This is a genomic window from Nocardioides taihuensis, from assembly GCF_042657275.1.
Lineage (GTDB): Bacteria > Actinomycetota > Actinomycetes > Propionibacteriales > Nocardioidaceae > Nocardioides > Nocardioides taihuensis.
Window position 1 is genome coordinate 1 of sequence record NZ_JBHSKD010000024.1, and the last position, 55,310, is coordinate 55,310.

Sequence of the window (55,310 nt, forward strand, 5' to 3'; positions counted from 1 at the left end):
GCGCACTCGGAGGCAAGCCACCAATCAGTCGACTGCAACCAACCTGACGGCCGGGTACAGCTAGTGCTGCTCCTCCAGCGAGCTGCGCAGCTGCTCGAGCGTGCGCGTCAGCAGCCGTGAGACGTGCATCTGCGAGACGCCGATCTCCTCGGCGATCTGGCTCTGGGTCATGTTCTTGAAGAAGCGCAGCAGCAGGATCTTCTTCTCCCGCGGCTCGAGCCGGTCGAGCAGCGGCTTGATCGACTCGCGGATCTCGACGTGCTCGAGGTTCACGTCGTCCACGCCAAGTGCGTCGAGGATGCTGGCCCCGGGCTCGTCGCCGCTGTTGTCGCCGGCGTCGAGCGACAGCGTCGCGTAGGCGTTGCTGGACTCGATGCCCTCGACGATCTCCTCGACCGTGCACCCGATCGACTCGGCGAGCTCGCGCGGCGTGGGGGAGCGGCCGAGGGTCTGGGTCAGCTCCGCGCTGGTCGCGCTGATCTGCATCCGCAGCTCCTGGAGGCGGCGCGGCACCCGGATCGCCCAGCCCTTGTCGCGGAAGTAGCGCTTGATCTCGCCGATGATCGTCGGCGTCGCGTAGGTCGAGAACTCCACGCCGCGGGAGGGCTCGAACCGGTCGACGGCCTTGATCAGCCCGATCGTGCCGACCTGCACGAGGTCCTCGTAGGGCTCGCCGCGGTTGCGGAAGCGCCGCGCGCAGTGCTCGACGAGGGGGAGGTGCAGGTGCACCAGCGCCTCGCGCAGGTCGCTGCGCTCGCGCTCGTCGGCCGGGTCGGCCAGCCGGCCGAAGAGCTCGGCACTGCGACGCCGGGTCTCGTCGGGCCCGGACAGCACGACGTCGGGCGGGCCCGCGTCCAGCGGGTCGGCCGGGGCGCTGGAGGACGCCACTACAGACCGGCCCCGACGTCCTCGGGCTGCATCGTGATCGTGACCGAGAACCGTCCCTCGTGCGAGGAGACGTCGGCGGCGGTGGCGAGCGTGCTCAGCACCTGCCAGGCGAAGCTGTCGAGGTCGGGGGCGACGTCACCCGCGCTCACCACCGTCACCCGGACGGTGAGCTGGGAGGAACCGAGGAAGAACGCGCACGTCAGGTCCGAGCCGGGCTGCGCCTCGGGCAGCACCAGGGCGCAGGCCTCCCCGACGGCGATGCGGAGGTCCTCGATGTCGTCGATGGGGAAGTCGAGGCGGGCGGCGAGCCCGGCGGTCGTGGTGCGCAGCACCGAGACGTAGGCGCTGTCGGCGGGGAGCCGGAGCTCCACGTCCGCCCGGTCGACCTGCGGCATCGCGTCCATGTCCGTCCTTCGGTGGAGGGTGTCCTGCGAACGATAGTCGGGGCCGCCCCCGGGCGCGCTGCAACCCGGCCGACGGCCCCGACGGTGGCGCGGCGTACGGGCGCCGCGCCCGGGCTCAGGCCTTCTTGGTCTCCCAGAAGATCTCCGCGATCTCGTCGATCTTGGCGAGCAGCTCGTCGGCCTTGGCGGCATCCATCTCGCCCTTGGTGCCCGTGGCGCCGGCCAGCTTGGTGGCCTCGTTGAACAGCGTGTGCAGCTGCGGGTACTTCTCGAAGTGCGGGGGCTTGAAGTAGTCGGTCCACAGCACCCAGAGGTGGTGCTTGACCAGCTCCGAGCGCTGCTCCTTGATGAGCACCGCACGCGTGCGGAAGTCGGGGTCGTCGTTGTCGGCCACCTTGGCGATGATCGCCTTGACGGACTCGGCCTCGATGCGCGCCTGGGCGGGGTCGTAGACACCGCAGGGCAGGTCGCAGTGGGCCGAGACCTCGATGGTGGGAGCGAACAGCCTCGTGGTCATCCGTGGGGTCCTCTCGTCCGGGGTGGTGGGAAGGGCACTGCGACACTACTCGTCGTGTCCCACCCCACCGTGCCGGGCTCGTCGTACCCGTCCTCCCGGCTGCCAATCGGGTGGGCCCGCGTGCGCGGCGACTCCATGCGTCCCCTGCTCGCGCCCGGTGACCGCCTGCTGGTCCGGTACGGCGCGCGGGTGCGCGCCGGCGACGTGGTGGTGGCCCGGTTCGCCGACGGGACGGTCGCGGTCAAGCGTGCGACCGAGCGGCGCACGACGCGTGACGGGCGCCCGGCCTGGTGGCTGCTCAGCGACGACCCGGAGGTGGGCGTCGACTCCCGCCACCGGGGCCCGGTGGCCGACGCGGACGTGCTCGCCGTCGTCCTGGCCCGGGTCTGGCCCCGGCCGACCCGGCTGCGGCGCGGGGCGGCCCCGCAGCCCTGAGACGCGGCGCGGACCGATCCGGTCGCTGTGACACGATCAGCCCCATGGTCACTGCTCCGCAGGGTGACGCGTCAGCGCGCCCGCACGTCGGCGACCCGGTCTTCGACCTCCACGTCGGCGGCAAGCTCCAGACCGTCTCCACGGTGGCCCTCACCGGTCCCGAGGAGCTCTCGCTCGCCTACACGCCGGGGGTGGCCCGGGTCTGCGAGGCGATCGCCGCGGACCCCTCGCTCACCCAGCACTTCACGTGGGTGCCGAACACGGTCGCGGTGGTCACCGACGGGACCGCCGTCCTCGGGCTCGGTGACATCGGGCCGGCGGCCGCGATGCCCGTGATGGAGGGCAAGGCGGTGCTGTTCAAGCAGTTCGGCGGGGTCGACGCCGTGCCGATCTGCCTCGACACCACCGACACCGAGGAGATCATCGAGACCGTCGCCCGGCTGGCGCCGAGCTTCGGCGGGATCAACCTCGAGGACATCTCCGCCCCCCGCTGCTTCGAGATCGAGGCCCGGCTCAAGGAGCGGCTGTCGATCCCGGTCTTCCACGACGACCAGCACGGCACGGCGGTCGTCGCGCTGGCCGCGCTCACCAACGCCCTGCGGCTCACGGGCCGCGACCCCGCCACCACGCGGGTCGTCGTCCAGGGTGCGGGTGCCGCGGGCGTCGCGGTGGCGCGGATCCTGCTCGAGGCCGGCATCCGCGACCTCGCCGTCCTCGACCGCAAGGGCGTGCTCAACACCGAGCGCTCCGACCTGACCGCGGTCAAGGAGGCGCTCGCGCGCGACACGGCGGACCACTTCGGCCGCCGCGGCTCGCTCGCCGACGTGATGGACGGCGCCGACGTCTACATCGGCGTCTCCGGCGGCACCGTGCCCGAGGAGGTCGTGGCGTCGATGGCCGACGACGCGATCATCTTCGGCCTCGCGAACCCCACCCCCGAGGTGCACCCCGACGTCGCCCACCGCCACGCCCGCGTGGTGGCGACCGGTCGCTCCGACTTCCCCAACCAGATCAACAACGTGCTGGCCTTCCCGGGCATCTTCCGCGGCGCGTTCGACGTGCACGCGACGGCGATCACCGAGGGCATGAAGCTCGCCGCCGCGGCGGCGCTGGCCGAGCTGGTGGGGGACCGGCTCTCCGAGGAGTACGTCGTCCCGTCGCCGTTCGACCCCCGCGTCGGGCCGGCGGTGTCGGCGGCGGTGGCCGAGGCCGCCCGGCGGGACGGCGTCGCCCGGCGCTGAGGGCCTCAGTAGGGTCGAGCAATGCGCGCCGTCTACGCCCAGTCCTTCTCCCCCGACGACCCGCTCTCCGGCCTGGTGGTCGGTGAGCGCCCCGATCCCGAGGTGCCCGACGGGTGGACGACCGTCACCGTCCGGGCCGCGTCGCTCAACCACCACGACCTCTGGTCGCTGCGCGGCGTCGGGCTGCGCGAGGAGCAGCTGCCGATGATCCTCGGCTGCGACGCCGCCGGCACCGACGAGGACGGCAACGAGGTCGTGGTGCACGCCGTGATCAGCGACCCCGCGTGGTCGGGCGACGAGACCCTCGACCCGCGGCGCTCGCTGCTCTCGGAGCGGCACCCGGGCACCTTCGCCGAGCGGGTCGCCGTACCCCGCGCGAACGTGCTGCCCAAGCCCGCCTCGCTGTCGTTCGAGGAGGCCGCGTGCCTGCCGACGGCCTGGCTCACGGCGTACCGGATGCTCTTCAACCGCGGCGGCCTGAAGGCCGGCGACACGGTGCTGGTGCAGGGCGCCGGCGGCGGTGTGGCGACGGCGCTGATCGTGCTGGCCCGGGCCGGGGGCCTGAAGGTGCTGGCCACCTCGCGCGACGAGGCCAAGCGGGCCAAGGCCCTCGAGCTCGGCGCGCACGAGGTGTACGAGTCCGGCGCGCGGCTCCCGGTCAAGGTGGATGCCGTCATGGAGACCGTCGGGCGCGCCACCTGGTCGCACTCCATCCGCGCGCTGCGCCCCGGCGGCACCATCGTGACCAGCGGTGCCACGTCGGGCCCGAAGCTCGACGACGCCGAGCTCACCCGGATCTTCTTCCTCCAGCTGAGCGTGGTCGGCTCGACGATGGGCACCCGCGCCGACCTCGCCTCGCTCGTCACGATGCTCGACGCCACCGGCACCCGCCCGCTCGTCGACCGCGTGCTGCCGATCGAGCAGGCGCGCGACGGCTTCGCGGCGATGGCCGAGGGTGACGTCTTCGGCAAGATCGTCTTCACGCAGTGACGGCCCGCACCCACCTGCTGACCGGTGCCGGGTCCGGCATCGGCGCCGAGCTCGCCGCCCGCCTGCTCGCGCGCGGTGACCGGCTGCTGCTCGTGGCGCGCAGCGAGGAGCGCGCGGCCGAGCTGGCGCGTGACCTGCCCGGGGCCGACACCCTCGTCGCCGACCTCGCCGACCCGCCCGCCCTCGAGCGCACGCTCGCCGGGGCCGACCTTCCGGCGCGTCTCGACTCCTTGGTGCACGCGGCCGGCGTGGTCGAGCTCGCGCCCGTGGCCGAGACCGACCTCGCGCACTGGCAGCAGCAGCTGGACGTCAACCTGACCGCTGCGATGCTGCTGGTCCACGCCGCGCTCCCTGCCCTGCGCGCCGCGCGCGGCACGGTCGTCCTGGTCAACTCGGGCGCCGGGCTGTTCGCCCACCCGACCTGGGCGGGCTACGCCGCCTCGAAGTTCGGGGTGCGCGCCCTCGCCGACGCCCTCCGGGCCGAGGAGCACGAGCACGGCGTCCGCGTGACCACGGTCTACCCCGGCCGGGTCGCCACCCCGATGCAGGAGAAGGTGCACGCCCAGGAGGGCAGGGAGTACGACGCGGGCGACTGGATCCGGCCGGGGACGGTGGCCGACGCGGTGCTCCACGCGCTCGACCTCCCGGCCGACGCCACGGTGCCCGACGTGACGCTGCGCCCGGGACCCTGACCGGCTAGCTCCCTGCCTCCTCCAGCACGAAGACCCGCACCCGGCGGCGGTCTCCGATGCGCTGCTGGTACTTCAGGTAGCCGCCGTAGAAGCGCCCCGCCTCGGCGACGATGCGAGGCGCCTCGTCCTCGGTGGCGGGCCGGGCGACGACGGGGACGGTCATGCCGCGGTAGGTGACCGTCGCCCGGGGGTCGGCCTCGAGGTTGAGTGCCCAGGCGGGCGTGCCGGGCTGCCCGAAGTTGGTGCCGAGCAGGCCGAGCGTGCCCTCGAACGGGGTCGCGATGAGGTGGCTGGTGCGCTGCTGGCCCGACTTGCGGCCGGTGGTCGTGAGGTCGAGGACCGCCAGGCCGGAGAGCAGTCCCGGTGCGCTGTGGCGACCCTTGGTCAGCCGCCCGACGAGGTCGTCGAGGTGGCGCAGGGTCCGCGAGAAGATCCAGGCACCCACCCTCGTGCCGCCGAGCCACCGCGTCGCGCGGTGCAGCGGGTTGGCGGTGGCGTGGCTGTACCCGAGGTCGCTCGCAAGTCCCATGCGCGCACGCTATCCCCGCGAGCGCCAGTGCAGGGCGCCGATCAGGACCATCCGCAGCTGGGTGCGGGCGGTGGCGACGACGTGGGCCTCGTCCCCGGGGCTCTGCCCGGCCTCCAGGACCGACTCCGCGGTGGCCACCATCGCGCTCACGATCAGGTTCGAGAGCACGCGGAGGTCGTCGGCCGACCACGGCCCGGTGCCCGGCAACCGGGCCAGGTCGAGGGCCAGCTCGCGCTCGCACAGCTCGATCTCGTGCCGGATCGCCTCGCGCACCGCGGGCGGCCCGGCCGCCCGCTCGCGGGCGATGAACCGGAAGTGCGCCCGCTGCCGGTGCACGTGGTCGACGAGCACGGTGATCGAGCGGTCGACGATGTCGCCGAACGCGAGGTCCTCCGGGTCGCCCCGTCGTACGTCGCGCAGCATCGCGCGCAGCGACTCGAACGACTCGTCGACGAGCGCCAGACCGAGCGCCTCGATCGAGTCGAAGTGGCGGTAGAACGCGGTCGGCACGATGCCGACCTCCTTGGCCACCTGGCGCAGCGAGAGCGCGACCAGGCTGCTGTCGTCGCAGAGGTCGAGCGCTGCGTCGAGGATGGCGCGCCGGGTGCGCTCCTTGCGCTCGACCCGCGTCACCGGCCGGTCGGGCCCCGTCGTGGTCACCCCGCGATCGTAGGCGGCGGCGTCGTGGCCGAGACGCGGTTGGCGGTCCCGCGGCGGGCCGGGGAGACTGGTGGCGTGAAGGACCACCTGAGCCGCGCCGAGATCCGCAAGGACGTCGTGCAGGGGACCGTCGAGGCCGCCGCCGGCACCATCGGGCAGGTCGCCACGATCCTCACCGGGGCCGTCAAGGACGTCGCCGGCGCCCTGGGGGGACTGGCCACCGAGCTGTTCGAGATCCGCGACGCCGCCCGCCGGGCGGCCGCCGAGCACGACCCCGACCCGGGGGTGTGATCCCGACCCCGCCGAGTGGTCCAGACCAGTGGTTCGGGTCATCCCGGGTCGGGTAGACAGTCGCCCGCGGGGGTCTCATCGAGACCACACGGGACGAGGCGGACATGACGCAGCAGCACGACGAGGGCGCTGTCGACTGGACGGTGCACTACGACGCGACGACAAGCACCCTGGAGCTCAGCGGCTCCTTCGACCACGGGGCGCTGGCCGCGATCGGGGAGAAGATCGACCGGGCCCACCGCCGTACGGCGTGCCTGCTGACGATCGACCTGACCCGCACGGCCGCGATCACCCCGCACACGCTCGGGCGGCTCGTGCACCTGTGCCACTCCTACCCGGGCACGTTCGTGCGGCTCCCCGTGGCGTCGGAGTCGGTGCTGGCCTGAGCGGACCGGTCAGCCGAACGACATCCTGAACCCCGCCATCCGGAACGACGCCCAGGGCCGGTGACCGACCAGGAAGCCCAGCGGGCCGTCGGCGGCGAACTCCCAGCGGCCCCGGCAGGGCAGGGTGCGGGCCGAGCCCTGCAGGGTGGCGGCCTTCGGCTGGCCGCCCGGCTCGAGCGGTGGCTGCCAGGTCGCCCCGCGGAAGGGGAGACGGAGGGCGGCGCGCGAGACGTCGTGGAAGGTGGCCCGGGCGATCGGCCGGCGCCCGGTGCTCGCGCTCCACTCCGTGGTGGAGAAGGGCCCGCGGTGCGCGGACTCGAGCTCGAAGTCGCACAGCCCCTTGGGGATCGCCCACAGCTCGCGGCCGCCGAGCATCGAGGCGGCCGAGTCCACCCAGATGTCGACGATCGACACCCGCCGCCCGCGCCCGCCCCCGGGGTCGGGCACCGGCCGGGCGACGAGGAGCTCGGAGTAGGTGAGCACGCTGCCGGGCTCGTAGGAGACGAAGGCGGCGCCGTACACGCCGGCCGGCCGCAGGTCGTCGACGTCCTCGCGGACGCGGAAGAGCGACAACCAGAGCGACCCGGTCATCGCCCAGGGCGCCGCCGGGTAGGTGGTCGCGTCGGGGTCGGGGGAGAGCACGGCCCGAATCTAGCGAGGTCGACCGTCAGTCGTCGGGGTCGTCCAGGCGCGCGAGCCAGGTGGCGAACCGCTCCACCGCCGTCTCGTGCTCGGGGTGCGTGTCGGTGAACTCCTGGAGGCGCTCGGCCAGCCACGCGAGGGTGACCTCCTCGTCACCCCGGCGCTTCTCCAGCTCCTCGATGCCCCGGTCGGTGAAGTACACGGTGACCCCGGCTCAGTAGTCCTCGAGGCCGCTCTCGAGCGGCGCGAACGCCCGGTCGACCAGGGCCTTCTGCTCCTCGGTGTGCCGCTTGACCGTGCCGACCGACGGCGACGAGGACGCCGGGCGGGTCACCGGCTCGACGTGGCGGTCGAGCGCCGGCCACACGTTGAGCGCGTAGTGCGGCCACGGGCCCATGTTGCGCGGCTCGTCCTGCACCCAGCGCACCGACTGCAGGTTCGGGAAGCGGTCGAGGTACTCGTGGATCTCCTCGGTCGGGCGCGGGTAGAGCCGCTCGATGCGGGCGATCGCGAACCGCGACGCGTCCTCGCGCCGGGCCCGGGCGACCATGAGGTCCCAGGTGATCCGCCCCGAGCACAGCAGCAGGGTATCGACCTTCTCGGCGTCGGCCTGCGCGTCCACGATCAGCGGTCGGAAGTCACCGGACGTGAAGTCCTCCGGACGCGACGCGGCCTCCTTGCGCTTCAGCATCGACTTCGGGGTGAAGACGACCAGCGGGCGGTGGTCCTCGCCGAGGGAGTGCTGCCGCAGCAGGTGGAAGTACGACGCGGGGGTCGAGGGCTGCGCGACCACGAAGGCGTCCTCGGCCGCCATGCTGAGGAAACGCTCGATGCGGGCCGAGGAGTGGTCGGGGCCCTGGCCCTCGTAGCCGTGGGGGAGCAGCATGACCACGCCGGACTGCTGGCGCCACTTGGTCTCGCCGGAGGTGATGAACTCGTCGATCACCGTCTGTGCGCCGTTGACGAAGTCGCCGAACTGCGCCTCCCACAGGACCAGCGCGTCGGGCCTCGCCACGGAGTAGCCGTACTCGAAGCCGAGCGCGGCGTACTCGGAGAGCAGCGAGTCGTAGACGTAGAACTTGGCCTGGTCCTCGGTGAGCGACGACAGCGGCGTCCACTCGTCGGCGTTGGTGCGGTCGATGATCGTCGCGAACCGCGAGACGAACGTGCCGCGGCGCGAGTCCTGGCCGGCCAGGCGCACCGGGCGGCCGTCCATCAGCAGCGAGCCGAACGCCAGGATCTCGGCGGTGCCCCAGTCGATCGGGCCGTCGGTGATCGCGGCGGCCCGGCGCTGCAGCTGCGGCATCACCTTGGGGTGCACGGTGAAGCCCTCGGGCGGGGTGACGTAGGCGTCGGAGATCCGCTTGAGCACGTCCACGGAGACCGCGGTGCGGGCCTCGCCGGCCGACTTCTCGGGGTAGTCGGGGACGGTCGTCCAGTCCGACGGGGTCTCGTCGGTGCTGGCCTCGCGGACCTCGGTGAACACCCGCTCGAGCTGCTGCTGGTAGTCGCGCAGCACCTGCTCGGCCTCCTCGATCGTGATGTCGCCACGACCGATGAGGGACTCGGTGTACAGCTTGCGGACCGAGCGCTTCTGCTCGATGAGGTCGTACATCAGCGGCTGGGTGTACGACGGGTCGTCGCCCTCGTTGTGCCCGCGCCGGCGGTAGCAGACCAGGTCGATCACCACGTCCTTGTTGAACGCCTGGCGGTACTCGAACGCGAGCCGCGCGACCCGGATGCAGGCCTCGGGGTCGTCGCCGTTCACGTGGAAGATCGGCGCCTGCACCATCCGGGCGACGTCGGTGCAGTAGAGCGAGGAGCGCGACGAGCCGGGGGAGGTGGTGAAGCCGACCTGGTTGTTGACGACCACGTGGATGGTGCCGCCGGTGCGGTAGCCGCGCAGCTGGCTGAGGTTCAGCGTCTCGGCGACGACGCCCTGGCCCGCGAAGGCCGCGTCGCCGTGCACCAGCAGCGGGAGCACGGGGTAGGCGGCGCCGCGGTTGAGCATGTCCTGCTTGGCCCGGGCGATGCCCTCGAGCACCGGGTCGACCGCCTCGAGGTGCGAGGGGTTCGCGGCGACGGAGACCTTGATCCGGGCGCCCGAGCCGGCGACGAACTCGCCCTCGGCGCCGAGGTGGTACTTCACGTCGCCGGAGCCCTGGACCGTGCGCGGGTCGATGTTGCCCTCGAACTCGCGGAAGATCTGGGAGTACTTCTTGCCGACGATGTTGGCCAGCACGTTGAGGCGCCCGCGGTGGGCCATGCCCATGGTGACCTCGTCGAGCTCGGCCTCGGCGGCGGCCTCGCAGATCTCGTCGATCAGCGGGATCGTGGTCTCGCCGCCCTCGAGGCTGAACCGCTTCTGGCCGACGAACTTGGTCTGCAGGAAGGTCTCGAACGCCTCGGCCTGGTTGAGCTTGAGCAGGATCCGCAGCTGCTCCTCGCGGGGCGGCTTGGTGTGCGGCTGCTCGACGCGCTGCTGGATCCACCGCCGCTGCTCGGGGTCCATGATGTGCATGTACTCGATGCCGGTGGTGCGGCAGTAGGAGTCGCGCAGGATCCCGAGGATCGTGCGCAGCTTCATGAAGCGCCGGCCCTCGCCGCCGAACGAGCCGGTGGCGAACTCGCGGTCGAGGTCCCACAGCGTGAGGCCGTGCGACTCCACCTCGAGGTCGGGGTGGCTGCGCTGGCGGTACTCCAGCGGGTCGGTGTCGGCCATCATGTGGCCGCGCACGCGGTAGGCGTGGATCAGCTCGAGGATCCGCGCCTGCTTGCTGATCTCGTCGTCGTGCGAGGTCGCGATGTCCTGCGCCCAGCGGATCGGCTCGTAGGGGATGCGCAGCGAGCGGAAGATCTCGTCGTAGAAGTCCTGCTCGCCGAGCAGCAGCGCGTGGACCCGCTTGAGGAACTCACCCGACTGCGCGCCCTGGATCACGCGGTGGTCGTAGGTGGAGGTGAGGGTCATGATCTTGCCGATCGCGTTGCGCGCGATCGCCTCCTCCGAGGCGCCCTGCCAGCCCGGGGGGTACTCCATGGCGCCGACGCCGATGATCGCGCCCTGGCCCTTCATCAGGCGCGGCACCGAGTGGTTGGTGCCGATCGTGCCGGGGTTGGTCAGCGAGATCGTGGTGCCCTGGAAGTCCTCGACGGTGAGCTTGCCGTCGCGCGCCTTGCGTACGACGTCCTCGTACGCCGTCCAGAACGCCGCGAAGTCCATCGTCTCGGCGGCCTTGATCGACGGGACCAGCAGCTGACGGGTGCCGTCCTTCTTGGCGACGTCGATGGCCAGCCCGAGGTTGATGTGGGCGGGCTGGATCAGGGTGGGCTTGCCGTCGATGGCGTCGAAGCCGACGTTCATCTCGGGCATCTCGCGCAGCGCCTTGACCAGCGCGTAGCCGATGAGGTGGGTGAAGGACACCTTGCCGCCGCGGGCGCGGGCGAGGTGGTTGTTGATCACCGTGCGGTTGTCCCAGAGCAGCTTGACGGGGACCGTGCGCACCGAGGTCGCGGTCGGGACGGTGAGCGACACGTCCATGTTCTGCACGGTCCGGGCGGGCGCCCCGCGCAGCACGGTGTAGGTCGGCTCGTCGCTCGCCGCCGCCTTCGCGGCCGGGCGCGGGTCCTTGGCGACGGGGGTGCTGGTGCCGGTCGCGGGCTCCGCGGCGGCGGAGGCCGGGCGCGGCCTGGCGACGGGGATCGGGCCGGTGGTGGTCGGGGTGGGGTCGGCCTGCGGGGCCGTGCGCGCCGCGGCGGTCCGCGAGGCCGGAGGCTCGGACTGCGGCGACGGCGCCGGGGCGGCCTTCTGCTGCGGGGCGGCCTCCTGGGTCTGCGTGCTCTGCCGGGCCTGCGGGGGGGCCGCCTGCTGGGCCTGCTGCTGGGCCTGCTGCTGGGCGGGGGCCTGCGCGGCCGCGGGGGAGGACGCCGTACCGTTGCTGCCACCCGCTCCGTTGGCCTGGCCGTTGGCCTGGAAGTACCTGATCCACTCCGGCGACACGCTCTGGGGATCGCGCTGGTACTGCTCGTACATCTCGTCGACGAGCCACTCGTTGGCTCCGAAGTCGGTGGTGGACGGTGCAGGCTCCGAGCTGGAGTGGCCTGAGGACTGCGGCACGGTGGGGTTCGCCTCTTCCGGGGTTCGTGCGCGGTTTGGAATCAGTGGTCAAGGCTAGTCGCACACGCCAGCAAATGCGCAGCGGAGGGTCGACTTTGAGGCACGCTGGAGGACGGCCATCCGGACGAGGAGATCGCACCGCATGAGGAGACGCCCGACCACCCCCGCACGCCGCGTCGTGGCGGGTTCCGCGACCGCGCTCTCCCTCGCGCTGCTGGCGATCCCGCTCGCCGGCTGCACCGGCGACGACGACGGTCCCGACGACGCCACGACCTCGCCCACGCAGGCGATGCCCTCCGACGAAGGCGCGGTCTTCGAGGTCGCGACGGTCACGCGTGTGGGCAAGGTCACCGGGAGGCTGACGCGTGAGGCCCGGGCCGCGGTCGTCGACAGCGTCACCCCGGTCGTCGAGCGCTACGTCGCGGCGGCGTACGGCGGCAGCTACCCACGGTCGTCGTTCGGCGACGCCCTCGACGACTTCACGCCGTTCGCCCAGCAGCAGGCCCAGCGCGACATCGGCCTGCTGACCAACCGCCCGCTCGGCAGCGAGGTGGACGACGTCGTCCCGCTGAAGAGCCGGGTCGACCTCGACGTCCTGGGCGTGAAGGGCCACGCGGCCGGCGTGACCGCGCGCTACACACTGCGCTTCCGCACCGAGGGCGACGTGAGCCGCCGGGTCCGCGTCGACGGCCGCCTGCTCCTGACCCACGGCGACTCCGGCTGGAAGGTCTTCGCCTACCACGTCTCGAAGGGGGTCAGCTGATGACGCGCACCCGCGCCCGCGCGCTGCTCCGCATCTCGACCCTGGCCGCGGTGCTGGCCGTCGTCGGCCTCGTCGTCCCCGACTCGGCGGTGCGACCCGCCGACATGGCGCTGGTCAAGCTGCAGACCGCCGAGGGCGTCGACCCCGGCGGGGACGACGTGGTGTGGATCCTCGCGGTCGGCTCCGACGCCCGTCCCGGCGAGACCATGACCCGCACCCGCGGCGACGCCCTGCAGCTGATCGGGATCAACCCCCGCACCAGCGCGGCGACCTCCATCGGCATCCCGCGCGACTCCTACGTCAGCATCCCGGGGTACGGCTCCGACCGGATCAACGCCTCGATGGTGTACGGCGGGCCCCAGCTGCTCGGGGAGACGGTCGGCAACCTGGTCGGCATCCAGCCCGACTACGTGTTCGTCACCAAGTTCCCCTACTTCATCGACATGGTGAACGACATCGGCGGCATCACCGTGCACAACCCGCGGGCCTTCAGCGACACGGGGCTCAAGCCGGGCGGGTTCAAGGCCGGCGACATCCACCTCAACGGTTACGGGGCGATGGCCTTCTCCCGCATCCGACACTCCCTGCCCGGCGGTGACTTCGACCGATCGGCCAACCAGCAGCGCACGCTGGCCGGCATCCAGGCGCGGATCCGCCAGCAGGCCGACAAGCCCGGCTTCATCGAGAAGGGCGTGCTGTCGGTGATGCAGCACCTCGACACCAACCTCGCACCCGGCGAGCTCTTCCGGCTCGCACAGCTGGTCGCCCAGGTGGATCCGTCGAAGATCACCGGCTGTGTCGTCCAGGGCGGCTTCGCGATGATCGGCGGCGCCAGCGTCGTCACGCCCGACACCGGCCAGGCGCGTCGCTACGGCGACGTGGCCCGGACCACCGCCGTCATCCGCCACTGCTGAGGCGTGGCCGGGTGGTGGAGACCGCCGGCGCGGGTGCTCGAGGCGGACCCGCGCCGACGGTGTGCCGGACCAACGTGGGCGTTGCCGCGGGCGGTACGCCGCAGCCGGTGTGACGCACACCTGTCTGGACCGGTGGGCCAGGGCTCCTCGTCGCCCGGTGCCCCCGACGCGGCGGCTCGTCCTCCCGAGATGTGGCGTCACGGGCACCTCGCGTAGAGGATGGCCGGGGAGGGCGTCCCCCCTGCGCCGGCGAAGGAGGTGCGTGACCGTGCCCAGCCCACATCAGGCTGCCGCGATCCGCCCACGTCTGGCGCACCCGCGCACCTGGGGGCGCACGACGCGGGCAGTCGCCGCGGCCACTGCCTGCGCGCTGGGGCTGCACGTGGTGTGGGTGCTCTTCCTGGCGGGCACGGGCGGCGACCTCGCCGCCCAGGACGCCTGGACGGGGTTCGCGCTCGCCCATCCCTCGAGCGCCTACGACTTCGCCTGGTACGGCGGGATGCACCCGGCCTCCTACAGCCTGATCGCGCCGTACCTGATGAGCGTCACCGGCGTCCGCACCACCGCGGTGGTCGTGGGCACGGTGTCGGCCGCGCTGCTGGCCCTGATCGTCTCGCGTGGCTTGTCGGTCTCCGACCCGACCCGCGTCGGGATCTACGGCGCGGTCGCCCTCTTCGGCAACGCCGTCTCGGGGCGCGTGACCTTCGGCCTCGGCGTCGCGCTCGGGCTGGGCGCGCTGGCGGTCGTCTTCGCCTGGCCCCGGCGCCCGGCCGGCGACCTCGAGCAGTGGTGCCGCGGCGCGCTGGTGGCGTTGCTCGCCGGTCTCGCGACGGCGGCGAGCCCGGTGGCGGGTCTCTTCCTCGGACTCGTGGCCGCGGCCCTGTGGCTGCGCGGACGTCGGCGGGCGTCGCTCGCGGTCGGCACGGTGCCGGTCGTGGTGGTCGCCGTGACCGCGGTGCTGTTCCCCTTCGCCGGGATCCAGCCGACCTCCTTCTCGGTGATGATCGCGCCGCTGCTGCTGGCCGCGGCCGCGGTGGCCCTGCTGCCCCGGCAGTGGCGCCTGGTGCGCGCGTGCTGCGCGGTCTACGGCGCCGCGATCCTGCTGGCCTGGGTGTTCCCGACGCCCATCGGCACCAACATCGTCCGGATGGCCCTGCTGTTCGGTGGCGTGGCCCTGGCCGCCGCGGCGTCGGGCGCCTGGTGGACCTCGCCGGTGGCCCGGCGGTTCGGTCGCCCCGTCGCCCGGGCGCTCCTGGTGACCGCCATCGCCAGCGCCACGGTCTGGCAGGTGGTGATCGCGGGCCGCGACCTCCAGAGCTCCGCCGCCGCCGCCAGCATCGACGTCGACGTCAGCCCCCTGGTCGCCGAGCTCGAGGCACGCGGCGCCGACGCCGGCCGGGTCGAGGTCGTCCCGACCAAGAGCCACCGCGAGGCCTCCGCGCTGTCGCCGTACGTCAACCTCGCGCGGGGCTGGAACCGGCAGGAGGACGTCCACCGCAACGCCGTCTTCTACGGCGACGAGGGGTCGCTCACCCCCGAGCGCTACGAGCACTGGCTGCACCGCTGGGCCGTCCGGTTCGTGGTGCTCCCGGACGCGCCGGTCGACTACGCGGGGGAGCAGGAGGCGGCCCTGGTCCGGGCCGGACTCCCGTTCCTGCGGGAGGTCTGGCAGGGCCAGCCCTGGACCCTCTACGAGGTCGTCGAGCCGACGCCGCTCGCCTCCGCGCCCGCGTCCGTCGTGGACTCCGACGCCAGCGGCGTGACCGTGCACATGCCGGAGGCCGGGTCGACGGTGGTGCGCGTCGCCTGGTCGCCGTGGCTCAGCATCGTCGACGACCAGGGCCGGCGGCTCGACGCGACGGTGCTGGGGGACTCGTGCATCGACCAGGCCCCCGGCCGCACCCCGTCGGCCCCGACCTGGGCCGTGCTGCGCGTCACCGAGCCGGGCACCTACCGGGTGGGCGCCCCCTACGCGCTCCCGCGGGGCACGCCCTGCCCCGACGTCGACTGAGCGGGGACCGTCGCTGCGGGCTGCGGCCCCACGTCCGCCTGCGCGGGCAGCTGCGGCGACCGGCCGAGCATCCGGGTGACGATCACGCCGCACGTGGTCATCGCCAGGGCGATGCCCGCCAGGACGACCAGCTGGAACTGTGCGGCGACGGCCGGGCTGGCACCGCCGAAGAGGGCGCCGACGAAGGCGCCGGGGAGGGTCACCAGCCCGGTCGACCGGGTCTGGTCGAGGGTCGGCAGCAGCGACTCCCGTACCGCCTCCTGGCCGATGTCGAGGTGCGCCTCCGCCGGTGTGGCGCCCAGTGACAGCCACGCCTCCACCTCGTCGCGGCGGTGCCGCACCCCGCGGCCGAAATTGCGCCCGGCGAGCGTGGCTGCGCTCATGGCGTTGCCGATGACGATCCCGGCGACAGCCACGAGGTAGCGCACCTCGAGGTCGACCAGCTGCACCGCGAAGATCAGGACCAGCGCGAGGCCGGCGCCCGCCAGCACGCCCGTCACCGCGGCCCGCCTGCCGTGCCAGAGCTCGTGCAGCCGGCCGGCCGACGTCCACGACGCGGTGGTGAGCATCAGGGCCAGGAACGCCACCACGGTCCACTCGAGGGTCAGGATCCCGCGCAGCAGCAGCGCGACGACCGTCAGCTGCGCGCTGGCGCGGACGAGTGACCAGAGCGGCGTCCACCCGAGGCCCACGCCCGCCGCGCGGGCGATGGCCATGGTCACCGCGACCAGGACGAGCAACCCGGCGCCGAACCACACGAGCTCGGTGGGCGAGGGCACCCGGTGCACGCTACCCGGGCCGACGTCGCGTGACCCGGGCTCGCCGGGCGACGACCTGTGCACGAACGCCTGCGGTGGTCTGGTCCGGCTGGCACACTGCCGCCCATGCCGCTGCTCCGCAGGTCCTCGCGACCCACCACCGCCGCCGTCCACCCCGTCTCCGCGTTCTGGGAGTGGTGGGCCGAGGAGGGTCACCGCACCAGCCCGCACGGGGAGTCGAGGGCGACCCATGAGCTCAGCCGCCTGGTCGCCGCGATCCACCCGGGCCTCACCTGGCACTTCGGGCCGGGGGTCGTCGCCGAGCACCGCCTCACCGTGAGCGCCGGTGGGGTGGCCGAGGTGCGGCCCAGCGCCGAGCGCTGGTTCCGGGCCGCGCCCCCCGCCGACGCGACCTGGGAGTTCCGACCGAGCCAGGAGGCCACCCCCGACGCGCTGGCGCACACCCTCGAGATCGCCGGGCACCGGCTCGAGCTGGCCGCGACCGTGTTCTCGGTGGTGCCCGACGTCGAGCAGCTGCGGGTCCACGTCGGTGTCCACCACCCGGCCTTCGGCGAGCTCCCCGACGACGTGCCGGCCCAGGTGAGCTTCCTCCTGCTCGACCAGCTCCTGGGGGAGGACGACGTCGAGCGGTGGCTCGGGCACGTCGAGGCCCTCACGGCCGCTCCCGAGCCGGCGCACAGCGGCGAGAAGCTGTGCCAGGTGGTGGCCGCGATGGCGGCGTCCCTCGACGACCACTGGGCGGTGGCGGAGTGGGAGGACGACGACGGCACGCCCGGCGTCGCCTGCTTCCGGCCCGGTCTGCGCTGGCTCGACCACCCGACGTTCGACCGCTACCAGGTCGTGACGGCGCCGTACCCGGGCCGCGCGGACGGCCTGCCCGCCGACGAGGCCGCGCTGGCGCAGCTGCAGGCCCTGGGAGAGGAGCTCGACCAGCTGCTCGCCGGCCGCGGTGTGGTGGTGGCGCACGAGAGCCAGCGCGGCGTCCGCACCTTCCACGCCTACACCGACGGCGAGGACCAGAACGCCGATGCCGACCTGCGCGACTGGGCCTCGACGAGGGGTGCGAGCGTCGATGCGACCCCCGACCCCGCGTGGACGCGGGTGCGGCACTTCACGGGCTGAACCCCGGGTCGGCTCCCTCCGGACGCGCGAGACCCCCGTCGCCAGCGCTGCGCGCTCTCGACGGGGGTCATCGGCGCCTCCGGCAGGATTCGAACCTGCGGCACCTGGTACCGGAAACCAGTGCTCTATCCCCTGAGCTACGGAGGCAACGCCTCGCGACGTCACCGTCGTCGTGGCTGCGCACGACCCTACAGCCGCCCGCGGGGCGTGCCGCAATCACCCCGGCACCGGGGCGGGTCCCACGGGCGATATCGATGCGGGGCCCGGCACCGCACGCCGATACCCTTGGCCGGTGACTCCCGACCAGCTCTCCACCGCGATCGTCGACGTCCTGACGACGCTGTCCGACGAGGGCGCGCTCGCCCTCCCGGACGGCGTTCCCGCGAGCGTGACGGTGGAGCGACCCCGGCAGAAGGGGCACGGCGACTACGCGACCAACGTCGCGATGCAGCTCGCCAAGAAGGCCGGGACCAACCCGCGGACCCTCGCCGAGCTCGTGGCCGAGCGGCTCCGTGCGTCCGACGGCATCGGTGACGTCGACGTCGCCGGACCCGGGTTCCTCAACGTCACCGTCGAGGCCGGCGCCCAGGGCCAGGTCGCGGGCGAGATCGTCGCCGCGGGGGCGTCGTACGGCTCGGCCACGACGCTGGCCGGCAAGAAGATCAACGTCGAGTTCGTCTCGGCGAACCCCACCGGCCCCCTCCACCTCGGCGGCACGCGGTGGGCCGCGGTCGGTGACGCGCTCGCCCGGGTGCTCGAGTTCTCCGGGGCCGACGTGACCCGCGAGTACTACTTCAACGACCACGGGGCCCAGATCGACCGGTTCTCCAGCTCGCTGCTCGCGTCGGCGCGCGGTCGGGAGGTCCCCGAGGACGGTTACGGCGGGGACTACATCCAGGAGATCGCCGACCAGGTGGTCGCCAAGCGCCCGGACGTGGTGGACCTGCCGGACGACGAGGCCCAGGAGGTCTTCCGCGAGGTCGGCGTCAACCTGATGTTCGAGGAGATCAAGTCCGACCTGCGCGACTTCGGGGTCGACTTCGACGTGTTCTTCCACGAGAAGTCGCTCCACGACTCCGGTGCGGTCGAGCGTGCCATCGCGCGGCTCACCGAGATGGGGAACACCTACGTGCAGGACGGCGCGCTCTGGCTGCGCACCGAGAAGTACGGCGACGACAAGGACCGCGTGATCGTCCGGTCCAACGGCTCGCCGGCCTACATCTCCGGCGACCTGGGCTACTACCTCGACAAGCGCGAGCGGGGCTTCGACCTCTGCTTCATCCTGCTCGGGGCCGACCACCACGGCTACGTCGGCCGGATGATGGCGATGTGCGCGGCGTTCGGCGACACGCCGCACGAGAACCTCGAGATCCTGATCGGTCAGATGGTCAACCTGCTCCGCGACGGCCAGCCGCTGCGGATGTCCAAGCGCGCGGGCACGGTGATCTCGATGAACGACCTCGTGGACGCCATCGGGGTGGACGCGGCCCGCTACGCCCTGTCCCGGTACACCAACGACACGACGATCGACATCGACCTGGACCTGTGGGAGAAGGCCTCCAACGACAACCCGGTCTACTACGTCCAGTACGCCCACGCGCGCACCTGCCGGATGGTCGAGAACGCCACCGACCTCGGCATGGCCCCGCCGGCCGACTTCGACCCCCGCCTGCTCTCCCACGAGCGCGAGGGCGAGCTGCTCCGTGCGCTCGCGGAGTTCCCGCGGGTGGTGGCCAGCGCTGCTGAACTGCGCCAGCCCCACCGCATCGCGCGCTACCTCGAGGACACCGCGTCGGTGTTCAACAAGTGGTACGACACCCGGGAGTGCCGGATGCTGCCGCAGGGCGACGAGCCGGCGTCGCCGGTCAACGAGGCGCGCCTCGTGCTGACGGTCGCCGCGCGCACGGTGTTCGCCAACGGCCTCGGCCTGCTCGGCGTCTCCGCTCCCGAGCGGATGTAGCCCGGATGTCGCACGAGGCCGGCTGGGCGCACGCGCCCGGCGCGCTGAGGAGCCCGTCGTGGCTGCGCCAGCCCGCGGACCCCGACGCGCTCGTCCCGCACCTCTGGTCGTCGACCGCCCGCAAGGTCGACGGCGTCCTCGAGGTGGGCGGGGTCGCGCTGCCCGACCTGCTCGCCGAGCACGGCAGCCCGGCGTACGTCCTCGACGAGGCCGACTTCCGGGCCCGCGCCCGCGCCTTCCGCACCGCGTTCGCCGACTACGACGTCTACTACGCCGGCAAGGCCTTCCTCTGCACGACGACCGCGCGCTGGGTGGCCGAGGAGGGGCTGCGCCTCGACGTCTGCTCCGGCGGGGAGCTCGCCGTGGCCGAGCGCGCGGGCTTCGAGATGGGCCACGTCGGGTTCCACGGCAACAACAAGTCGGCCGCCGAGCTGCGCCGGGCGGTCGAGGTCGGGGTCGGGCGGATCGTGCTCGACTCCTTCGTGGAGATCGAGCGGCTGACCGCGCTGGCCGCGGGGCTCGGGCGCCGCGTCGGGGTGATGGTGCGCGTGACCGCCGGCGTCGAGGCCCACACCCACGAGTACATCGCCACCGCCCACGAGGACCAGAAGTTCGGCTTCTCGATCACCTCCGGCGACGCCCTCGAGGCCGTACGCCGGGTGCTGGCTGCCGACGGCCTCGAGCTGCTGGGCCTGCACAGCCACATCGGCAGCCAGATCTTCGACACCTCGGGCTTCGAGGTCGCCGCCCGCCGGGTGCTCGCGCTGCACGCGCAGGTCTCCGGCGAGCTCGGCGTGAGCATGCCCGAGCTCGACCTCGGCGGGGGCTTCGGCATCGCCTACACCACCCAGGACGACCCGTCCGACCCCGCGCAGCTCGCGACCGAGATCACCAAGATCGTCGACCACGAGTGCCGCGCGCTCGGGATCGAGGTGCCCCGGCTCTCGATCGAGCCGGGTCGCGCGATCGTCGGACCGGCGGTCTGCACCGTCTACACCGTCGGCACGGTCAAGCCGGTCGAGCTCGACGGGGGAGCGGTGCGCACCTACGTCTCCGTCGACGGCGGCATGAGCGACAACATCCGCACGGCCCTCTACGACGCCGACTACTCCTGCACGCTGGCCTCCCGCCGCTCCGACGCGCCGCCGACGCTGACGCGCGTCGTGGGGATGCACTGCGAGGCCGGCGACATCGTGGTCAAGGACGAGTTCCTCCCGGGCGACCTGGCGCCGGGGGACCTGCTGGCGGTGCCGGGGACCGGTGCCTACTGCCGGTCGATGGCGTCCAACTACAACCACGCCCTCCGCCCGCCGGTCGTCGCGGTGCGAGAGGGTGGGACCCTCGTCGTCGTACGGCGCGAGACGCTGGACGACCTGTTGGCGACGGACGTGGGAGCACTCGGTGGGTGAGCGCAGTGGGTGAGCACAAGGCAGAGGTGGCGCCGCGCGCCGCGGCCCTGGGGGTCGCGGTGCTGGGCTGCGGCTCGGTCGGCTCGCAGGTGGTGCGGCTGCTCGAGGAGCAGGCCGCCGACCTCGAGGCGCGGATCGGCGCCCGGGTCGAGCTGCGGGGGGTGGCCGTGCGCCGCCTCGACGCGCCGCGCGAGGTCGAGGTGCCCGAGGGCCTGCTGACGACCGACGCCCAGGGCCTCGTCTCCCGTGACGACGTCGACCTGGTGATCGAGGTGATCGGCGGCATCGAGCCCGCCCGCTCGCTGGTGCTCACCGCGCTCGAGCACGGCGCCTCCGTGGTCACCGCCAACAAGGCGCTGCTCGCCGAGGACGGCCCGACGCTCTACGAGGCGGCCGAGCGGGCAGGTCGTGACCTCTACTACGAGGCGGCCGTGGCCGGCGCGATCCCGATCCTGCGCCCGCTGCGCGAGTCGCTGGCCGGCGACAAGGTGACGCGGGTGCTCGGCATCGTCAACGGCACCACCAACTTCGTCCTCGACAAGATGGACACCACGGGCGCCGGCTTCGCCGAGGCGCTGGAGGAGGCACAGGAGCTCGGCTACGCCGAGGCCGACCCGACCGCCGACGTCGAGGGCTTCGACGCCGCCGCCAAGGCCGCCATCCTGGCGTCGCTGGCCTTCCACTCCCGGGTGACCGCCAACGACGTCCACCGCGAGGGGATCTCCGAGGTCACCGCCGCCGACGTCGCCTCCGCCCGCGAGATGGGGGCCGTGGTCAAGCTGCTCGCGATCGCCGAGCTCACCGACGGTGCCGTCGCCGTGCGCGTGCACCCGGCGATGATCCCGCGCTCCCACCCGCTGGCCTCGGTGCGCGAGGCCTTCAACGCGGTGTTCGTGGAGAGCGAGGCCGCCGGCCAGCTGATGTTCTACGGACCAGGCGCCGGCGGCGCACCGACCGCCTCGGCCGTGCTGGGCGACCTGGTCACCGTGGCCCGCAACCGCCTCGCCGGCACCCGCGGCGCCGGTGAGTCGGCGTACGCCGCCCGCGAGGTGCTGCCGATGGGCCGCACCGTCACCCGCTACCACGTCGCGATCGACGTCGACGACCGCGCCGGTGTGCTGGCCGCGGTGGCCACGGCGTTCGCCGAGCAGGACGTCTCGATCCAGACCGTCCGCCAGGAGGGCCGCGACGAGGACGCGCAGCTGGTCGTGGTCTCCCACCGGGCGACCGACGCGCAGCTCAGCGCGACCGTGGAGGCGGTGCGTGCGATGCCGTTCGTGCGCGAGGTGACCTCCGTGATGCGGGTCGAGGGAGAGGGCGAGTAGCGCGATGATCACGCCGGCCAACCCCTCGCGCCAGTGGCGCGGGGTGATCGAGGAGTACCGCGACCTGCTCGACCTGCCGCCCGACACCGCCGCGGTGACGCTGCGCGAGGGCGGCACGCCGCTGGTGCACTCGCACTGGCTCTCCGGTCTGAGCGGGGCCGAGGTCTGGCTCAAGGTCGAGGGTGACAACCCGACCTGCTCCTTCAAGGACCGCGGCATGACCACCGCGATCTCGCTCGCGGTGCACGAGGGCGCGAAGGCGGTGGTCTGCGCCTCGACCGGCAACACCTCGGCCTCGATGGCGGCCTACGCCGCACGGGCCGGCCTCACGCCGCTGGTGCTGGTGCCCGAGGGCAAGATCGCCGCCGGCAAGATGGCCCAGGCGATCCTGCACGGGGCGCAGATCATCATGGTCCGCGGCAACTTCGACCACTGCCTGACGATGGCCAAGGAGCTGTCGTGGTCCTACCCGGTCGCGCTGGTGAACTCGGTCAACCCGGCCAGGCTCGAGGGCCAGAAGACCGCCGCGTTCGAGATCGTCGACTTCCTCGGCGACGCGCCCGACTACCACCTGCTGCCCGTCGGCAACGCCGGCAACATCGCGGCGTACTGGCTCGGCTACACGCAGTACGCCGATCTCGGCCGCGCCACGAAGCGGCCGGTGATGCGCGGCTTCCAGGCCGCGGGCGCCGCCCCGCTGGTGACCGGTGAGCCGTTCCCCGACCCGGAGACGAAGGCGACCGCGATCCGGATCGGCAACCCCGCCTCGTGGAAGCTCGCCGAGGCGGCACGCGACGAGTCCGGCGGCCGCTTCGCGGCGGTGACGGACGAGCAGATCCTCTCCGCCCAGAGGGACCTCGCCTCCCGCGACGGCGTCTTCGTCGAGCCGGCCTCGGCCGCGGGCATCGCCGGGATCCTGCAGGAGCTCGCGCAGGGGGAGTCCTACGCCGGTCGGCGCGTGGTGATCACGGTGACCGGCCACGGGCTCAAGGACACCGCCACCGCGCTCGAGGCCTTCGGTGAGCTCGTCGACGTCGTGGTGGACGCCGACGTCGAGGCCGCGGCCCGCGCCGCCGGCCTGGCCTGAGGGCGGCCGGCCGTGGTCGCCCTCGTCGAGGGACCCGTCCGGGTCAGCGTCCCCGCCACCTCGGCCAACCTCGGTCCGGGGTTCGACTCGCTGGGACTCGCGCTCGCGCTGCACGATGAGCTGACCGCCGAGGTGCTCCCCGCCGGCCTCGAGGTCGAGGTCACCGGCGGAGGGGAGGGTGAGGTGCCCCGCGACGAGCGCCACCTCGTGGTGCGCGCGATGCGGGCGGCCTTCGCCGCGCTCGGCGCGGACCCGCCCGGGCTGCGGCTGGCCTGCCGCAACGTCGTGCCGCACGCCCGCGGCCTGGGGTCGTCGTCCGCCGCCATCGTCGGCGGCATCGCGCTGGCCCGCGCGCTCGTGGCCGACGGGGCCGCGCGGCTCGATGACGAGGCGGCGTTCCGGCTCGCGGCCACGCTCGAGGGCCACCCCGACAACGTGGCGCCGGCCTGGTACGGCGGCTTCGTGATCTCCGGGCGTGACGGTGTGGCGGACGGGGACTTCTACGCCGTCGGCGCCCCGGTCGACCCGCGGGTGGGCGTCGTCGTGCTGGTCCCGCCGGACCCCGTGGCGACCGAGGTGGCCCGGGGGCTGCTCCCCGCCGCGGTGCCCCATGCCGCCGCCGCCGCCGACGCCGGGCGCACCGCCCTGCTGGTCGCCGCGCTCGGTGGCCGCACCGACCAGCTCCTGCGTGGCACCCGCGACTTCCTCCACCAGGCCCAGCGGCGACCCGCGATGCCGGCGACCCTCGACCTCGTCGAGGCGCTGCGCGCGGACGGCGTCCCTGCCGTGGTCTCGGGCGCCGGGCCGACCGTGCTCGCGTTCACCACGGCGCCCGGCGAGGCCGACGCCCTGCTGGCGCGTTGCCCGGAGGGGTGGGCCTCCCACGCCCTCGCGATCGACCACGACGGGGTGCGCCTGCACTGATCCGGGCACGGCCCCGGCGGACGCGAGGACGTGTCCCACCTCACTCGCGGCCGCCTCGTGGTGGTACATTGACGCTGCGCCACGTTCCTGGCGTGGCACCTGTCGGACCTTTCGATCCCGGGTGCACCACCTCCTCGTCCTCTGCGGTCCACCGCACCGCTCGTCGCCTGCGGCCGGATCTGGAACGAGGGGGGCAAACCACCATGCCGCCGGTGTCGCTGCCGGGCGGCTGATCCGTGGGAAGGACCTCACGTGACCGAGACCATCGACTCCACCGCGACGCCCGCCGGGGACACCCCGAAGAAGCGCGCCGGCGGACTCAACTCCATGCTGATCGCCGACCTCAAGGCAATGGCGAACGGCATGGGCATCGCCGGGGCCGGGTCGATGAAGAAGGCCCAGCTCGTCGAGGCGATCAAGGGCGCCCAGGCCGGCGGCCGGCAGGAGCGCTCCCAAGAGCGCCCCGCCGCCGAGCAGCGCGAGCAGCGCCGCGACGAGCCGCGGCGTACGCGCGAGGAGCGTGCCCCCCAGCAGCAGGACGACAAGCCCGAGCAGTCGCGGAAGACGAGGGACGCCCAGCAGGGCCCGCAGCGCGACCAGCAGCAGGGCCAGCAGCGCGACCAGAAACAGGGTCAGCAGCGCGACCAGAAGCAGGAGCGCCAGCAGGACCAGCGCCACGACCAGCGCCAGGACCAGAAGGCGGAGAAGGCGGAGAAGTCGGAGAAGTCCGAGAAGTCCGGCAGGACCGACCAGGCCTCCGAGCCGCGCGACCACCAGCAGGGCCAGCAGCAGAAGCAGCAGGCCCAGCGCGACCAGGCCCAGCGCGACCAGCAGCAGCGCGACCAGCAGCAGCGCGAGGACGGCACCAGCAGCCGCAACCGGCGGCGCCGTGGGCGCGACCGCGACCGCAGCCGCCCCCAGCGCAGCGAGCCCGACACCACGATCCTCGACGACGACGTCCTCGTGCCGGCCGCGGGCATCCTCGACGTGCTCGACAACTACGCGTTCGTGCGCACCAGCGGCTACCTGCCCGGCCCCGACGACGTGTACCTCTCCCTGACGATGGTGCGGAAGTACGGCCTGCGCCGCGGCGACGCGATCGTCGGCCAGGTGCGCCAGCCCCGCGAGGGCGAGCGCAGGGAGAAGTTCAACCCGATGGTGCGCATCGACGCGGTCAACGGGGCCGACCCCGAGACCACGCGCGAGCGGGTGGAGTTCTCGCAGCTGACGCCGCTCTACCCGACCGAGCGGCTGCGCCTCGAGACGGCGCCCGACAACCTGATCGGTCGCGTCATCGACATCGCCGCGCCGATCGGCAAGGGCCAGCGCGGCCTGATCGTCTCCCCGGCCAAGGCCGGCAAGACGATCATCATGCAGTCGATCGCCAACTCGATCACCACCAACAACCCCGAGTGCCACCTGATGGTGGTGCTGGTCGACGAGCGCCCGGAGGAGGTCACCGACTTCGAGCGCTCGGTCAAGGGCGAGGTGATCTCCTCGACCTTCGACCGCCCGGCCAGCGACCACACGATGGTCGCCGAGCTGGCGATCGAGCGGGCCAAGCGCCTCGTCGAGCTCGGCCACGACGTCGTCGTCCTGCTCGACGGCATCACCCGCCTCGGGCGCGCGTACAACCTGGCGGCGCCCGCGAGCGGCCGGATCCTCTCCGGTGGCGTCGACTCGGCCGCGCTCTACCCGCCGAAGAAGTTCTTCGGCGCCGCGCGCAACATCGAGAACGGCGGCTCGCTGACGATCCTGGCCACCGCCCTCATCGAGAGCGGCTCGAAGATGGACGAGGTGATCTTCGAGGAGTTCAAGGGCACCGGGAACATGGAGATCCGCCTGCGCCGCGACTTCGCCGACAAGCGGCTCTTCCCCGCGATCGACGCCGTGCAGTCCGGCACCCGCCGCGAGGAGCTGCTGATGTCGAAGGAGGAGCTGGCGATCGTCTGGAAGCTGCGCCGGGTGCTCTCGAGCCTCGAGGGACAGCAGGCGCTCGAGCTCCTCCTGGAGCGGCTGCGCAAGTCGCAGACCAACATCGAGTTCCTGATGCAGGTGCAGAAGACCACGCCGTCACCCGGCCAGGGGGACTGACCACACCGCCCACCCGGGAGTGTGTCCAGTACCCCACGACCTGATCGGAGCGTTTCCGGGTCGGGGGGTGCCCGGCGCACCTACCCTGAGGACGTTCACAACGGGGGTCGAGAGGTGAGGGTGTGGCAAGGATCCTGGTCGCGGATGACGACATCGACATCCGCGAGCTCGTGGAGTTCAAGCTGTCGACGCTCGGCCACGACATCGTGGCGGTCACCGACGGTGCCGCCGCGATCGACGCGTGCAAGCAGGACCGTCCCGACCTCGCGGTCCTCGACGTGATGATGCCGGGCATGTCGGGCCTCGACGCGATCCGGGTGATCCGCTCCGACCCGTCGCTCAGCGACCTCCCGGTGATCCTGCTGACCGCACGGGCCCAGGAGTCCGACGTCGAGAACGGCTTCGACTCCGGCGCCGACGACTACATCACCAAGCCCTTCAGCCCCCGTGAGCTCGCCTCACGGGTGCAGGCGCTCCTCGCCCGCGCGCAGTGACCCCGCGGGAACACCGGGTGGTGGCGCGGTGTTGCACCCCACGGTGATTTCCCAAGCCCCGACGGGTTTGGCACCATTGACCCTTGGCTCCGGTTCACGCCCGCCCGCAGAGTGCGGTCACGGCGACCCGGCGGCTGTGAAAGGACTCCCATGAAGAAGGACATCCACCCGGACTACGTCCTCACCGAGGTGACCTGCACCTGCGGCGAGACGTTCACCACCCGGAGCACCTCCACGTCGGGCCACATCCACGCCGACGTGTGCTCGAAGTGCCACCCGTTCTACACCGGCAAGCAGAAGATCCTCGACACCGGCGGCCGCGTCGCCCGCTTCGAGGCCCGCTACGCCAAGGCCCAGCAGGGCAAGAAGTAGCTTCCACCGAGCGCCGGTCCGCAGCCCCTCCATGGGCTGGGACCGGCGCTCGTGCCGTTCCCACCTGTCATCACCGATCCGTCGGTCCAGCCTGAGGAGAAGCCGGTGTTCGAGGGTGTCGAGGGCCTGCTCGTCGAGCACGACGAGCTCGAGGGGCGACTCGCCGCGCCGGAGACCCACGCCGACGCCCGGCTGGCCAAGCGGCTCAACCAGCGCTACGCCGAGCTGTCGGCGATCATCGGCACCTGGCGCGAGTGGCGGAGCCTCGGGGACGACGTCGAGGCCGCGCGCGAGCTCGCCGCCGACGACCCGACATTCGCCGACGAGGCGGAGCAGATCGCGGTCCACCGGGCCGAGACCGAGGAGCGGCTGCGCCGGCTTCTGGTGCCGCGCGACCCGGCCGACGCCAAGGACGCGATCCTCGAGATCAAGTCGGGGGAGGGCGGCGAGGAGTCCGCGCTGTTCGCCGGCGACCTGCTCCGCATGTACAGCCGGTACGCCGAGCGGCGGGGGTGGACGGTCGAGCTGATCGACGCCACCGAGTCCGACCTCGGCGGCTACAAGTCCGTCACGCTCGCGGTCAAGGCCCGGGGGACGGCCGAGCCCGGCGAGGCGCCGTACGCCCTGCTGAAGTTCGAGGGCGGCGTGCACCGCGTCCAGCGGGTGCCGGTCACGGAGTCGCAGGGGCGGGTGCACACCTCGGCGGCCGGCGTGCTGGTGCTGCCCGAGGCCGAGCAGGTCGACGTCGTGGTCGACGAGCACGACCTGCGCATCGACGTGTTCCGCAGCAGCGGGCCCGGGGGCCAGAGCGTCAACACGACCGACTCCGCGGTGCGGATCACGCACCTGCCGACCGGCATCGTGGTCAGCTGCCAGAACGAGAAGAGCCAGCTGCAGAACAAGGAGCAGGCGCTCCGCATCCTGCGCTCCCGCCTGCTCGCGGCCGCCCAGGAGGAGGCCGACGCCGAGGCGAGCGCCGCGCGCCGCAGCCAGGTGCGCACCGTCGACCGCTCCGAGCGGATCCGCACCTACAACTACCCCGAGAACCGGATCTCCGACCACCGCACCGGCTACAAGTCCTACAACCTCGACCAGGTGCTCGACGGCGACCTGGGACCGGTGCTGGCCTCCTGCGTCGACGCCGACCTGGCGGCCCGGCTCGAGGCGCTCGAGCAGTGACCGCCGGCGCGACGCCGCGGCTGCTGACGACCGCGGCCGCGGGGCGCCTGCGCGAGGCCGGTGTGGCCAGCCCCGAGCACGACGCGGCCGAGCTGCTCGCGCACGTCCTCGGCACCACGCGCGCCGGCCTGGTGCTGGTCGAGGACGTGCCACCCCCCAGCGTCGCGGCGTACGACGCGCTGGTCGCGCGCCGCTGCGCGCGCGAGCCGCTGCAGCACCTCACCGGGGTGGCGGGCTTCCGTCACGTCGAGCTGGCCGTCGGCCCCGGCGTCTTCGTGCCACGGCCCGAGACCGAGCTGCTGGCGGGGTGGGCGGTGGAGCGCGCCCGCGAGCGCGAGCAGGCCGTGGTGGTCGACCTGTGCACCGGGTCGGGCGCGATCGCGCGCGCCGTGGCCGACGAGGTCCCCGGCGCGCGGGTCCACGCCGTCGAGCTCGACGCGGGCGCCCACGCGTGGGCGGAGCGCAACCTGGCGGGCACGGGCGTCGACCTGCGCCAGGGTGACATGGCCACGGCGTTCGACGACCTCGCCGGGACCGTCGACGTGGTGGTCTGCAACCCGCCCTACATCCCGCTCGAGGCGTGGGAGTCGGTGGCGCCGGAGGCCCGTGACCACGACCCGGCGGCGGCGCTCTGGTCGGGCGACGACGGCCTCGACGCGATCCGGGTGCTCGAGAGGCGCGCGGCCGTGCTGCTGCGGCCCGGCGGCGTGGTCGGCGCCGAGCACGCCGACCAGCAGGGGGAGAGCGCCCCGGCGGTCTTCGCGGCGACCGGGAGGTGGCTCGAGGTGCGCGACCACCGCGACCTGGCCGACCGTCCCCGCTTCCTGACGGCGCGACTGGCAGAGTGACCCCCGTGAGCAGGACCTACCCCACCGCCACCGACGACGAGCTCGAGAGCGCCCTGTCCGCGGCCAGCCTGGCGGTCCAGCAGGGGTCCCTGGTGGTGCTGCCGACCGACACCGTCTACGGCATCGGCGCCGACGCGTTCGACGTCGCCGCGGTGCGCGACCTGCTCGAGGCCAAGGGCCGCGGTCGCGAGATGCCGCCGCCCGTGCTGGTGAGCGCCGCGACCACCCTCGACGCGATCGCCGTCGGCGTCCCGGGGTACGCCCGTGCGCTGGTCGAGCGGTTCTGGCCCGGCCCGCTCACGCTCGTGTGCACCCAGCAGGCCTCGCTGCAGTGGGACCTCGGCGACACCCGCGGCACCGTCGCGGTCCGGATGCCCGACCACCCGGTCGCGCTCGCGCTGCTCGAGCGCACCGGCCCGATGGCGGTCAGCTCGGCCAACCTCACCGGGCGGCCGGCCGCCACCGACGCGGCCGCGGCCGAGGAGATGCTCGGCGACCACGTGAGCGTCATCCTCGACGCCGGTCCGGCCCCCGGCGGCGTCGCCTCGACGATCGTCGACGTCACCGGCCCGCACGGCCGCGTGCTGCGCCACGGCGCGCTGTCGCTCGACGACCTCAACGCCGTGCTCGAGCCGCTCGGCGCGACGATCGGCGACGAGACGGCCGGCGACGAGACGGCCGGGGACGAGACGGCCGGCGACGAGACGGCCGGCGACGAGACGGCCGGGGACGACGACGAGACGGCCGGTGGGGCCGCCGGGGCCGAGGGCGCGTGAGGGTCTACCTCCTCGTCTTCCTGGTCTCCGCGGTGGTGACCTACCTGCTCACCGTGGTGGCCCGCGAGATCGCGCTGCGCACCGGCGCCGTGGCCCAGGTGCGCGACCGCGACGTGCACGACGAGCCGATCCCCTACCTCGGGGGGCTGGCGATGCTCGGCGGACTGGGCGCGTCCTACCTCGTGGCGCGGCAGCTGCCCTTCCTCTCCGACGTCGCCGGGCCGTTCGTCTTCCGCGACGCCGGCTACGTGCTGGTCGCGGGCGCGATGATCTGCGCGGTCGGGGTGCTCGACGACCTCTTCGAGATCGACGCGCTCTCCAAGCTCGGCGGCCAGGTGCTCGCGGCCGGCTTCCTCATCTACTCCGGCATCCAGTTCACGCTGTTCACCTCCAGCGACGGCAGCCAGTTCGCCCTGGACCCCGCCCAGGGCGCGCTGCTGACCGCCTTCGTCGTCGTGGCCACCATGAACGCGGTCAACTTCGTCGACGGCCTCGACGGCCTCGCTGCCGGGGTGGTCGGCATCGGGGCGCTGGCCTTCTTCGCCTTCTGCTACCAGCTCGCCAACCTCAACGGCGTCACCCTGGCCACCACCGGCGCGCTGCTGAGCGCGATGCTCGCGGGGGCGTGCGCCGGCTTCCTGCCCCACAACTTCCACCCCGCCCGGCTGTTCATGGGCGACAGCGGCTCGATGCTGATCGGGCTGGTGCTCTCGGCCAGCGCGGTGACGCTCTCCGGGCAGTTCTCCGGCAGCCAGCTCACCCAGGGCGCCGACGGCTCGCAGGCCAGCCTGCTGCCGACCCTGCTCCCGGTGCTGCTGCCCATCTCGATCCTGCTGGTGCCGATGGCCGACCTGCTGCTCGCCGTCGTACGCCGCACCCGCGCCGGGCGCTCGCCGTTCGCCCCCGACAAGCAGCACCTGCACCACCGCCTGCTCGAGATCGGCCACTCCCAGCGGCGCGCGGTCTTCATCATGTGGCTGTGGGCCGGGCTCGTCGCCTTCGGGACGGTCCTCGCCAGCCTCTACACCGGGCCGGTGATGTGGGCCGCCCTGGTCACCGGGGTCGTGGTGACCGTGGCGCTGACCTTCCTGCTCCCGGTGGTGCACAAGCCGAGCGTCCACCTGCCGGACGAGGCCTCGTCGCAGGCCTGACGCCGGGCGTCCGGGGTCCCCGAGCGGCGCCGGTTTCCAGCCTCCGGAGACTTTGTGCTAGTTTTCACAAGCGCTCCCCGAAGCGCTCCAGCACCGCCAACTCGACCCCTCGTGAGGACGGCCGCCACCCATGACGACCGCGCTGCACAGGCCCCGTCCCGGCCGCCTCCGGACCCCCTCGGTCCCCCGGTCGGAGCGCCCCTCGCGCTGTGGTAGTTTCGCGCAGTCGTCGGTCTGTGCAGAGGCCGCTGGTGTCGCCTTCCCCGACGACACAGTCCTGTCCGACGAAAGCGACCTGGGTGAATGGCCGATGAGCGCTCCGACCAGAGCCTGCGGGGGCGCGACCTCGTCGGGCTTGGTGGCCTGCTCGCCGGCTGCGTGGTCGTCTTCACCGGCCTCGGCCTGCTCGTCGACGACGCCGCCGGCACCGCGCCGGTCTTCGCCGTCACGGGCGTCTTCCTCGGCATCGCGCTGGGCGGCCTCGCGTTCTGGCTCCGCGTCCGGGCCGTGCTGCGCGGGTGAGCGTCGATGAGCGAGCCCACGACCCCGACGACCGCGGGGGAGCAGACCCCGCCCACCGCCGTGTCGCCTGACGCCGGCGGCGCCGGGTCCGACCTGCCCGAGAAGGCGTCGGTCCTGCAGGTCGTCAAGGACCAGAAGAAGACGATCCTCGTCGCCGTCACGCTCGTGGTCGCGACCTACTGGGTCGCCGGCCAGTTCGGGGAGTGGCGTCTCGCCGGGTGCGTCGCCCTCGGCGTGCTGCTCGGCCTGGTCAACCACCTCGCCACCGAGTACTGGCTGCTCAAGATCATCACCTCGGGCGAGCAGCCCTCCCGCGAGACCATGATGGCCTCGACCATGGTGCGCCTCGGCGTGCTGTCGGTGGTCGCCATCGGGGCTGCGGTCGTGCTCTGGCCCGACGGCATCGGCCTGCTGCTGGGCCTCGCCATCTTCCGCCTGATCGCCCTCGTGCTGACCAGTGTCCCGCTGCTGAAGGAGCTCAAGAAGCAATGATCGGCCTGCTGCTGCCCCTCGCCGCCGACGAGCCCGCCATCGAGATCGGGCACCACGTCACCCGCGAGTGGAACGGATGGACCTTCAACATCGACACCATCGCGTCGACGCTGGTCGCCGGCGGCCTGGTGCTGCTGCTCGGCTTCCTGGTCAAGCGCCACGTGACCCGCGAGCCCGAGAACTACGTGCCGACCAAGCTCCAGCTGATCTGGGAGGGCGTCGTCGGTCAGGTGAACAAGCAGGTCGAGGACAACCTCGGTCGGGTGCACCCCTTCGTGGCGCCCCTGGCGATCTGCCTGTTCTTCTTCATCCTCTTCGCGAACTGGATGGAGCTGCTGCCCACCAAGATCAACGACGACACCCACCTGCTCGTGGCGCCGACCGCCGACACCAACCTGACCTACGCGCTCGCCGCGATCACGATGGTCAGCGTGTGGACCTACGGCATCCGGCAGCAGGGTGCGGGCACCTACTTCAAGCACTTCGCCCAGCCGTTCCCGATCTTGCTGCCCCTCAACATCCTCGAGGAGCTCATCAAGCCGATCACGCTGGCCCTCCGTCTCTTCGGCAACATCTTCGCCGGCGGCATCATGCTCGCGCTGATCGCGATGATCCCGATGTACGCCCTCTGGCTGCCGAACATCCTGTGGAAGTCCTTCGACGCCGTCATCGGCGTCATCCAGGCCTTCATCTTCGCCCTGCTGGCCGTGCTCTACTTCGCGATGGCCGGCGGCGGGCACGGTGAGCACGACGACGACCACGCCGAGCACGACGCTGCGGACGCCGACGCGGCCGCCGACGAGAAGACCCCCGCACTCGCGCACTGACCGGCGACCTGGCCGGTCGGGGCGTGGACTCAGCACGACCCGCAAGAGAAGAGAAAACACGGCACCCAGCGGGGTGCCCGACCAAGGAGTGACATGGCTACTACAGATACCGCTGACGCCATCAAGATCGCCGGTGCCTTCATCGGTGGCGGCATGGCCCTCGGCGGCGGCGCCATCGGCGCGGGTGTCGGTGACGGCCTCGCCGGTGCGTCGTACATCCAGGGCGTGGCCCGTCAGCCCGAGGCGCAGGGTCGCCTCCAGACCATCTTCTTCCTGACGGTGGGTCTGGTCGAGGCGATGTTCTTCATCAACCTCGCGTTCATGGCGCTGTTCGTCTTCGTCCTGGGGGCCTGAGCCACCCGCTGACGGCAACCCCGACCGCAAAGGATCCGATTCATGGCAAGCGTAACCAGCCAGCTCGTCCCGCTCGAGAGCAACTTCCTCGTGCCGAACGCGACGTTCTTCGTCGAGCTCGCTGCCTTCGCCCTGCTGCTGTGGCTCCTGGCCCGCTACATCATCCCGCCGATCAACCGCGCGATGACAGCTCGCCAGGACGCCATCCGCCAGCAGTTCGCGGAGCTGGACGAGGCGAAGTCCGAGGCGGACGCCGCGAAGGACGAGTTCACCTCGCAGATCGCCGAGGCCCGGCACGAGGCTGCACGCATCCGTGAGGAGGCGCGCGAACAGGGTGCCGCGATCATCGCCGAGATGCGCGAGCAGGCGCAGGCGGAGAAGGAGCGGATCCTCGAGAGCGCGCACGCGCAGATCGACGCCGACCGCAAGTCCGCGCTGACCACCCTCCGCGCGGAGGTGGGCACCCTCGCCACCTCGCTCGCGGAGCGGATCGTCGGTGAGAGCCTGCAGGACGACGAGCGCAGCGCGCGGGTGGTCGACCGGTTCCTCGCGGACCTCGAGACCCTCGAGTCCTCCGAGGCCGCCGCGGCGCAGGGCGGAGCGTCCTGATGATGCTGCGCGGTGCGTCGGCGGACTCGCTGGGCGAGCTGGAGCAGTCGCTCCCCTCGACCGGCACGCTCGCCGAGTCCGGCACGATGGGCGAGGAGCTCTTCGCGGCGGCCGGCGTGCTCCGCGCCGAGCCGGCCCTGCGCCGGGCGGCGACCGACTCCTCGGTCGACGCCGAGGCCCGCGCCGGCCTGGCCGGTCAGGTGTTCGGCTCCTTCGGGAGCCACGCGCAGCAGGTCCTGGTCGCGGCCGTCCAGCACCGCTGGACCGCCTCGCGCGACCTGCCCGCGGCGCTCGACCACCTCGCGGTCGTCGCGATGGTGCGCTCGGTCGGTGCCGACGGCGACCGGCTCGGAGACGAGCTGTTCGCGGTCGTGCGGCTGCTGGAGGAGAACCCCGAGCTCCGCTCGGCCCTCTCCGACCGGTCGCGCACCGCTGCGGACCGGGCCGCGCTGCTGACCGGGATCCTCGGTGACCGGGTGCTCCCGGCCACGGCCCGGCTGGTCGAGCAGGCCGTCGCGGCCGGAGGCAGCGTCGAGCGGGTGCTGGGTGACTACCAGCAGGTCGCGGCCTCCTCGCAGCAGGAGCTGCTCGCCGTGGTGCGCACCGCGCACGAGCTCGGCGCGCACGACCTCGGCCGCCTCTCCGCGGCGCTCGGCAAGCAGTACGGCAGTACCGTCCACCTGCACGTGGTCGTCGACCCCGAGCTGGTCGGCGGGCTGCGGATCGAGATCGGCGACGACCGCATCGACGGCACCATCTCCAGCCGCATCGACGACGCGCGGCGACGCCTGGTCGGCTGACGCCGCGCGCCAGGCCACCACACGAACTCCACGAAGACACAAGAGAGTAGGGAAGAGATGACGGAGCTCACGATCCGTCCGGAGGAGATCCGCGACGCGCTCCAGAAGTACGTCGCGGACTACCAGCCCGCGGCTGCCAGCAAGGAGGAGGTCGGCACCGTCGCCGAGGCCGGTGACGGCATCGCGCGCGTCGCGGGCCTGCCCTCGGCCATGGCGAACGAGCTGCTGGAGTTCGAGGACGGCACCCTGGGCATCGCCCTGAACCTCGACACCCGCGAGATCGGCGTCGTGATCCTCGGTGACTTCGAGGGCATCGAGGAGGGCCAGACGGTGCGCCGCACCGGCGAGATCCTCTCCGTGCCCGTCGGTGACGCCTTCATGGGCCGCGTGATCGACCCCCTCGGCACCCCGATCGACGGTCTCGGCGAGATCGAGTCCGAGGGCCGCCGCGCCCTCGAGCTCCAGGCGCCGACCGTGATGCAGCGCAAGTCGGTGCACGAGCCGCTCGCCACCGGCATCAAGGCGATCGACTCCATGACCCCGATCGGCCGTGGCCAGCGCCAGCTGATCATCGGCGACCGCGCGACCGGCAAGACCACGATCGCGATCGACACGATCATCAACCAGAAGCAGAACTGGGAGTCCGGCGACCCGGACAAGCAGGTCCGCTGCATCTACGTCGCCATCGGCCAGAAGGGCTCGACCATCGCCTCGGTGCGTGGCGCCCTCGAGGAGGCCGGCGCGCTGGAGTACACCACGATCGTGGCGTCCCCGGCGTCCGACAGCGCGGGCTTCAAGTACCTCGCGCCCTACACCGGCTCGGCCATCGGCCAGCACTGGATGTACGACGGCAAGCACGTCCTGATCATCTTCGACGACCTCACCAAGCAGGCCGAGGCCTACCGCGCGGTGTCGCTGCTGCTGCGCCGCCCGCCGGGCCGCGAGGCGTACCCCGGTGACGTCTTCTACCTGCACAGCCGCCTCCTCGAGCGCTGCGCGAAGCTCTCCGACGAGATGGGCGCGGGCTCGATGACCGGCCTGCCGATCATCGAGACCAAGGCCAACGACGTGTCGGCCTACATCCCGACCAACGTCATCTCGATCACCGACGGCCAGATCTTCCTGCAGTCCGACCTGTTCGCGGCGAACCAGCGCCCGGCCATCGACGTCGGTATCTCCGTGTCCCGCGTGGGCGGCGCGGCGATGACCAAGGCGATGAAGGCCGTCACCGGCTCGCTCAAGGTCGACCTCGCGCAGTTCCGCGCGATGGAGGCCTTCGCGATGTTCGCCTCCGACCTCGACGCGGCCTCGCGCCAGCAGCTCGACCGTGGCCAGCGCCTGATGGCGCTGCTGCGCCAGCCGCAGTACTCGCCGTACCCGCTCGAGGAGATGACCGTCTCCCTGTGGATCGGCACCAGCGGCCGCCTCGACCGGGTGCCCACCGGTGACGTGCTGCGCTTCGAGCACGAGTTCATCGACTACCTGCGCCGCTCGCACGACGGCATCCTCGCCACGATCCGTGAGACGCAGAAGTTCGAGGACGACACCGAGCAGGCGCTGGCCAAGGCCTACGACTCCTTCCTCGACCAGTTCGAGACCTCCGAGGGTGGCTCGATCAAGGTCGGCCACGAGCCCGAGGCCGAGGCGCTGGAGGACGAGGACCAGGAGCAGATCGTCAAGCAGAAGCGGGGCTGACCCATGGCCCTTTCGGTGCGCGAGTACCGCGCGCGGATCAAGTCGACGGAGTCGATGAAGAAGATCACGCGTGCCATGGAGCTCATCGCCGCGTCCCGCATCATCAAGGCGCAGCAGCGGGCCCAGTCGGCCGCGCCGTACGCGCGTGAGCTGACCCGGGCGGTCTCCGCGGTGGCGACGTACTCCAACGTCGACCACCCGATGACCCGCGAGGCGGAGAACCCGACGACGGCGGCGGTGCTGATCGTGACCAGCGACCGCGGTCTGGCCGGTGCCTACTCCTCGAGCGTGCTCAAGGAGTCCGAGCGCCTCGCGGAGAAGCTCCGCGAGGAGGGCAAGGAGGTTCGCACCTACCTGAGCGGTCGCAAGGGCGAGGCGTACTTCCGCTTCCGCAACCGCTCGGTCGTGCGGTCGTGGACCGGCTTCTCCGACCAGCCGACCTACGACGTGGCCGCCGACATCGGCAAGGTGCTGATCGACGCGTTCGTCGCCGAGGAGGGCGAGGACGCCGTCGACGAGGTGCACGTCGTGTACACGCGGTTCCGCTCGATGCTCCTCCAGGAGCCCACCGCGGTGCGGCTGCTGCCCCTCGAGGTGGTCGAGGGCGAGGAGCGGCCCGACTCCGACGAGGTGCTGCCGCTCTACGAGTTCGAGCCCTCCGCGGAGGCGGTCCTCGACGGCCTGCTCCCGCAGTACGTCCAGAGCCGGATCTTCTTCGCCCTGCTGCAGGCTGCCGCCTCCGAGCTGGCGGCCCGCCAGAAGGCGATGAAGTCCGCGACGGACAACGCCGAGGAGCTCATCAAGAAGTACACCCGTATCGCCAACCAGGCCCGCCAGGCCGGTATTACCCAAGAGATCAGCGAGATCGTCGGCGGCGTGAACGCGCTGGCCGACGCCACCGCCGGGAGTGAGTGAGAGACATGACTGCAACGGTTGAAGAGACCAAGGAGACCGGCGCTGCGGGTGTCGGTCGCATCGCCCGGGTGATCGGGCCGGTCGTCGACGTGGAGTTCCCCGTGGACTCCATGCCCGAGATCTACAACAAGCTGGAGGTCGACCTCGAGCTCGGCGGCGAGACGAAGGTGCTCTCGGCCGAGGTCGCGCAGCACATCGGTGACGGCATGGTCCGCGCCATCTCGCTGCAGCCGACCGACGGCCTCGTCCGCGGCGCCCAGGTGCGCGACACCGGCTCGCCGATCACGGTGCCGGTGGGCGACGTGACCAAGGGCCACGTGTTCAACATGCTGGGCGACGTCCTCAACCTGAAGGAGGGCGAGGAGTACGACGTCAAGGAGCGGTGGTCGATCCACCGCAAGGCGCCGGCCTTCGACCAGCTCGAGTCGAAGACCCAGATGTTCGAGACCGGCATCAAGGTCATCGACCTGCTCACCCCCTACGTGCAGGGCGGCAAGATCGGCCTGTTCGGTGGGGCCGGCGTGGGCAAGACCGTCCTCATCCAGGAGATGATCGCGCGCGTCGCCAAGGACCACGGTGGTGTGTCGGTGTTCGCCGGTGTCGGCGAGCGCACCCGTGAGGGCAACGACCTCATCGCGGAGATGACCGAGGCCGGCGTCATCGGGCAGACCGCGCTGGTGTTCGGCCAGATGGACGAGCCGCCGGGCACCCGCCTGCGGGTCGCGCTGTCCGCGCTGACGATGGCGGAGTACTTCCGCGACGTGCAGGGCCAGGACGTGCTGCTGTTCATCGACAACATCTTCCGGTTCACGCAGGCCGGTTCGGAGGTCTCCACGCTGCTCGGCCGGATGCCGTCCGCGGTGGGCTACCAGCCCAACCTCGCCGACGAGATGGGCACGCTCCAGGAGCGGATCACCTCGACGCGTGGTCACTCGATCACCTCGATGCAGGCGATCTACGTGCCCGCGGACGACTACACCGACCCGGCGCCGGCCACGACGTTCGCGCACCTCGATGCGACCACGGAGCTCTCCCGCGAGATCGCCTCGCTCGGCATCTACCCGGCCGTGGACCCGCTGACCTCGACGTCGCGGATCCTCGACGCCCAGTACATCGGGCAGGCGCACTACGACTGCGCGATCCGGATCAAGCAGATCCTGCAGCGCAACAAGGAGCTCCAGGACATCATCGCGATCCTCGGTGTCGACGAGCTGTCCGAGGAGGACAAGATCATCGTCTCGCGGGCGCGCCGCATCCAGCGGTTCCTCTCGCAGAACACCTACGTGGCCAAGCAGTTCACCGGCATCGAGGGTTCCACCGTGCCAGTGGGCGACACCATCGAGGCGTTCAACAAGATCGCCGACGGTGACTACGACCACGTGGCCGAGCAGGCGTTCTTCATGTGCGGTGGTCTCGACGACGTCGAGAAGAAGTGGGCCGACATCCAGAAGAGCCTCTGATCGCCGGCACGACGCCGCCGACGATCTGACGAAAGGATGCACTGATGGCTGACGATCAGCTCCAGGTGGAGCTCGTCGCCGCCGACCGGACCGTGTGGTCCGGCCAGGCGACGATGGTCATCGCCCGCACCACCGAGGGAGACGTGGGCGTGCTGCGCAACCACGCACCCCTGCTCTCGCTGCTCGTCGACGGCGTCGTCGAGGTCTCGCCGGTCGACGGTGACCGCTTCGCGGCCGCCGTCGACGGCGGGTTCGTCTCGGTGGCGAACAACCGGGTCTCGATCCTCTCCGAGCACGCCGTGCTCGGCTCCGAGGTGGACGTCGCGGCGACGCGCGCCGAGCTCGAGGCCGCCGAGAGCGAGGACGGCGAGGAGGCCGAGGAGCGGGCCCGCCGCGCCGAGGCGCGCATCCGGGCCGCCGAGAAGGCCTGACCGAGGACGACCGAGGCACGAGCCGCAGGAAGGGGATCGGATGCCGCTGTGGCAGTGGCTGCTCGACGCAGTCGGTGTCCTGCTCGTCCTGATCCTGCTGTACGGCGTCGCGCTCGTCGTACGCCGTCGCCTCCTGTCGCGCCACGGAGGCACGTTCGAGCTCAGCTACCGCGTCCGGTCCGGGAGGGCCGGGCGCGGTTGGCTTCTCGGGCTGGGGCGCTACTCCGGCGAGTCGCTGGAGTGGTTCCGCATCTTCTCCCTCTCCCCGCGCCCCAAGCGCTCCTGGGCGCGCTCCGTGATGACCTTCGACAGCCGTCGTGACCCGGAGGGGCCCGAGCAGGGCTCGCTCTACCCGGACCACGTCGTGGTCGAGTGCGGCACCCCGGCCGGGCCGGTCGAGCTCGCGATGAGCCCGTCCTCGCTGACCGGGTTCCAGGCCTGGCTGGAGGCCGGCCCTCCGCGACCCGCGCAGGAGATCTGAGGGTGGCGGCGCCCGACGTGCTCCGGGCCCGCAACGCCGTCGCCCTGGTCTTCGTGCTCAACGGCTTCTGCTTCGCGGCCCTGGTCACCCGCCTCCCCGACATCCGGGGCGATCTGGGGCTGACCAACGGCCAGCTCGGGCTGCTCCTGCTCTGCAACGCGGCCGGCTCGGTGCCGTCGATGCCGGTCGCCGGACGGCTGATCGAGCGCTGGGGGGCCGGCGCCGTGGTCCGGGGCGGGGCCGTGCTGGTGACGGTGGGCCTCACGGTGGTCGCCCTCGGCGCCTCCACGCTCGGGGCGGCGCCCGTCGTCGGCGTCGGGCTCTTCACCTACGGCGTCGGCACCGGCGTGTGGGACGTCTCGATGAACGTCGAGGCGGCCGCGGTGGAGCAGCGGCTCGGCCGCACGGTGATGCCGCGCTTCCACGCCGGCTGGAGCATGGGCAGCATCGCGGGGGCCGCGCTGGGCATCCCGGTGAACGCCCTCGACGTGCCGCTGCTGCTCCACCTCGGCCTCGTCGCGGGCGGCGCGCTGGTCGCGGTCGTGGTCGGGACGCGGGCCTTCCTCCCGGCGGGGGTGCCGCACGGCGACGAGGGGCTGGCGACCAGTCCCGGGCGCTCTGCCTGGCTCGAGCCCCGCACCCTCGCGATCGGGCTGATGGTGCTGGCCTTCGCCCTGACCGAGGGCGTGGCCAACGACTGGCTCGCCCTCGCCCTCATCGACGGCTACGACGTCGAGGACTGGGTCGGGGTGGCCGGCTTCGCGGTGTTCGTGACCGCGATGACCGCCGGGCGCCTGGTCGGCACGACGGTGCTCGACCGCTACGGCCGGGTCCCCGTGCTGCGGGCGACCGCGCTGGCCGGCATCGCGGGCGTGCTGCTCGTCGTCCTCGGGGGCTCCGCGCCCCTCGTGCTGCTGGGCATCGTGGTCTGGGGCCTCGGCGCCTCGCTCGGCTTCCCCGTCGGCATGAGCGCCGGCGCCGACGACCCGCTGCGCGCCGCCCGCCGGGTGAGCGCCATCTCCACGATCGGCTACACGGCGTTCTTCGCCGGCCCACCGCTCATCGGCTGGGTCGCCGACCGCGTCGGCACGCTGGACGCCCTGCTGGTCGTCGCCGCCCTGCTGGTGCCGTCGTTCCTCGCCATCACCGCTGCCCGCGAGCCCGAGAAGTCCGCCGCGCGCTGACCCGTCGCCCCGTGGGCGAGGGACAGCGTCACAGGTCGAGGTGGTCGACCGCGCTGACGGCGAGGGCGGTGACCATGTCGACGTACGCGGCGGTGCGGGAGAAGAGCCCGCGCAGGTCGGCGGCCGGGAAGCGGAGCACGACGTGCGTGACGTCGTACTCCTCGTCGACGCTCCAGGTCCGGATCTCGGGCTCGACGTCCTCGCGCAGCACGATGCTCAGCACCACGCCGCCGAGCCGTCCCCGCGAGGCGAGGTAGTCGGGATGGCGGACCACCAGGGCCACCGCCTCGTCCCAGTCGGGGTCCTCTACCCGGACGCGTCCCCGGGCGGGGTCCTCCCCGGCGTCGTCCCCCTCGACCCAGGTCGTGGTGACGCCGTACGGCACGTCCCCGGTGCACCACTGCAGCCACAGCAGGGGGTCGCCGTGGCCTGCCTGCTCCTGCTCGTCGGCCGCCACCGGGTCAGGAGTCGCCGCGCTCGCCGCCGGGCACCCAGAGCACGTCGCCCTGCGCCCGGTTGGCGTGGCGGGCGAGGATGAAGAGCAGGTCGGAGAGGCGGTTGAGGTAGGTGATCGCGAGGTGGTTCATGGTCGCCTCGTGCTCGCGCCAGGCGGCCCACGCCGACCGCTCCGCCCGCCGTACGACGGTGCGCGCGACGTGGAGGTGGGCCGCGGCCAGCGTGCCGCCGCTGAGGATGAACGAGCGCAGGGCGGGCAGGTCCTCGTTGTAGTGGTCGCACCATCCCTCGAGCCGGTCGACGTAGGCCTGCTCGATCCGCAGCGGCGGGTACTCCGGGTCGGTCACCACCGGGGTGCAGAAGTCGGCGCCCACGTCGAAGAGGTCGTTCTGCACGTGCGTGAGCACCGCCACCACGTCGTCCTCGAGCCCGCCGACCGCCAGCGCCACGCCGAGGCAGGCGTTGGCCTCGTCGACGTCGGCGTAGGCGTGCAGCCGGAGGTCGTTCTTGGTGGTCACGCTCATGTCGCCCAGGCGCGTCTCACCGCCGTCGCCGGTGCGGGTGTAGATGCGCGTCAGGTTGACCATGCCGAGGAGCGTATCCGGGCCGGGGGCGCGCCGGTCACGGCGTCGAGGCAACCATTCCGGTGTGACGTGCGTCTATGGTGTGTACAACAGCCTTCCGGTCACACGTGGCCGGAGATCGGGGGATCAGGGCATGGACACGACCGGCGGCACCCGGCTCGACGTGGTCCACGACGGGACCACGCTCGTGCTCAGTGGCGACTTCGACGCGCAGAGCACCTTCGAGGTGCGCAACGCGCTGCACCTCCTCCTCGCCGGCCACGAGCAGGACGTCGTGGTCGACCTGACCGAGGTGTCCCGCGTCGACGTGATCGCGCTCAAGGTGCTCGCCTACGCGACGCACGAGGCCGGCCGGGCGGGTCACCACGTGACCCTGCGCGGCTGCGGACCCGCCGTGCGGCGGCTGCTGCACAAGTCCCGCCTGATCCGCCTCGTGGAGCTCGAGCGCGAGGCCGCCAGCGCCTGACCCTCCGCCCGCGAGGGCATCGTGGTCGCTGTGGACAACCCCACACGTCCACGCGGTTACCTACCGGTAGGTGCTGGCCTACGCTGCCGAGCATGACCGAGTCCTCGCCCGCACCCAGCTCTGCGAACGCCGCCGGACGGCCGCCGAAGGACCGTCCCTGGGTGATGCGCACGTACGCCGGGCACTCGAGCGCCGCGGCCTCCAACGCGCTCTACCGCACCAACCTCGCCAAGGGGCAGACCGGCCTCTCGGTCGCCTTCGACCTGCCGACCCAGACCGGCTTCGACCCCGACTCGCCGCTGGCCCGCGGGGAGGTCGGCAAGGTCGGCGTCCCGGTGCCGCACCTCGGCGAGATGCGGCGCCTCTTCGAGGACATCCCGCTCACCGCGATGAACACCTCGATGACGATCAACGCCACCGCGATGTGGCTGCTCGCGCTCTACCAGGTCGCCGCCGAGGAGCAGCAGGGGCTCGGCGTCGACTCCTCCGACGAGGAGCGCGCCGCGGTCGCCGCGCAGCTGGCCGGCACCACGCAGAACGACATCATCAAGGAGTACCTCTCGCGCGGGACCTACGTCTTCCCGCCGGAGCACTCCCTGCGCCTGATCGGCGACGTGATCGCCTACACGGTCCACCAGATCCCGAAGTGGAACCCGATCAACATCTGCAGCTACCACCTGCAGGAGGCCGGCGCCACGCCCGAGCAGGAGCTGGCCTACTCCCTGTGCACCGCGATCGCCGTCCTCGACACCGTCCGCGAGTCGGGCCAGGTCTCCGAGGAGGACTTCGGCAAGGTCGTCGGCCGGATCTCCTTCTTCGTCAACGCCGGCGTGCGCTTCGTCGAGGAGATGTGCAAGATGCGCGCCTTCGTGCAGCTCTGGGACGAGCTGACCCGCGACCGCTACGGCGTCGAGGACCCGAAGATGCGCCGCTTCCGCTACGGCGTCCAGGTCAACTCCCTCGGGCTCACCGAGGCGCAGCCCGAGAACAACGTCCAGCGGATCGTGCTGGAGATGCTCGGCGTGACGCTGTCCAAGGACGCCCGCGCCCGCGCCGTCCAGCTGCCGGCGTGGAACGAGGCCCTCGGCCTCCCGCGTCCGTGGGACCAGCAGTGGTCGCTGCGGCTGCAGCAGGTGCTCGCCTACGAGTCCGACCTGCTCGAGTACGACGACCTCTTCGCCGGCTCCCACGTGGTCGAGGCGAAGGTCGCCGAGCTCGTGGCCTCGGCCCGGACCGAGATGGACCGGGTGCAGGCGATGGGCGGTGCGATCGCGGCCGTCGAGTCCGGCTACATGAAGCAGGCGCTGGTCTCGGCCCACGCCGCCCGCCGCGCCCGGATCGAGAGCGGCGAGGAGGTGATCGTCGGGGTCAACAAGTTCGAGACCACCGAGCCGTCGCCGCTCACCGCCGACCTCGACGCCGCGATCATGGCGGCCGACCCGGAGGCCGAGGCGTCGGCGCTCCGCTCGGTGGAGGAGTGGAAGGCCCAGCGCGACGAGGCGGCCGTGACCGAGGCGCTCGCCCGGTTGGCGGCCGACGCCAAGACCGACGCCAACCTGTTCCCGGCGACCCTCGCGGCCGCCCGCGCCGGAGCGACGACGGGGGAGTGGGCCGGCACGCTGCGCGAGGTCTTCGGGGAGTTCCGCGCCCCCACCGGGGTCTCCGGAGCCGTCGGCGCCCTGTCGACGGTGGGCTCGGCCGGGGCCGAGCTGGCCGCGGTCCGCGAGCGGGTGCGCACGACCGGCGAGGAGCTCGGCGGCCCCGGCGGCCGGCTGCGGCTGCTGGTCGGCAAGCCCGGTCTCGACGGCCACTCCAACGGCGCTGAGCAGGTCGCCGTCCGCGCGCGCGATGCAGGGTTCGAGGTCGTCTACCAGGGCATCCGGCTCACCCCGGAGCAGATCGTCGCGGCGGCCGTGGCCGAGGACGTCCACTGCGTGGGGTTGTCGATCCTCTCCGGCTCGCACATGGAGCTGGTGCCGCTGGTCCTCGACGGGCTGCGCGAGGCAGGGCTCGAGGACGTGCCCGTGGTGGTCGGCGGCATCATCCCCGACTCCGACGGCCGCCGGCTGCGCGAGCTCGGCGTGGCCGCGGTCTACACGCCCAAGGACTTCGGGCTGACCGGCATCATGGGCGGGATCGTCGATGTGATCCGGGCCGCGCACGGCCTCGACTGACTGATCGCTCGGCACCCTGGCGCCGCTGGCGCTCGACCGCGAGCAGCTACCAGCCCCAGCTGCCCGGGACGCCCTTGAACGGACCGACCACCCGGCTGGTGATCCAGCCGCCGTAGAAGTCGCCCTCCTGGGCGACGACGACCTCGCCGTCGACGGTGCAGCGGTCGACCGCCCCGGGCATCACCGCCACGTGGTCGACGAGCGCCTCGAAGCCCGGCATCGGCGTGGCGTAGGTCCACGCCGCCCGCTCGGCCGTGCGGGCGGGCGTCACGAGGTCGAAGTAGCTCGCCCGGCCCTTCCACTCGCAGCTCGTCGTGCCCGCGACCGGCCGCAGCACCCCGTCCGGGAACGCCGACCGCGGGAGGTAGTAGGTCGGCGGGTGGCTGGTCTCCAGCACGCGGTACGACGCGGTGGTGCGGGCCACGAGCTCGCCGCCGAGGTGCACCTCCACGGTCTCGGTGCTGGGCTCGACCCGTGGCGGGCGCGGGTAGTCCCACACCGACTCCTGGCCCGGACCGGCCGGCTCCGGCCGTACGCGTGCTCTCACGGGCGCGACGCTACCCGCGGGTCGGTGACCATCCGCCGCACCTCTGCCAAGGTAAGGCTGTCCTAACTCTCATGCTAGGGTCGCGACCATGGGCAAGAAGAAGGGCAAGGGCGCGAAGGCTTCGGTGAAGTCGCCGAAGTCGAAGTGCTGCGTGTCCAGGCAGCGGTGCCAGCGCTGCCCCATCCGGATGCTCAAGGAGGGCACGCTGCCCGAGGGGTATACGGTCAGGAAGCGCAAGCTGGTCAAGGCCAAGAAGGCCAAGCAGGACAAGAAGCAGCCGCTCGCTGCCTGACCCAGGAGCCCTCGTGCCCGCACCCCGCTTCGTCGAGCAGCTCAACGCCCAGATCGGGAACGAGCTGGCCGCCCACAACCAGTACCTCGCCTGCGCGGTCTACTACGACGCGCTGACGATGCCGCAGATGGCGGCCTTCTTCTACGCCCAGGCGCTCGAGGAGCGCGACCACGCGCTGATGATGGTCCGCTACCTGCTCGACACGGACGCCGAGGTCGTGGTCCCCGGCGTCGACGCGCCGACCCCGGCCTTCGACGACCTCGTCGCACCGGTGGCGCTGGCCCTCGCGCAGGAGAAGCGGGTCACCGAGCAGATCAACGGCCTGCTGCGCACCGCCCGCGAAGAGTCCGACTTCGCCTCCGAGCAGTTCCTCCAGTGGTTCATCAAGGAGCAGGTCGAGGAGGTCGCCACGATGAGCGACCTGCTCGCCGTGGTCACCCGCAACCGCGACGACATCGAGGACATCGAGGAGTACGTCGCCCGCGAGCACAGCGCCGAGGGCGCCGACCCCACTGCGCCGAGGATCGCCGGCGCGTAGTCCCGGTCCAGGGCTGGGCGCCCGTAGGCCGTCCCGGCTGGATCGTGGGGCCGTGAAGCGTGACGGAACGTTGATCGAGCGTATGCTCGAATCTTGACGTTCCGTGGCCGGAATCGTCGGCGGTCGCGGGTTGTCTGGCCACATGACCACCACCACCGACTGGGCGCCTCCCGGTGTGACCGGCGCGCACCTGGTGGTGACCGCGGTCGCGCGGCTGCGCGACGAGCTGGAGCCGGTGGCGGGGGTCTCGGTGCTGTCCATGGGTCCCGAGGACGTCTCCCGGGCGTTGGGCGACCTCGCCGCCCTGGGTGCGCAGGTGGCGGCACTCGAGCTCACCGTGGTCGCGCAGGAGGACCGGGTGCAGGCCGGCGACGGCGTCGGGGCCACCACGACCGGGAGCTGGTGGGCGGTGGCGACCCGGCAGACCCGGGCGGCGGCGGCTCGCAAGGTACGGCTCGCGGCCGCGCTGGACGGTGCCCACGAACCGGTGCGGGACGCGATGGCGCAGGGCGGGTGCTGCCCGACCAGGCGCAGTGATCGTCGACGCCGTGGACGCCCTGCCCCCGGAGCTGGTGGACCCCGCGTCCGGGACGAGGCGCGTCGTCACCTGATCGCGGCGGCGGCCGAGCATGACGCGAAGGCCTTGAAGGTCCTGGGTCGTCGGATCCTGGAGGTGGTGGCCCCCGAGGTCGCCGAGGCCCACGAGGCCCGCCTGCTGGAGGCCGAGGAAGCCCGGGCGAACGCTGCGGCACGGTTCACGATGTCCGAGGACGGCCCAGGGCGGGTGCACGGACGGTTCACCCTGCCTGCCCTGCACGGGGCGATGCTGCGCACCCAGCTCGACGCCCTCTTCCACGCCCACGACGGCGACACCCGGCGGACGGCGCTGCCGCACCGCCGGGGGCTGGCGTTCGCCGCGTGGGTCGAGCGGTGCCCGGTGGACCGGTTGCCGGCCACCGGCGGCGGAGGTCGCGGCCACCGTGGTGGTGACGATGACCATCGAGTCGCTCCTGGGCGGCCTGGGCTCCGCGGCCCTGTCCACCGGTGGGGTGATCTCCGCGGCCGAGGCGCGGCGGCTGGCGTGCGCGGCCGGGATCATCCCCGCCGTGCTGGGCGGCACCTCGCAGGTCCTCGACCTGGGCCGCAGACGCCGCTTCCACACCGAGAGCCCCAACGCATCGCGCTGGCACTTGCGCGACCGCGGCTGCACCGCCAATGGGTGTGACCGGCCACCCAGTGCCTGCCAGGCCCGCCACGACATCCCCTAGTCCCGGGGTGGCCGCACCAGCGTGGCGAGCGGCCGCCTGCTGTGCCCGAGCCACCACCGCAAGATCCACGACCCCGCCTACCACCACACCCACCGACCCGACGGCAAGGTCACCTTCCACCGACGCACGTAGGCCGACTCCGGGGTGTCCTGCACGTCCTCTCGGAGGCCGCGGGCCCTCGAGGACCCCGAGAGGAGGCGCGTCACGCACCGGTAGGCCAGACTCTGCGCATGGTGACGCAGCCGTGAGGATCTCGGTCGTGGGCGCCGGCGTGGTCGGGCTGACCTGTGCTGTCCGGCTGCTCGAGGCCGGCCACCGGGTCGACGTGCTCGCCCGCGACCTCCCGCTCGAGACGACGTCGGCGGTGGCCGCGGCGCTGTGGTACCCCTACCGGGCGCTGCCGCAGGAGCAGGTCACCGCCTGGGCCGCGACGTCGTACGCCGTCTTCGACGCGCTGTCAGACACCGATCCCGAGTCAGGGGTCAGGATGATGACCGGCACCGAGGTGCACGAGCAGGCCCAGCCCGACCCCTGGTGGCGCTCCGCGGTGCCGGCCCTCGACCACGAGACCGCGCTCCCGGCCGGCTTCGCGAGCGGGTGGACGTTCGTGGCGCCGGTGGTCGACGTGCGCACCTACCTGCCGTGGCTGGTCGGGCGCATCCACGACCTCGGCGGCACGCTGACCCGGATGAACCTGCGCGCGCTGCCCACGGGTGCCGACCTCGTCGTGAACTGCTCCGGGCTCGGCTCGCGGCTGCTGGCCGGCGACAAGACGGTCGTGCCCGCGCGCGGGCAGGTCGTCCGGCTGGCCCAGGTGGGGCTCGACCGGTGGTGGCTCGACGGCGCCGGACCGACGTACGTCGTGCCGCGCAGCGACGACATCGTGGTCGGCGGCACCGACGAGGAGGGCGACTGGAGCCGCACACCGTCGCCGGAGACGGCGGCGGAGATCCTGCGCCGCGCTGAGCGGATGGTGCCGGCCCTGCGGGGAGCGAAGGTGCTCGGGCACAAGGTCGGGCTGCGCCCGGTGCGGCCGGCGGTCCGGGTGCGGCGTGAGGGCGACGTCATCCACTGCTACGGGCACGGCGGCTCGGGCGTGACCCTCAGCTGGGGCTGTGCCGACCACCTCGTGCAGCTGCTCTGACGCTGCTCCCCGCGCGTCAGAAGAGGCGGTGGCTCGGGTCGTCGAGGCCGCGCAGCGCGTCGTAGTCGACGACGGCGCACGCGATGCCGCGGTCGGTGGCCAGCACGCGGGCCTGGGGCTTGATCTCCTGGGCGGCGAAGATCCCGCGCACCTCACCGCGTCCGGTCAGCAGCGGGTCGCGGTTGAGCAGGTCGAGGTAGCGCGTCAGCTGCTCCACGCCGTCGATCTCGCCCCGCCGCTTGATCTCGACCGCGACGCTCAGGCCCTCGGCGTCCCGGCACATCAGGTCGACCGGCCCGATCGCGGTCGGGAACTCACGCCGCACCAGCGTCAGCCCGGGTGCCAGGGTCGCCGGGTGCTCGGCGAGCAGCTCCTGGAGGTGCTTCTCGACGCCGTCCTTCTGCAGCCCCGGGTCGATGCCGAGCTCGTGCGAGGTGTCGTGGTGGATCTCCTCGATCAGGATCCGCAGCGTGTCGTCTGTCTTGCTGGTCACGGTCCACTCGACCTGACCGTCGTCGGTGGTGCCCTCCCGCAGCGAGCAGGGGGGCGACATCCAGTTCAGCGGCTTGTACGAGCCGCCGTCGGAGTGCACGAGCACCGACCCGTCGGCCTTGATCATCAGCACCCGGGTGGCCATCGGCAGGTGGGCGGTCAGCCGCCCGGCATAGTCCACCTGGCAGCGCGCGACGACGAGTCTCACGGGCGGTGAATCTACCCCGGTGTCCCGGCGCGGGCGTGACCGGACACACAGCCGGTCGCCCCGGGCCTCGTGGGATGATCCGGCCATGACCAGCGTCACCACTCCTGCGTCCTCCACCGGCTCCCGCACCTTCCGCACGATCGGCGTGATCGGCCTCGGCACCATGGGTGCCGGGATCGGCGAGGTGTTCGCCCGCAACGGGTTCGACGTGATCGGGGTGGAGGTCGGCGAGGAGGCGCTCGAGCGCGGGCGCCAGCACCTCGAGCACTCCACGAGCCGGGCCGTGAAGCGCGGCAAGATGACCGAGGAGGAGCAGGCCGAGCTGATCGGCCGGATCACCTTCAGCACCTCGCTCAAGGACCTGCACGACGCCGACTTCGTGGTCGAGGCCGTGGTCGAGTCGCTCGAGGTCAAGAAGGAGATCTTCCGCCAGCTCGACGAGATCGTCGCCCCGGACGCGATCCTGGCGACCAACACCTCCTCGCTCTCCGTCACCGAGATCTCGACCGCGAACTCGCGGCCGGGTCGCGTGATCGGCGTCCACTTCTTCAACCCCGCGCCGGTGCAGAACCTCGTCGAGATCGTCCGCACGGTCGTCACCGAGCCCGACGTCCTCGCCGACGTCCAGGAGCTCGTCGGCACGCTCGGCAAGAACCCCGTCGTCTGCGGCGACAAGGCCGGCTTCATCGCCAACACCCTGCTCTTCGGCTACCTCAACCACGCGGTCGCGATGTACGAGGGCCACTACGCCTCGCGCGAGGACATCGACGCCGCGATGCGCTTCGGCTGCGGCTACCCGATGGGTCCGTTGGCGCTCCTCGACCTGATCGGCCTCGACACGGCGTACGAGATCCTCGACACGATGTACAAGCAGGGCCGCGACCGCCTGCACGCGCCGGCCCCGCTGCTCAAGCAGTACGTCACCGCCGGCCTGCTCGGCCGCAAGTCGGGCCGCGGCTTCTACACCTACGAGGCGCCCGACAGCCCGGTGGTCGTCGCCGACGCCCACACGCCGAGCGCCGACGATGCGCCCCGGCTGCGGCACGACGTCAAGCGGGTCGGTGTGGTCGGCACCGGCACCATGGCGAGCGGCATCGTCGAGGTCTTCGCCAAGGCGGGCTACGACGTGCTGTACGTCGGGCGGGCCAAGGACAAGGTCGACGGCGTGGTCGCGACGATCACCCGCAACTTCGACAAGCAGATCCAGCGGGGCAAGGCGACCGAGGACGACAAGGTCGGCGTGCTCGGTCGGGTGAACGGCACCACCAGTCTCGACGACCTCAAGGACGTGGACCTCGTGGTCGAGGCCATCGCCGAGGACCTCGACGTCAAGACCACGCTCTTCGAGAACCTCGACGAGATCTGCAAGCCGGGCGCGATCCTGGCCACCACGACCTCCTCGCTGCCGATCATCTCCCTGGCGCGCGCGACCTCGCGCCCGCAGGACGTCGTCGGCATGCACTTCTTCAACCCCGCCACGATCATGAAGCTGGTGGAGGTCGTCTCCACCGTGGCGACCGACGAGGCCGTGACCGAGACCGTGCTCGCGCTGTGCGCCGAGGTCGGCAAGGTGGCCGTGACGTGCGGTGACCGCGCCGGCTTCATCGTCAACGCGCTGCTGTTCCCCTACCTCAACGACGCGGTGAAGATGCTCGAGGCCCACTACGCGACGGCCGACGACATCGACACCGCCATGAAGCAGGGCTGCGCCCTGCCGATGGGGCCCTTCGAGCTGCTCGACGTGGTCGGCAACGACGTGTCGCTGGCCATCCAGCGCGAGCTCTACCTCGAGTTCCGCGAGCCGGGCTTCGCGCCGGCGCCCCTGCTCGAGCACCTCGTCACCGCGGGCTACCTCGGCCGCAAGACCCAGCGCGGCTTCCGCGACTACTCGACGCGCTGACCCCGGGGACTCACCACCGGAGTCGCAGCCGCAGCAGGCGCGAGGGGCGGTCGGGGTCGTCGTCGTCCACCGTGGCGGCGACGAGCAGCCCGTCGGGCAGCCGCTCGAGCGGCGCCAGGCCCTCGACCTTGGTCACCCCCGCGTCGAGGGCCGGCAGGTCGCAGACCTCCAGGACCTGCTCGCCGTCGAGCAGGGCGAGCGCCGAGCCCACGACCGGGCCGTCGGCGTAGGCGTCGGCACTGTCCTCCGCCGCCGCGCTGACCAGGATGCGACCTCCGCGGAGCGCGAGGGCGTCGGTGACGGCGAGCCCGACCCCACCGGCCTCGCCGAGGTCGTAGCGGCGCACCGCCCCGACCGCGACCTCGGCCGGGTCGCCGGCGCCGCGGGCAGCCGCCAGGAGGGCGGCCGCGTCGACGTCGACGCTCGCGGTGGGCACGCCGGCCGAGGGCAGGCCACGCTGGAACCACCGCAGGTCACCGTCGACGAGGCAGGCGCCCTCGAGGTTCAGCTGGTCGGGCCGGAGGCCGAGCGCGGTCGCGACGGCGGCGTGGAGCGGTGCCAGCTCCGCCACGACGTACGACGCGTCGGCCTCGGCGACCAGCGACGACCGCGTCCTCGCCGGTGTCGAGCCCGAGCCGAGCAGCAGCACGCCGCCGGGCACCGGCACCGCCGCCTCGAGGTCCGGCTTGAGCTCCTTGGTGCCCTCGTCCTCGCGGAAGGTGTCGTGCCCCTCGACCGCTGGCAGCACCCGGACCGCGCGGCCGGCTCCGTCGTGCCACCAGCACGCGCGCGTCGCGTCGTCGGAGACCACCAGCAGCCCGCCACGGAACGGCGCCACCGCCGAGGCCGCCGTGACCGGGGCGCCGTCGGGGTAGCGCAGGGCGGTCACGGACTCCAGGCTCACGTCCACACCACGACCCTAGGTCAGTCGGACACCGCACGGGCGTTGTCGGCCTTCCGTATCCTGTGAGCATGGATTTCGTCGGGGTGATGGTCTTCCTGGCCCTCCTGCTCGGTGTGGTCGTCGTGTTCAGCCGGCGCAACCAGCGCCGGCTGGCCGAGCTCAAGGAGGCGGAGGTCGCGCCAGTCAAGCGGCTGGCCTTCGAGGACGTCACGGCGCTGGGCGAGCAGCTGCAGCTGCTCGACCTCGACCTGGCCGGGCGCGAGCTCGACGAGGGCATGCGCGCCGACTACCAGCGTGCGCTCGACGCCTACGAGGCCGCGAAGACCGCCAGCGACGCGATCACCCAGCCCGACCAGGTCCGTCACGTCACGGAGATCCTCGAGGACGGGCGCTACGCCATCGCCTGCGTGCGCGCCCGGGTCGCCGGTGAGCCGCTGCCCACCCGTCGCCCTCCCTGCTTCTTCGACCCCCGCCACGGCCCCTCCGTCGTCGACATCGACTGGACCCCGGCCGGCGGCGCCACCCGGCAGGTCCCGGCCTGCGCGCTCGACGCCGAGCGGGTCCGCGCCGGCGCCGAGCCCGACGCCCGGATGGTGATGGTCGGCTCGCGCCGGGTGCCCTACTGGGCGGGTGGTCGCAACTACCAGCCCTACGCACGCGGCTACTTCGGTGCGTTCACGCCGATGGACTGGATGTTCGCGGGCCTGTTGTTCTCCGGCCTCGGGGGCTTCGACGCCCTCGGCGGGATCGGCGAGGGCGTCGGTGACGCGATCGGCGGCATCGGCGAGGGGTTCGGCGACGCCATCGGCGGCATCGGCGACGGCATCGGCGACGTGTTCGACGGGTTCGACTTCTAGGTCTGCCCGCCCGGGGCACCATGGGCGCATGCGCACACCGCTCCCGGGCCTCGTGGTCGCCGCCGTGCTCGTGCTCGCCGGCCTCGCCGTCCCGGCCGCGGCCGCACCCGACGGCCCGCCCGTCGGTGTCGACTTCGACTACCAGCTCGGCGGCAACCGGCCCGTCCCCGACCACGTCGGCGTCGTGGTCCGCGACCGGACCGCTGCTCCGCTCACCGGCGCGTACAACGTCTGCTACGTCAACGGCTTCCAGACCCAGGCCTCGCAGAAGCGCTTCTGGAAGCGGCACTGGTCGCTGGTGCTGAAGAGGGACGGCACGGCCGTCACCGACGAGGCATGGGGGGAGTGGCTGCTCGACATCCGCACCGACCGCAAGCGCACCCGCCTGGCCCGGATCATGGGGCGCTGGGTCGCCGGGTGCGCGGACGACGGCTACGCCGCCGTCGAGTACGACAACCTGGACTCCTTCACCCGCAGCCACGGCCTGCTCGACGCGGCGGACGCGAACACCTACGCCCGCAAGCTCGTGCGCCGCGGCCACGCCGCCGGGCTCGCGGTCGCGCAGAAGAACCGCGCCGGCTGGGACGGCACCGCGGTCGGCTTCGACTTCGCCATCGCCGAGGAGTGCGCCCGCTGGCACGAGTGCGGGTCCTACGTCGACCACTACGGCCGCCACGTGCTCGCGGTGGAGTACCGCAAGAAGGACTTCCGCCGCGCGTGCCGCCGCTGGTCCGACCAGATCTCCGTGGTGCGCCGCGACCTGGCGTTGTCCGGGCACGGGGTCCGTCGCTGGTGCTGACGGCGTTGTCCTAACCTCCTTGCCATGTCGTCGGCGCGGGTCCAGGGTCTGCACACCACGTCGTACGGCGCGTCCGGCTCGCGGATCGTCTTCTGCCACGGGCTCTTCGGCCAGGGCAGGAACTGGACCCGCATCGGCAAGGAGCTCGCGACCTCCCACCGGGTCACGCTCGTCGACATGCCCGACCACGGCAGGTCGGCCTGGAGCGAGCACTTCGACTACCTCGACGCCGCCGACCGCGTCGCGGGCCTGCTCGCGGACGACGACCCGGCGGCGCTGGTGGGCCACTCGATGGGGGGCAAGATCGCGATGCTGCTCGCGCTGCGCCACCCCGGTCTGGTCGAGCGCCTGGCCGTGGTCGACGTGTCACCCGTGCCCTATCCGCACGCCGAGGAGTTCGCGCGCTACATCGCCGCCATGCAGGCGATCGACCTCACGACGCTCGAGCGTCGTGGCGACGCCGACGCCGCGCTGGCCGACGCGGTGCCGAACCCCGTCGTGCGCAGCTTCCTGCTGCAGAACCTGCGGCACCACGCCGGCGCCTGGGAGTGGCAGCCCCACCTCGACCTGCTCGCCCGCGACCTCGGCGCGATCACCGACTGGCCCGCCGACCGGCTCGACGGCGCCGCGCCCTACGGCGGGCCGGTGCTGTGGGTGGCGGGCGCCGACTCGCCGTACGTGCGCGAGGACTACGCCCCTGCGATGGAGCGGTGGTTCCCCCAGGTGCGTCGGGTGACCGTCAAGCGAGCGGGGCACTGGGTGCACTCCGAGCAGCCCGAGGTCTTCACCGAGGTGCTGCGGCGCTTCCTGCGCTGAGCGCTCAGCCGTCGCCGGACTGGCGGGCCCGGTACGCCGCCACCGCGTTGCGGTTGCCGCAGGCGGTCGAGCAGAAGCGCTTGGAGCGGTTGCGCGACAGGTCGAGCACGATCGACTCGCAGTCGCCGTCGGCGCACGTGCCGAGGCGCGACATCTCGTCGGCGCGGATGACGTCGATCATCGCCATCGCGGTCTCGACGACCAGGCGGGTGGTCAGGGGCGCGTCGTCGTCGACGGCGTGCAGGTGCCAGTCGTAGGCGCCGTGCCGCACCAGCTGCGGGACGGCCTGGTGCTCGGCGAGCATCTCGTTGACCAGGTCGACCGCCTCGTTGCGCGGGCTGAGCATCAGCGTGCGCAGCCGCGGGCGGATCGCCCGCACCGCCTCGAGCTCGGCCCGGTCGCCGTCGTGCCGGCCGGTGTACTCGTACCCGCGGAAGAACGCGTCGAGCTCGGCCACGGTCGTCAGCGTGTCCGGGGGCTCGGCCGAGTTGACCAGGGCCGCGGCGGCCTGGAGCGCGAGCGCGGTGTCATGAGCGAATACCACGTTGACAGATTACCGGACCCCCCGTAATGTCATGAGTCATGACGACCTTGGCCCATGACATCGCCCCGGTGGCGACGACCGCGCGTCGTCGCGGCACGGTCGGGCTCGGGTTCGCCCTGGTCTCCGCCATCAGCTTCGGCCTCTCCGGCGCCTTCGCCAGCCCGCTGCTCGACGCGGGCTGGAGCGCCGGCGCCGTCACCCTGGTCCGCATCGGCATCGCTGCCCTCGTGGTGGCGCCGTTCGGGCTGCTGGCCCTGCGCGGGCGGCCCGGGGTGCTGCGCCGCAACGCCGGTCTCGTGCTGCTCTACGGGCTGCTGGCCGTGGCCGCCGCCCAGTTCTGCTACTTCTCCGCGGTCGCGCGGATGGAGGTCGGTCCGGCCCTGCTCATCGAGTACACCGCCCCGGCGGCGGTCGTCATGTGGCTCTGGATCCGCCACGGCCACCGGCCCGGCCCGGTCACGCTGCTCGGCGCCGGCCTCGCGGCGCTGGGGCTGGTGCTCGTGCTCGACCTGCTCTCCGGCGCGGAGCTCAGCCTGCCCGGCGTGCTGTGGGCG

At 72.5% G+C, this 55,310-nt stretch carries 60 protein-coding genes and 1 tRNA gene (1 of these 61 running past the window's edge); 45 read left to right on the forward strand and 16 right to left on the reverse strand.

All coding sequences use genetic code 11. The annotated features are described in order from the left end of the window. Positions 1–60: 60 nt before the first annotated feature. The 3 genes from ACFPGP_RS17020 to sodN form a co-directional block, all read right to left on the reverse strand. Positions 61–888 (reverse strand): RNA polymerase sigma factor SigF, encoded by an 828-nt coding sequence (locus ACFPGP_RS17020; RefSeq protein ID WP_378591977.1) that lies wholly within the window; start codon positions 886–888, stop codon positions 61–63. Further along, entirely contained in the window at positions 888–1,292 is a 405-nt protein-coding gene (locus tag ACFPGP_RS17025) for an ATP-binding protein (protein WP_378591978.1), read from the reverse strand. Before ACFPGP_RS17025 ends, ACFPGP_RS17020 begins: the two co-directional genes overlap by 1 nt. A 115-nt stretch (positions 1,293–1,407) precedes the next feature. Then, entirely contained in the window at positions 1,408–1,809 is a 402-nt protein-coding gene (sodN, locus tag ACFPGP_RS17030) for a superoxide dismutase, Ni (protein WP_378591979.1), read from the reverse strand. Between the two features lie 54 nt (positions 1,810–1,863). Between sodN and ACFPGP_RS17035 the strand changes: the two genes are divergently transcribed. The 4 genes from ACFPGP_RS17035 to ACFPGP_RS17050 are packed head-to-tail and all read left to right on the forward strand — an operon-like array spanning position 1,864 to position 5,167. Further along, entirely contained in the window at positions 1,864–2,244 is a 381-nt protein-coding gene (locus tag ACFPGP_RS17035) for a S24/S26 family peptidase (protein WP_378591980.1), read from the forward strand. A gap of 44 nt (positions 2,245–2,288) precedes the next feature. Continuing rightward, positions 2,289–3,485 (forward strand): NAD(P)-dependent malic enzyme, encoded by a 1,197-nt coding sequence (locus ACFPGP_RS17040; RefSeq protein ID WP_378591982.1) that lies wholly within the window; start codon positions 2,289–2,291, stop codon positions 3,483–3,485. A gap of 21 nt (positions 3,486–3,506) precedes the next feature. Continuing rightward, positions 3,507–4,475, forward strand: coding sequence for a zinc-binding dehydrogenase (locus ACFPGP_RS17045; protein ID WP_378591983.1), 969 nt, complete (start codon positions 3,507–3,509; stop codon positions 4,473–4,475). Beyond that, positions 4,472–5,167 (forward strand): SDR family oxidoreductase, encoded by a 696-nt coding sequence (locus ACFPGP_RS17050; protein WP_378591984.1) that lies wholly within the window; start codon positions 4,472–4,474, stop codon positions 5,165–5,167. The genes ACFPGP_RS17045 and ACFPGP_RS17050 overlap by 4 nt, the downstream gene beginning before the upstream one ends. A gap of 4 nt (positions 5,168–5,171) precedes the next feature. Here ACFPGP_RS17050 and ACFPGP_RS17055 read toward each other — a convergent pair whose 3' ends face one another. Both ACFPGP_RS17055 and ACFPGP_RS17060 read right to left on the reverse strand, forming a co-directional pair. Further along, positions 5,172–5,696: a nitroreductase/quinone reductase family protein gene (locus ACFPGP_RS17055; protein ID WP_378591985.1), complete on the reverse strand. Its 525-nt coding sequence runs from the start codon at positions 5,694–5,696 to the stop codon at positions 5,172–5,174. Positions 5,697–5,705: 9 nt separating this feature from the next. Next, the gene (locus ACFPGP_RS17060) at positions 5,706–6,356 is read right to left on the reverse strand and encodes a TetR family transcriptional regulator (protein ID WP_378591986.1); all 651 of its coding nucleotides are present in this window, start codon (positions 6,354–6,356) and stop codon (positions 5,706–5,708) included. Between the two features lie 75 nt (positions 6,357–6,431). Between ACFPGP_RS17060 and ACFPGP_RS17065 the strand changes: the two genes are divergently transcribed. Next, the gene (locus ACFPGP_RS17065) at positions 6,432–6,647 is read left to right on the forward strand and encodes a hypothetical protein (protein WP_378591987.1); all 216 of its coding nucleotides are present in this window, start codon (positions 6,432–6,434) and stop codon (positions 6,645–6,647) included. A 104-nt stretch (positions 6,648–6,751) separates the two neighbouring features. Further along, entirely contained in the window at positions 6,752–7,033 is a 282-nt protein-coding gene (locus ACFPGP_RS17070) for a hypothetical protein (protein ID WP_378591988.1), read from the forward strand. 9 nt (positions 7,034–7,042) lie between these two features. Here the strand turns inward: ACFPGP_RS17070 and ACFPGP_RS17075 are convergent, their stop codons facing one another. The 3 genes from ACFPGP_RS17075 to ACFPGP_RS17085 are packed head-to-tail and all read right to left on the reverse strand — an operon-like array spanning position 7,043 to position 11,789. After that, positions 7,043–7,675, reverse strand: a complete 633-nt coding sequence (locus ACFPGP_RS17075; protein ID WP_378591989.1) for an acetoacetate decarboxylase family protein — start codon at positions 7,673–7,675, stop codon at positions 7,043–7,045. A gap of 25 nt (positions 7,676–7,700) precedes the next feature. Further along, positions 7,701–7,877, reverse strand: coding sequence for a DUF6104 family protein (locus ACFPGP_RS17080; protein ID WP_378591990.1), 177 nt, complete (start codon positions 7,875–7,877; stop codon positions 7,701–7,703). 12 nt (positions 7,878–7,889) lie between these two features. Further along, positions 7,890–11,789, reverse strand: coding sequence for a multifunctional oxoglutarate decarboxylase/oxoglutarate dehydrogenase thiamine pyrophosphate-binding subunit/dihydrolipoyllysine-residue succinyltransferase subunit (locus ACFPGP_RS17085; protein ID WP_378591991.1), 3,900 nt, complete (start codon positions 11,787–11,789; stop codon positions 7,890–7,892). Between the two features lie 142 nt (positions 11,790–11,931). Here ACFPGP_RS17085 and ACFPGP_RS17090 point away from each other — a divergent pair, with 142 nt between their 5' ends. From ACFPGP_RS17090 to ACFPGP_RS17100, 3 genes are all read left to right on the forward strand, one after another. Continuing rightward, on the forward strand, positions 11,932–12,552 hold the full coding sequence (locus ACFPGP_RS17090) for a hypothetical protein (protein ID WP_378591992.1): 621 nt from the start codon (positions 11,932–11,934) through the stop codon (positions 12,550–12,552). After that, positions 12,552–13,466 carry an LCP family protein gene (locus ACFPGP_RS17095; protein WP_378591993.1) on the forward strand — a complete coding sequence of 305 codons (915 nt, stop codon included), beginning with the start codon at positions 12,552–12,554 and terminating at the stop codon, positions 13,464–13,466. Before ACFPGP_RS17090 ends, ACFPGP_RS17095 begins: the two co-directional genes overlap by 1 nt. Positions 13,467–13,734: 268 nt before the next feature. Further along, positions 13,735–15,477, forward strand: a complete 1,743-nt coding sequence (locus tag ACFPGP_RS17100) for an MFS transporter (protein WP_378591994.1) — start codon at positions 13,735–13,737, stop codon at positions 15,475–15,477. On the opposite strand, the gene ACFPGP_RS17105 is transcribed toward ACFPGP_RS17100, so the two are convergent. Beyond that, complete coding sequence (locus ACFPGP_RS17105; protein ID WP_378591995.1) at positions 15,435–16,256, reverse strand: ABC transporter permease; 822 nt, start codon at positions 16,254–16,256, stop codon at positions 15,435–15,437. The two genes, ACFPGP_RS17100 and ACFPGP_RS17105, sit on opposite strands and share 43 nt — an antisense overlap. A 105-nt stretch (positions 16,257–16,361) precedes the next feature. Here ACFPGP_RS17105 and ACFPGP_RS17110 point away from each other — a divergent pair, with 105 nt between their 5' ends. Then, the gene (locus tag ACFPGP_RS17110; RefSeq protein WP_378591996.1) at positions 16,362–17,378 is read left to right on the forward strand and encodes a hypothetical protein; all 1,017 of its coding nucleotides are present in this window, start codon (positions 16,362–16,364) and stop codon (positions 17,376–17,378) included. Between the two features lie 74 nt (positions 17,379–17,452). On the opposite strand, the gene ACFPGP_RS17115 is transcribed toward ACFPGP_RS17110, so the two are convergent. Beyond that, a tRNA-Arg gene (locus ACFPGP_RS17115) sits at positions 17,453–17,525 on the reverse strand. A 145-nt stretch (positions 17,526–17,670) separates the two neighbouring features. On the opposite strand from ACFPGP_RS17115, the gene argS reads away from it, so the two are divergent. The 24 genes from argS (at position 17,671) to ACFPGP_RS17235 (ending at position 40,767) form a co-directional block, all read left to right on the forward strand. Continuing rightward, entirely contained in the window at positions 17,671–19,338 is a 1,668-nt protein-coding gene (gene argS, locus ACFPGP_RS17120; RefSeq protein ID WP_378591997.1) for an arginine--tRNA ligase, read from the forward strand. A gap of 5 nt (positions 19,339–19,343) precedes the next feature. After that, complete coding sequence (lysA, locus tag ACFPGP_RS17125; protein ID WP_378591998.1) at positions 19,344–20,747, forward strand: diaminopimelate decarboxylase; 1,404 nt, start codon at positions 19,344–19,346, stop codon at positions 20,745–20,747. A gap of 5 nt (positions 20,748–20,752) precedes the next feature. Further along, a complete protein-coding gene (locus tag ACFPGP_RS17130) occupies positions 20,753–22,072 on the forward strand; it encodes a homoserine dehydrogenase (RefSeq protein WP_378592132.1) in 1,320 nt (439 codons plus the stop codon). Positions 22,073–22,076: 4 nt separating this feature from the next. Further along, entirely contained in the window at positions 22,077–23,159 is a 1,083-nt protein-coding gene (thrC, locus tag ACFPGP_RS17135; protein WP_378591999.1) for a threonine synthase, read from the forward strand. A 12-nt stretch (positions 23,160–23,171) separates the two neighbouring features. After that, positions 23,172–24,083, forward strand: coding sequence for a homoserine kinase (thrB, locus tag ACFPGP_RS17140; protein WP_378592000.1), 912 nt, complete (start codon positions 23,172–23,174; stop codon positions 24,081–24,083). Between the two features lie 252 nt (positions 24,084–24,335). Continuing rightward, the gene (rho, locus tag ACFPGP_RS17145; protein WP_378592001.1) at positions 24,336–26,177 is read left to right on the forward strand and encodes a transcription termination factor Rho; all 1,842 of its coding nucleotides are present in this window, start codon (positions 24,336–24,338) and stop codon (positions 26,175–26,177) included. 122 nt (positions 26,178–26,299) lie between these two features. Continuing rightward, entirely contained in the window at positions 26,300–26,671 is a 372-nt protein-coding gene (locus tag ACFPGP_RS17150; protein WP_378592002.1) for a response regulator transcription factor, read from the forward strand. Positions 26,672–26,821: 150 nt separating this feature from the next. Then, a complete protein-coding gene (gene rpmE, locus ACFPGP_RS17155) occupies positions 26,822–27,043 on the forward strand; it encodes a 50S ribosomal protein L31 (protein ID WP_378592003.1) in 222 nt (73 codons plus the stop codon). A 105-nt stretch (positions 27,044–27,148) separates the two neighbouring features. Further along, a complete protein-coding gene (gene prfA / locus ACFPGP_RS17160; protein WP_378592005.1) occupies positions 27,149–28,222 on the forward strand; it encodes a peptide chain release factor 1 in 1,074 nt (357 codons plus the stop codon). Then, positions 28,219–29,070, forward strand: a complete 852-nt coding sequence (prmC, locus tag ACFPGP_RS17165) for a peptide chain release factor N(5)-glutamine methyltransferase (protein WP_378592006.1) — start codon at positions 28,219–28,221, stop codon at positions 29,068–29,070. Before prfA ends, prmC begins: the two co-directional genes overlap by 4 nt. Positions 29,071–29,075: 5 nt before the next feature. Further along, complete coding sequence (locus tag ACFPGP_RS17170; RefSeq protein ID WP_378592007.1) at positions 29,076–29,846, forward strand: L-threonylcarbamoyladenylate synthase; 771 nt, start codon at positions 29,076–29,078, stop codon at positions 29,844–29,846. Then, a complete protein-coding gene (locus ACFPGP_RS17175) occupies positions 29,843–30,997 on the forward strand; it encodes a glycosyltransferase family 4 protein (protein ID WP_378592008.1) in 1,155 nt (384 codons plus the stop codon). The genes ACFPGP_RS17170 and ACFPGP_RS17175 overlap by 4 nt, the downstream gene beginning before the upstream one ends. 303 nt (positions 30,998–31,300) lie before the next feature. Next, positions 31,301–31,519: an AtpZ/AtpI family protein gene (locus ACFPGP_RS17180; protein ID WP_378592009.1), complete on the forward strand. Its 219-nt coding sequence runs from the start codon at positions 31,301–31,303 to the stop codon at positions 31,517–31,519. Between the two features lie 6 nt (positions 31,520–31,525). Beyond that, complete coding sequence (locus ACFPGP_RS17185) at positions 31,526–32,011, forward strand: ATP synthase subunit I (RefSeq protein ID WP_378592011.1); 486 nt, start codon at positions 31,526–31,528, stop codon at positions 32,009–32,011. Then, positions 32,008–32,838, forward strand: coding sequence for a F0F1 ATP synthase subunit A (gene atpB, locus ACFPGP_RS17190; protein ID WP_378592012.1), 831 nt, complete (start codon positions 32,008–32,010; stop codon positions 32,836–32,838). Before ACFPGP_RS17185 ends, atpB begins: the two co-directional genes overlap by 4 nt. Before the next feature lie 93 nt (positions 32,839–32,931). Continuing rightward, positions 32,932–33,192, forward strand: coding sequence for a F0F1 ATP synthase subunit C (locus ACFPGP_RS17195; protein ID WP_378592013.1), 261 nt, complete (start codon positions 32,932–32,934; stop codon positions 33,190–33,192). A gap of 42 nt (positions 33,193–33,234) precedes the next feature. Then, positions 33,235–33,801 (forward strand): F0F1 ATP synthase subunit B, encoded by a 567-nt coding sequence (locus ACFPGP_RS17200; protein ID WP_378592015.1) that lies wholly within the window; start codon positions 33,235–33,237, stop codon positions 33,799–33,801. Next, positions 33,801–34,601 (forward strand): F0F1 ATP synthase subunit delta, encoded by an 801-nt coding sequence (locus ACFPGP_RS17205; RefSeq protein ID WP_378592016.1) that lies wholly within the window; start codon positions 33,801–33,803, stop codon positions 34,599–34,601. Before ACFPGP_RS17200 ends, ACFPGP_RS17205 begins: the two co-directional genes overlap by 1 nt. A gap of 57 nt (positions 34,602–34,658) precedes the next feature. Continuing rightward, positions 34,659–36,296, forward strand: a complete 1,638-nt coding sequence (atpA, locus tag ACFPGP_RS17210; protein ID WP_378592018.1) for a F0F1 ATP synthase subunit alpha — start codon at positions 34,659–34,661, stop codon at positions 36,294–36,296. Positions 36,297–36,299: 3 nt separating this feature from the next. Then, positions 36,300–37,211, forward strand: coding sequence for a F0F1 ATP synthase subunit gamma (locus ACFPGP_RS17215; RefSeq protein ID WP_378592019.1), 912 nt, complete (start codon positions 36,300–36,302; stop codon positions 37,209–37,211). A gap of 5 nt (positions 37,212–37,216) precedes the next feature. Beyond that, positions 37,217–38,671: a F0F1 ATP synthase subunit beta gene (atpD, locus tag ACFPGP_RS17220; RefSeq protein WP_378592022.1), complete on the forward strand. Its 1,455-nt coding sequence runs from the start codon at positions 37,217–37,219 to the stop codon at positions 38,669–38,671. 44 nt (positions 38,672–38,715) lie between these two features. Continuing rightward, complete coding sequence (locus ACFPGP_RS17225) at positions 38,716–39,102, forward strand: F0F1 ATP synthase subunit epsilon (protein ID WP_378592023.1); 387 nt, start codon at positions 38,716–38,718, stop codon at positions 39,100–39,102. 40 nt (positions 39,103–39,142) lie between these two features. After that, a complete protein-coding gene (locus tag ACFPGP_RS17230) occupies positions 39,143–39,583 on the forward strand; it encodes a DUF2550 domain-containing protein (RefSeq protein ID WP_378592024.1) in 441 nt (146 codons plus the stop codon). Between the two features lie 2 nt (positions 39,584–39,585). Further along, entirely contained in the window at positions 39,586–40,767 is a 1,182-nt protein-coding gene (locus ACFPGP_RS17235) for an MFS transporter (protein WP_378592026.1), read from the forward strand. Positions 40,768–40,795: 28 nt separating this feature from the next. Here ACFPGP_RS17235 and ACFPGP_RS17240 read toward each other — a convergent pair whose 3' ends face one another. Both ACFPGP_RS17240 and ACFPGP_RS17245 read right to left on the reverse strand, forming a co-directional pair. Continuing rightward, positions 40,796–41,224 carry a hypothetical protein gene (locus tag ACFPGP_RS17240; RefSeq protein WP_378592027.1) on the reverse strand — a complete coding sequence of 143 codons (429 nt, stop codon included), beginning with the start codon at positions 41,222–41,224 and terminating at the stop codon, positions 40,796–40,798. Between the two features lie 4 nt (positions 41,225–41,228). Then, positions 41,229–41,810 (reverse strand): cob(I)yrinic acid a,c-diamide adenosyltransferase, encoded by a 582-nt coding sequence (locus ACFPGP_RS17245; RefSeq protein ID WP_378592028.1) that lies wholly within the window; start codon positions 41,808–41,810, stop codon positions 41,229–41,231. A 130-nt stretch (positions 41,811–41,940) separates the two neighbouring features. Between ACFPGP_RS17245 and ACFPGP_RS17250 the strand changes: the two genes are divergently transcribed. Continuing rightward, positions 41,941–42,273, forward strand: coding sequence for an STAS domain-containing protein (locus ACFPGP_RS17250; RefSeq protein WP_378592029.1), 333 nt, complete (start codon positions 41,941–41,943; stop codon positions 42,271–42,273). A gap of 92 nt (positions 42,274–42,365) precedes the next feature. Further along, entirely contained in the window at positions 42,366–44,447 is a 2,082-nt protein-coding gene (locus tag ACFPGP_RS17255) for a protein meaA (protein ID WP_378592030.1), read from the forward strand. Between the two features lie 46 nt (positions 44,448–44,493). On the opposite strand, the gene ACFPGP_RS17260 is transcribed toward ACFPGP_RS17255, so the two are convergent. Continuing rightward, complete coding sequence (locus ACFPGP_RS17260) at positions 44,494–44,994, reverse strand: DUF427 domain-containing protein (protein ID WP_378592031.1); 501 nt, start codon at positions 44,992–44,994, stop codon at positions 44,494–44,496. Positions 44,995–45,082: 88 nt separating this feature from the next. Between ACFPGP_RS17260 and ACFPGP_RS17265 the strand changes: the two genes are divergently transcribed. The 4 genes from ACFPGP_RS17265 (at position 45,083) to ACFPGP_RS17280 (ending at position 48,236) form a co-directional block, all read left to right on the forward strand. Then, positions 45,083–45,286 carry a hypothetical protein gene (locus tag ACFPGP_RS17265; protein ID WP_378592032.1) on the forward strand — a complete coding sequence of 68 codons (204 nt, stop codon included), beginning with the start codon at positions 45,083–45,085 and terminating at the stop codon, positions 45,284–45,286. Between the two features lie 13 nt (positions 45,287–45,299). Next, positions 45,300–45,824 carry a ferritin gene (locus ACFPGP_RS17270; RefSeq protein ID WP_378592033.1) on the forward strand — a complete coding sequence of 175 codons (525 nt, stop codon included), beginning with the start codon at positions 45,300–45,302 and terminating at the stop codon, positions 45,822–45,824. Between the two features lie 992 nt (positions 45,825–46,816). Next, positions 46,817–47,092 carry a hypothetical protein gene (locus ACFPGP_RS17275; RefSeq protein WP_378592034.1) on the forward strand — a complete coding sequence of 92 codons (276 nt, stop codon included), beginning with the start codon at positions 46,817–46,819 and terminating at the stop codon, positions 47,090–47,092. A gap of 259 nt (positions 47,093–47,351) precedes the next feature. Further along, positions 47,352–48,236, forward strand: coding sequence for an FAD-dependent oxidoreductase (locus ACFPGP_RS17280; protein WP_378592035.1), 885 nt, complete (start codon positions 47,352–47,354; stop codon positions 48,234–48,236). A gap of 16 nt (positions 48,237–48,252) precedes the next feature. Here ACFPGP_RS17280 and nucS read toward each other — a convergent pair whose 3' ends face one another. Beyond that, complete coding sequence (gene nucS, locus ACFPGP_RS17285) at positions 48,253–48,936, reverse strand: endonuclease NucS (RefSeq protein WP_378592036.1); 684 nt, start codon at positions 48,934–48,936, stop codon at positions 48,253–48,255. Positions 48,937–49,021: 85 nt separating this feature from the next. Here nucS and ACFPGP_RS17290 point away from each other — a divergent pair, with 85 nt between their 5' ends. After that, positions 49,022–50,836, forward strand: a complete 1,815-nt coding sequence (locus tag ACFPGP_RS17290; protein WP_378592038.1) for a 3-hydroxyacyl-CoA dehydrogenase family protein — start codon at positions 49,022–49,024, stop codon at positions 50,834–50,836. Positions 50,837–50,846: 10 nt separating this feature from the next. On the opposite strand, the gene ACFPGP_RS17295 is transcribed toward ACFPGP_RS17290, so the two are convergent. After that, positions 50,847–51,746: a DUF6910 family protein gene (locus ACFPGP_RS17295; RefSeq protein ID WP_378592039.1), complete on the reverse strand. Its 900-nt coding sequence runs from the start codon at positions 51,744–51,746 to the stop codon at positions 50,847–50,849. A gap of 62 nt (positions 51,747–51,808) precedes the next feature. Between ACFPGP_RS17295 and ACFPGP_RS17300 the strand changes: the two genes are divergently transcribed. The 3 genes from ACFPGP_RS17300 to ACFPGP_RS17310 are packed head-to-tail and all read left to right on the forward strand — an operon-like array spanning position 51,809 to position 54,212. Then, positions 51,809–52,597 (forward strand): hypothetical protein, encoded by a 789-nt coding sequence (locus ACFPGP_RS17300; RefSeq protein ID WP_378592040.1) that lies wholly within the window; start codon positions 51,809–51,811, stop codon positions 52,595–52,597. Between the two features lie 28 nt (positions 52,598–52,625). Further along, the gene (locus ACFPGP_RS17305; protein WP_378592042.1) at positions 52,626–53,396 is read left to right on the forward strand and encodes an endo alpha-1,4 polygalactosaminidase; all 771 of its coding nucleotides are present in this window, start codon (positions 52,626–52,628) and stop codon (positions 53,394–53,396) included. 24 nt (positions 53,397–53,420) lie between these two features. After that, a complete protein-coding gene (locus ACFPGP_RS17310) occupies positions 53,421–54,212 on the forward strand; it encodes an alpha/beta fold hydrolase (RefSeq protein WP_378592043.1) in 792 nt (263 codons plus the stop codon). A 4-nt stretch (positions 54,213–54,216) separates the two neighbouring features. On the opposite strand, the gene ACFPGP_RS17315 is transcribed toward ACFPGP_RS17310, so the two are convergent. Continuing rightward, positions 54,217–54,756 (reverse strand): CGNR zinc finger domain-containing protein, encoded by a 540-nt coding sequence (locus ACFPGP_RS17315; protein WP_378592045.1) that lies wholly within the window; start codon positions 54,754–54,756, stop codon positions 54,217–54,219. A 38-nt stretch (positions 54,757–54,794) separates the two neighbouring features. On the opposite strand from ACFPGP_RS17315, the gene ACFPGP_RS17320 reads away from it, so the two are divergent. After that, positions 54,795–55,310, forward strand: the 5' portion of a protein-coding gene (locus ACFPGP_RS17320; protein ID WP_378592046.1) for an EamA family transporter. 459 nt of this gene lie beyond the right edge of the window; only the first 516 of its 975 coding nucleotides appear in the window; it begins with the start codon at positions 54,795–54,797; its stop codon lies off the right edge, out of view.

Excerpts from the sequence above, each read along its gene's own strand:
- ACFPGP_RS17025 (WP_378591978.1), bottom strand. The coding sequence starts at position 1,292 with ATGGACGCGATGCCGCAGGTCGACCGGGCGGACGTGGAGCTCCGGCTC.
- sodN (WP_378591979.1), bottom strand. The coding sequence starts at position 1,809 with ATGACCACGAGGCTGTTCGCTCCCACCATCGAGGTCTCGGCCCACTGC.
- ACFPGP_RS17040 (WP_378591982.1), top strand. The coding sequence starts at position 2,289 with ATGGTCACTGCTCCGCAGGGTGACGCGTCAGCGCGCCCGCACGTCGGC.
- ACFPGP_RS17045 (WP_378591983.1), top strand. The coding sequence starts at position 3,507 with ATGCGCGCCGTCTACGCCCAGTCCTTCTCCCCCGACGACCCGCTCTCC.
- ACFPGP_RS17055 (WP_378591985.1), bottom strand. The coding sequence starts at position 5,696 with ATGGGACTTGCGAGCGACCTCGGGTACAGCCACGCCACCGCCAACCCG.
- ACFPGP_RS17070 (WP_378591988.1), top strand. The coding sequence starts at position 6,752 with ATGACGCAGCAGCACGACGAGGGCGCTGTCGACTGGACGGTGCACTAC.
- ACFPGP_RS17090 (WP_378591992.1), top strand. The coding sequence starts at position 11,932 with ATGAGGAGACGCCCGACCACCCCCGCACGCCGCGTCGTGGCGGGTTCC.
- ACFPGP_RS17095 (WP_378591993.1), top strand. The coding sequence starts at position 12,552 with ATGACGCGCACCCGCGCCCGCGCGCTGCTCCGCATCTCGACCCTGGCC.
- ACFPGP_RS17110 (WP_378591996.1), top strand. The coding sequence starts at position 16,362 with ATGCCGCTGCTCCGCAGGTCCTCGCGACCCACCACCGCCGCCGTCCAC.
- lysA (WP_378591998.1), top strand. The coding sequence starts at position 19,344 with ATGTCGCACGAGGCCGGCTGGGCGCACGCGCCCGGCGCGCTGAGGAGC.
- thrC (WP_378591999.1), top strand. The coding sequence starts at position 22,077 with ATGATCACGCCGGCCAACCCCTCGCGCCAGTGGCGCGGGGTGATCGAG.
- rpmE (WP_378592003.1), top strand. The coding sequence starts at position 26,822 with ATGAAGAAGGACATCCACCCGGACTACGTCCTCACCGAGGTGACCTGC.
- ACFPGP_RS17180 (WP_378592009.1), top strand. The coding sequence starts at position 31,301 with ATGGCCGATGAGCGCTCCGACCAGAGCCTGCGGGGGCGCGACCTCGTC.
- ACFPGP_RS17185 (WP_378592011.1), top strand. The coding sequence starts at position 31,526 with ATGAGCGAGCCCACGACCCCGACGACCGCGGGGGAGCAGACCCCGCCC.
- atpB (WP_378592012.1), top strand. The coding sequence starts at position 32,008 with ATGATCGGCCTGCTGCTGCCCCTCGCCGCCGACGAGCCCGCCATCGAG.
- ACFPGP_RS17195 (WP_378592013.1), top strand. The coding sequence starts at position 32,932 with ATGGCTACTACAGATACCGCTGACGCCATCAAGATCGCCGGTGCCTTC.
- ACFPGP_RS17200 (WP_378592015.1), top strand. The coding sequence starts at position 33,235 with ATGGCAAGCGTAACCAGCCAGCTCGTCCCGCTCGAGAGCAACTTCCTC.
- ACFPGP_RS17205 (WP_378592016.1), top strand. The coding sequence starts at position 33,801 with ATGATGCTGCGCGGTGCGTCGGCGGACTCGCTGGGCGAGCTGGAGCAG.
- atpA (WP_378592018.1), top strand. The coding sequence starts at position 34,659 with ATGACGGAGCTCACGATCCGTCCGGAGGAGATCCGCGACGCGCTCCAG.
- ACFPGP_RS17215 (WP_378592019.1), top strand. The coding sequence starts at position 36,300 with ATGGCCCTTTCGGTGCGCGAGTACCGCGCGCGGATCAAGTCGACGGAG.
- atpD (WP_378592022.1), top strand. The coding sequence starts at position 37,217 with ATGACTGCAACGGTTGAAGAGACCAAGGAGACCGGCGCTGCGGGTGTC.
- ACFPGP_RS17225 (WP_378592023.1), top strand. The coding sequence starts at position 38,716 with ATGGCTGACGATCAGCTCCAGGTGGAGCTCGTCGCCGCCGACCGGACC.
- ACFPGP_RS17230 (WP_378592024.1), top strand. The coding sequence starts at position 39,143 with ATGCCGCTGTGGCAGTGGCTGCTCGACGCAGTCGGTGTCCTGCTCGTC.
- ACFPGP_RS17245 (WP_378592028.1), bottom strand. The coding sequence starts at position 41,810 with ATGGTCAACCTGACGCGCATCTACACCCGCACCGGCGACGGCGGTGAG.
- ACFPGP_RS17250 (WP_378592029.1), top strand. The coding sequence starts at position 41,941 with ATGGACACGACCGGCGGCACCCGGCTCGACGTGGTCCACGACGGGACC.
- ACFPGP_RS17255 (WP_378592030.1), top strand. The coding sequence starts at position 42,366 with ATGACCGAGTCCTCGCCCGCACCCAGCTCTGCGAACGCCGCCGGACGG.
- ACFPGP_RS17265 (WP_378592032.1), top strand. The coding sequence starts at position 45,083 with ATGGGCAAGAAGAAGGGCAAGGGCGCGAAGGCTTCGGTGAAGTCGCCG.
- ACFPGP_RS17275 (WP_378592034.1), top strand. The coding sequence starts at position 46,817 with ATGACCATCGAGTCGCTCCTGGGCGGCCTGGGCTCCGCGGCCCTGTCC.
- ACFPGP_RS17290 (WP_378592038.1), top strand. The coding sequence starts at position 49,022 with ATGACCAGCGTCACCACTCCTGCGTCCTCCACCGGCTCCCGCACCTTC.
- ACFPGP_RS17300 (WP_378592040.1), top strand. The coding sequence starts at position 51,809 with ATGGATTTCGTCGGGGTGATGGTCTTCCTGGCCCTCCTGCTCGGTGTG.
- ACFPGP_RS17305 (WP_378592042.1), top strand. The coding sequence starts at position 52,626 with ATGCGCACACCGCTCCCGGGCCTCGTGGTCGCCGCCGTGCTCGTGCTC.
- ACFPGP_RS17310 (WP_378592043.1), top strand. The coding sequence starts at position 53,421 with ATGTCGTCGGCGCGGGTCCAGGGTCTGCACACCACGTCGTACGGCGCG.